Genomic DNA, 54,752 nt, shown 5'->3' with positions numbered 1-54,752 from the left:
ATCGGGCTGGAGGGCGCGCGGGACCACCTCCGCACCCTGCGCGGCCGCCGCCACGAACTGGTGACGGCAACCGTCGCCTGGCGCGGCGGCGAGCGCATCTGGCAGGATGTCTCGACACCCCGGATGACGATGCGCGACGTCTCCGACCAGTTCATCGAGGACTACCTGGCGCTGGAGGGCGAGATCCTCTGCTCCTCCGTCGGCGCCTATCGGGTGGAGGGGCCGGGCATCCAGCTCTTCAACCGGATCGAGGGCGAGCACAGCGCCATCCTCGGCTTGCCCCTGCTGCCGCTGCTGCGCTTCCTGCGGCAGCACGGGGTGCTCTCGGCCTAATCCCCAACGGGCAGGAAGATGAAGACCACCGCGGCGACCAAGCAGAGGCCGGCGGCGATGAAGTTCCAGCGGATGGTCTCGCCGAGGAAGGTCACGCTGAAGACGGCGAAGACCGCCAGCGTGATCACCTCCTGCATCACCTTCAGCTGCTGGCCGGTGAAGGTGCCGTAGCCCAGCCGGTTGGCGGGCACGGCCAGGCAGTATTCGAAGAAGGCGATCCCCCAGCTCACCAGGATGGCCAGCCACATCGGCCAGGACGGCGCCTTGAGGTGCCCGTACCAAGCGAAGGTCATGACGATGTTGGAGAACAGCAGCAGGATCGGCGTGGCGTAGAGGGCGGACATGCGGGCAGGCCTTCGGGTCTGGACGAGGCGCGAAGGTGACGCCGCGCCCGTGATCGCGGAAGGCCCGCGCCGCATCACAGCGCTGCGCCCGTCACGCCTCTGGCGACGCCCGCCGGTCCGGCGGCGGCAGCCGCCACAGCAGGAACAGCATCACCCCCATGGCGGGCAGCGCGGCCAGCGTCGTCAGGACGAAGAAGCTCGACCAGCCCAGTGACTGCGCCAGCGCGCCGGCCGTGGCGCCCAGGCTCCGCAGCGGCACGGCGGCCAGCGACGACAGCAGCGCATATTGCGTGGCGCTGAAGCTGCGGTTCACCAGGCCCGAGAGGTAGGTGAGGAAGGCGGCATCCGCGAGGCCGTCAGTGAAGTTCTCGATCCCCACCTGCGCGAAGAGCATCGGGATGTCCCGCCCGCCGCCGACCAGGGCCAGATACATCAGGTTGGACAGCATCTGGCCGAGCCCGGTCAGGATCAGCGCGCGGCCGATGCCGATGCGGCCGATCAGCCAGCTTCCCGCCAGCGCGCCGGCCAGCGTGGCGCCGAGGCCGAAGACGGTCCCGACCATGGCGAGGTCGTCACGCGTGAAACCCTCCGACCGGTAGAAGACGGTCAGCGGGATGCTGGCCAGCGCCTCCCCCAGCTTGAACAGCGCGATGAAGACCAGGATCGCCAGCCAGTAGCGCCGGCCCATGAAGTCGAGGAAGGGGGCGACGACGTTCTGGCGCAGCCGCTCCGCCCAGCCCATCGGCACGGCGGGCGCCACCACGCCCTCCCGCCCCGCCAGCGTGGCGGCGATGCCGACCAGCATCAGTGCCGCCGCGTAGAGATAGGCGCCGGACCAGCCGATATGGGCCACCAGCAGCAGGGTGCCGGCGCCGCTGGCCAGCAGCGCCAGGCGGTAGCCCCAGACATAGGCCGCCAGCCCATACGCCTGGCGTTCGTCATCCTCGCCCAGCATCTCGATGCGCCAGGCATCGATGACGATGTCCTGGCTGGCGGAGAGGAAGGCGACCAGCACGGCCAGCGCCACTGTCAGCTCCGCGCCGCCGGCCGGGTTGGTCAGGCCGATGCCGGCGATCGCGGCCATCAGCGCGAGTTGCAGGATGATCAGCCAGCCGCGCCGCCGCCCCAGCAGCGGCGGCCGCACCGCGTCGAAGAAGGGGGACCAGAGGAACTTGTTGGCGTAGGCGAGGCCGATGAAGGCCGTCAGCCCGATGGCGGAGAGCGACATGCCGCTCTCCGTGAACCACTGCCGCAGCACCTGCCCCGCCGCCAGCGGCAGCGGCAGACCCGCGGAGAAGCCAAGCGCCAGCATCAGCAGAAAGCGCCGATCCCGGAACAGGGGGGCACTGAAGAAGCGGCCGCGGCGCGGGAGGGCAGTGTCGTTCATGCGCGCACTCTCGCCACGACGCGGTGCGCGCCGCCAGCCCCCCAGACGCTTTGCCTGGCGCGGATCAGCCGCGCTCGAGGTGCCGGGTCAGCGATTCCCGCGCCTCCCGCAGCCGGCCGAGCAGCCGGGCCGGGGTCACCAGCCGCATCCCCGGCGGCGTCGGCTGCATCAGCACCGTGCCGCCCGGCACCAGGCCGAGCGTGCCGCGAAGCGGCCCGGGCAGGGTCAGGCGCCCCTTCCGGTCCAGCGTCGGCAGGCGGATGTTGCCCTCCGGCTTCTCTGCGCCGGCCGGGGAGACGCGCAACTCGTCATCCTCCAGCACCACCCGGAGCGGCTGGTTCGGCAGCAGGCCGGTGGCGGCGCGCAGCGGTGGCGGCAGCAGGACCCGCCCGCGCGCATCGATCCGCAGGCGATGCGGCTTCTCGGCCGCCACCGGCGGCGTTCGCGAAGCCTCGTCGAGCTCCGGCCGGTCCTGGTCTCGCGTGTCCATGCGGGTCCCGTATCATCGCCTGGGTTGAGTGTGGCGCAGATGCGGCCCGTTTCGCAAACGGCGTGGATGAAGGGCGGTTTGACGTCGATGCGCCCCCCACGCATGGGTGTCGCGCCCAGCCTGCACGTCGCGCAGGTGGAATATCCTTGGGTGCATCCGACCAGCCGTGTAGGATTTTGCCCAGGTCCAGCGGGTGCCCCCTACCCTGCGGACTGGCCGCCCGCGGCGCGCTGCACCCCCCCCGAACCGGACCTCCTCCGGCGGTGCGCCGCGGGCGCCCCCCCCCAGGTCGTTTGATCCAGGGTCCCTAATCCGGTGTCGCTGTGTCCAGGTCTGCCGCGGTGAAGGCGGCGGGCAGCAGCTGGCCGATGGTCGTGGCATGGGGCGCGCCGGCGGCATCGCGGGTCAGCACGCGCAGCGATCCATCCGGCGAGAATTCGGACAGCACCTGGCGGCACATCCCGCAGGGGCCAAGCGCGATGCCGGCGGGACCGGCGATGGCGATGGCCGTGAAGCGCCGATGCCCGGCCGCCACGGCGGCGACAACGGCCGTGCGCTCCGCGCAGATCGTCGCGCCGTAGCTGGCATTCTCCACATTGCAGCCCGGGATCACGACGCCGCCTTCCGCCAGCAGGGCGGCGCCGACGCGGAAGCGCGAATAGGGGGCATGGGCGCGTTCGCGCGCCGCCTCGGCCTGCCGCATCAGCGCGGCATCATCGATCGGATCCATGCGCGCGATGGGACGGGCGACGCGCGCTGGCGTCAACCGCAGCCGGCGCCCTGGCGCGTCACGCCGATGACGCGGCCCTGCTGCAGTTCGAAGGTGCTGGTGCAGCTGCGCGGGGCGCCGCCACCCCCGAAGCCGAGCCCGATCCCCGTCCCGAACGCCGTGCCGCTGCCCCAGCCACCGCCGAAGCGGCCGACACCGAAGCCGATGGAGGGTGTGACGGAGGGCCCGGAGCCGCCCTGCTGCTCGAAGGTCAGGAAGCGCCTGCCCTCGGCCTCGTAGCTGCCGGTCGGCACGCCGAGCCGCTGGACCAGCTCCGCCTCCGTCAGCCCGGTCGCATCCAGCGGCGGGGCCGGCTGCGCGCAGGCGGCCAGGGCGACCAGGGGAAGGAGAAGCGGCAGGATGGGACGCATCGCTCGGTTCCGGGGCAAGGCAGCATCAACGCGCCGCCGCCGCCGGGGATGCAGGGTTCAGCGTTCCGGCCCGAACTCGATGCGACGGATGCCGAAGAAGCGCAGCCGGCGGCCATCGATGGCGAGAGTGCCGCTCACCACCTGCGCCCGCCCCGCCTCGTCGGGGAAGGTGACCGCGCCATCGGCGCCGATGAGCAGGGCGAGGCCGCGCCGCGCGCCATCCTCGCCTGAGAGGCGCAGCGTGCCGATGAGGCTGGCGGCGGTCAGGGAGGGAAGGTTGAGGACATCGATGCCGCGGCCGCCATGCACCACGTCGTCGCCGTCATCGGGGCACCAGGAATGGCAGGCGGCCGTCGTTCCGTCCCGCTCCGCCGCCAGTTCAGGGGCGCTGGTCTGCCAGGTCATCATCGTCATTCCTGCAACGGGCCCACGCCGGGGAGGGGCGGGCTTCCTTGCGCCGGAAGCTAGGCCGCGAGGGGTGGCCCTGGCCAAGAGACAGGCCCGATCGCCGGCTTCGGCGAATCCTATGGGCCCCGCGGCCCCATCCCCCGTTCCGTGCGGGCAGAAAAAAAGGCGAGGGCCCTGCGGCACCTCGCCTTGTTCCCGTCAGGAGGGGGCGGCTTACGCCGCCTCGCTCTCCGCCCGGCGCGCATGCTTCTTGCGCTCATGCGGGTCGAGGTAGCGCTTGCGCAGCCGGATGGCGGAGGGCGTGACCTCCACCAGCTCGTCATCCTCGATGTAGGAGATGGCCTGCTCCAGGCTCATCCGCCGCGGCGGCGTCAGCAGCAGCGCCTCATCCTTGCCGGCGGCGCGGATGTTCGTGAGCTTCTTCTCCTTGATCGGGTTCACTTCCAGGTCGTTGTCCCGGGAGTGTTCGCCAAGGATCATGCCGACATAGACCTTCACGCCCGGATCGACGAAAAGCTGCCCGCGCTCCTGCAGGTAGAACAGCGCGTACTGGATCGCCTCGCCATCGGAGTTGGAGATCAGGGAGCCGTTGCGGCGGCCCTCGATCACGCCGGCCCAGGGCTGATAGCCCAGGAACAGCCGGTTCATCATGCCGGTGCCGCGCGTGTCCGTCATGAACTCGCCATGGTAGCCGATCAGGCCGCGCGACGGGATGTGGAAGGTCAGCCGGACCTTGCCACCGCCGGAGGGGCGCATGTCCTGCATCTGGCCCTTGCGGATGGAGAGCTTCTCCACCACCACGCCCGAATAGCCCTCATCGACATCGACCAGGACTTCCTCGTAGGGCTCCTCGCGCTCGCCGGTCTCGGCGTTCTCCCGCGTCAGCACGCGGGGGCGGCCGATCGTCAGCTCGAAGCCCTCGCGGCGCATCGTCTCGATCAGCACGCCGAGCTGGAGTTCGCCGCGGCCCGCCACCTCGAAGGCGTCCACTTCCTCGGACACCTTCACCTTGATGGCGACGTTGCCCTCGGTCTCCTTGAACAGTCGGTCGCGGATCTGGCGGCTGGTGACCTTCTTGCCCTCGCGGCCGCCGAGCGGGCCGTCATTGATGCGGAAGGTCATGGCGAGCGTCGGCGGATCGACCGGGATCGCCGGCAGCGGCTCCGTCACCTCGGGGGCGGCGATCGTGTCCGGGATCGTCGCGTCGGACAGGCCGGCGATGGCGATGATGTCGCCCGCCTGCACCTCATCCACCGGCACGCGGTCGAGGCCGGAGAAGGTCATCAGCTTGGTCAGGCGGCCGGACTCGACCACCGTGCCGTCCTGGCGCAGCACGCGGACGGGCATGTTCAGCCTGGCGGTGCCCTGCTCCACGCGGCCGGTCAGGATGCGGCCGAGGAAGTTGTCGGCCTCGAGGATCGAGGCGTTCATGGCGAAGGGCTTCTCGAGGTCCACCTTCGGCGCCGGCACATGGCTCAGGATCAGGTCGAACATCGGGCCCAGGTCCTTGCGCGGCCCGTCCATGGACAGGTCGGCCCAGCCCTGGCGGCCGGAGGCGAACATGGTGTGGAAGTCCAGCTGCTCATCCGTCGCGCCGAGGGCGGCGAAGAGGTCGAAGACCTCGTTGTGCACCTCGTCCGGGCGGGCGTCCTGGCGGTCCACCTTGTTGATGACGACGATCGGCTTCAGGCCGCGGGCCAGCGCCTTGGTCAGCACGAACTTGGTCTGCGGCAGCGGGCCTTCCGCCGCATCGCAGAGCACGATGGCGCCATCGACCATGGACAGGATGCGCTCCACCTCGCCGCCGAAATCGGCGTGGCCGGGCGTGTCCACGATGTTGATCTTCACGCCCTTCCATTCCACCGCGGTGGACTTGGCCAGGATGGTGATGCCGCGTTCGCGTTCCAGGTCGTTGCGGTCCATGGCGCGTTCGGCCACGACCTGGTTGGCGCGGAAGGCGCCGGCCTGCTTCAGCAGGTTGTCCACCAGCGTGGTCTTGCCGTGGTCGACGTGGGCGATGATCGCGACGTTGCGGATTTCCATGGGTACAGTCCGACTTCCGGTTCGGGCCGACCCCGGGCGCCCCGCGACGAGCCACCGGACGGCGGCCATCACAGGCGCAAAGCGGGCCCTTTGACTTGATGCGGCGCACACATAAGGGCGCCCGCTGGAAAAAGCGAGCAAGAACCGCGCCCCGGGACCGGGCGGCAGCCCTGCGTCCCGGTCACGGCCGCGCGGGTCGGGGTCAGCCGGGCGCCTTGGAGGAGCTGGGCGGGATATCGCCGGGCTGCGGGGCGGCGCGCGGGTATTCCGCATCGGGGCCCATCGGCACGGGCGGGCTGGCGGTGCCGCCGACCGGCATGTCCTGCGGCGCGATGCCGGGCAGCGGCACCGGCCGGAAGGGCGGAGGCGGGGAGGCGGCGGGCATCGGCTCCGGCGCGGGCTCGGCCGCCATGGCGGGGCGGCGATCCAGCCAGGACAGCGCCTGTTCGATCCGCGCCGCCGCGGCCGCGCGGTCCCGCTGGCCGAGCGCGGCGCGGGCCGCGGCGATCTGCCCGATGGCGCCGCCCTGTTCCGGCCGGTCGGCCTGGCTGGCGAGTTCGGAGCGCGTCAGCAGCCGCGCCTCGGCACGCTCCAGCAGGTCCTGCGCCTCCCCCAGCCGGCCGGCGGCGACGGTCTGGCCCGCCAGGCGCAGCAGCGTCGCGGGGTCGTCGATGCTCTCGGAGAGGGAGGGCGCGCGCGGCACCGCGCGGGGCGCGGGCCGGTCGGCGGCGATGCCGGCGCCCGTGCCCTCCTGCGCCAGGATCGGCGCGGGCAGCAGCAGGGCGAGGACGAGGAACGGGGCAAGGCGGGCAGGCATGGCGGTTCTCCGGGGCAGGGCTTTCGCCTGCCCGCAGAACCCCCGCCTGCCCGGGGGGTTCCTTACCCCGGTGCCGACTACCCTTGGGCGACCAGCGCCTTCAGGTCGGCCTGCGGGCGGGCGCCGAAATGGCTGATCGCCTCCGCCGCCGCCACGCTGCCCCAGCGGCCGCATTCCGGCAGCGCCTTGCCATGCGCCATGCCGGCCAGGAAGCCGGCGGCATAGGCGTCGCCGGCGCCGGTGGTGTCCACCACCTTGGTCGGCACCGCGGCGATGTCGAAGCGCTCCGTGCCCGCGATGATCACGCTGCCCTTCTCGCTCCGGGTCACCGCGGCCAGCGCCACCTCCTGCCGCAGCTGGTCGAGGGCGGCGTCGAAATCCTCGGTCTCGTAGAGCGACAGCAGCTCGGCCTCATTGGCGAAGAGGATGTCGGTCTCCTCCTTCACGAAGCCGCGGAAGGCGGCGCGGTGGCGGCCGACGCAGAAGGCATCGGAGAGCGTCAGCGACACCCTCCGACCGGCTGCGTGAGCAGCCTGGGAGGCTTTCCGAAAGGCGGCCTGCGCCGCCGGCGGGTCGAAGAGGTAGCCCTCGAGATAGGTGATGGCGGCGGAGGCGACCTCGGCCTCGTCCACGTCGTCAGGGCCGAAGGTGACGCAGGCGCCGAGGAAGGTGTTCATGGTGCGCTGGCCGTCGGGGGAGACGAGGATCAGGCAGCGCGCGGTCGGCGCGCCGCCGACCAGCGGCGCGGTCGGGAAGCGGACGCCGGCGGCGCGGATGTCATGCGCGAAGACCTTCCCCAGCCCGTCATCCGCCACCTTGCCGAGATAGCCGACGCGCGCGCCGAGCGCCGCCGCCACCGCGCAGGTATTGCCGGCGGAGCCGCCGGAGCTTTCGACACCGGGTCCCATGGCGGCGTAGATCGCCTCCGCCGTCGCGGCATCGATCAGCGCCATGCCACCCTTCGGCATGTTGTGCTCGGCGAGGAAGCTGTCCTCCGCGCGGGCCTGGACGTCGACGATGGCGTTGCCGATGCCGAGCAGGTCGAGCGTGGGGAGGGAGGGGTTGGTCATGGGGCGGGGAACCTCGCGCAGGCGTCAGGGGGGATCAGGCGGCCGGAAGTTGCCGGAAGGGGCGCGCCGCCGCTAGTGCCCGTGGATGGTCAGAGCCCTGTTGCTGGCGTTTCGCCAGCTGCCCGATCCCGCCTTCCGCAAACCGGTGCTGCTGGGGGCGGCGGGGGCGCTGGCGGGGCTGGTGGCGATCGCGGCCCTGGCGTCCTGGGGGCTGGGGGAGCTGGCATCCGGCACCGGCTGGTTCGCCGGCGTCGCCGCGGCCGCGGGGGGCGTGCTGGTCCTCTTCTCCGCCTGGTGGCTCTTCGTGCCGCTGCTGCTGGCGGTGTCCGGCCTGTTCCTGGATGGCGTCGCGGCGGCGGTGGAGCGGCGGCACTACCCGGCGCTGCCGCCGCCGAGCGGCGCGTCGCTCGCCGGGCAGGCGTGGTCCAGCACGGTGCTGGCGGCGAAGATGGCGGGGCTGACGCTGATCCTGCTGCCGCTCTCCCTGCTGCTGCCGATGGTGGGCGTGGTCGGCCTCTGGGCCGTGGCGGCGATCGGACTCAGCGAGGGGCTGTTCGAGGGGGTGGCGCTGCGGCGGATGGACCGCGCGGCGGCCGAGGCGCTGCGCCAGCGCCGGCGATCCGCCATCTGGGCGCTGGGTGGCGCGCTGGCGGCGATGGCGGCGGTGCCGCTGCTCAACCTGCTGGTGCCGGTGCTGGGCACGGCCGCGATGACACACCTGTTGCACGGCAGCGATGCGCCCGCGAAACCAAGGGAATCCGGGGGATGAGTCTGTGGACAAGTGCGGGAGAAGGGCTTCCCGCCGTTGTCTCCGCGCGCCCCCGCGTGTTAGCCCGGTGCCGAGTACGGGCATGGCGGGGGCAGCGCCCGGCAGGCGGATCGGGGCGACCCGGCCGTGCTGCGTGGCGCGGCCCGGATGCCGCAGCCATTGAAGCCGGGACTGAAGGGGGACGATCATGAATGTCTTTGGCCGCCGCCGCGACGAGAAGCCGGCCGCGGATCCATCCGACCCCCAGCCCGCCACCGTGCCGACCACCCGCGACCCCGACCTGGGCGCGCCTCCGTTCCGACCCTCCAGGGATGCCTCCACCATGAGCCTCGCGCCGAAGCCCCCCTCCCCCACGCCGTCCATGCCGGGTGGCCCGACGCCGCCGGCCGGCACGGCGATCCCGCCGCGCCCGCCCCAGATGGGCGGCGCCATGGGCGGCGGCATGCCCGCCGGCCAGCCCAGCGCGCCGACCATGCCGACGCCGCGCCCGAGCAGCCCGGACCGCCGCACGCTGGTCGTGGGCCGCGGCATCAGCCTGCAGGGCACCGTCGCCGATGCCGAGCGCCTGGTGGTCGAGGGCACGGTCGAAAGCCAGATGATCCAGGCGACCGAGCTCTCCATCAGCCAGACCGGCGTCTTCAAGGGTGAGGTCCAGGTCGAGGATGCCGAGATCGCCGGCACCTTCGACGGCACGCTGACCGCCCGCGGCCAGCTCGTCATCCGCGGCACCGGCCGCGTCATCGGCGTGGCGCGCTGCCGCCGCCTGATGGTCGAGGATGGCGGCCAGATCTCCGGCCGCATGGAGATGCTGGGCGACACGCAGGTTCCCCCCGGCCCGGCGCCCCGCGCCTACGCCGAGGGCTGAGGCCCCTGGCCCGGGGTGGGGTTCACGCCCTGCCCCGGCGGATGCCCGCCGTGATGCGACGCTTCCTTCCCCTGCTGCTGCTGCCGCTGGCCGGCTGCGTGGCCCAGCAACCCTCCGACACCGCCCAGGTGTTGCAGGAAGCGCTGGCGACGCACCAGGCCAGCCTGGCCGGCATCGCGCCGCGCCCGGCCGGGGCGGGTGGCGAGGGGACGGAACCCGCGACGGTCGCGCCCATCGTGGCCCGGCCGGCGCCGCCGGGCAGCCCGCCCACGCTGGCAGGCCAGCTCGTCGGCCAGCCGCCGGAGGCGGTGACCCAATGGCTGGGCGAGCCGCGGTTGCGGCGAACCGAGGGCGCCGCGGAGATCTGGCACTACCAGGCGCCGCAGTGCCATCTGGACGTGATCCTGTACCGGGAGGACGGGCCGCGCCCCGCCCTGCGCGTTGCCCATGCCGCGGCCCGCGCCGTCGGCACCGCCCGGCGCGGCGAGGCGGCCTGCCTGCGGGACATCGCCCGCGGCGCCGCGCTGCGCCCGACCGGCGCACCGCTGGCGGAAGAGGCCCGGGCGGGAGCTTGAACCGGGGGCTACAGGTACTTGCCCCGCTCCATGATCTCCAGCGTGTACTCCTTGTAGCTCATCCCCAGCTCCTCGGCCCGCGCGAGCCGGCGCAGCGCGATCTCCGGCGGGGGCGTCTTCCAGGCCTTGCGATGGGCGCGCTTCCACAGGAACAGGCGGCCGCCGCCGGGATCCGGCTCCTCCTCCAGCGGCGGGCCGCCGTTGTGGCCGATGCCGGGAGGGAGGCTCACGCCGCGAGGTCGCGGTAGAAGAAGATGCTCCCGCAGGGGCGGCCATCCGGATGCAAGGCGAAGCGCGGGATGGTGCCGACCGGGATCCAGCCGAGGCGGCGGTAGAGCCGCTCCCCGTCGCCGCCCTCCGCCGTGTCCAGCACCAGCAGGGTGCGCCCTTCCTGGCGCGCCAGGGCCTCCGCCGCGCGCATCAGCGCCGTGCCCAGGCCACGCCCCCGCGCGGCACGGCGGACCAGCATCTTGGCGATCTCGCCGCGATGCGGCTGGTTCTCCGGCATGCCCAGCAGCAGCTGCACCGTGCCGAGCACGGCGCCACCCTCCTCCGCCACGAACAGCGCGCGATCCCCGGCCGCGACGCCCTTCGCCACGCCTTGCCAGAAGGCGAGCGCCCGTCCGGGGTCCAGCGGATGCATGAAACTCACGGAAGCACCGCCCGCCACGCAATCCACCAGCACCTCGGCCAGCACCGGCGCCAGGGCGGCGGCCTCCGTCGCATCGAGGCGACGGATGGGGGGGAGGGCGTCTCGGTTCATGGCTGGTTCCGTGCTGCCGATGTGACTATGATGGACGCATGTCCACCATGCAAGACGATCCCGCTGCGGCGCAGCAACCGGACCCCGCTGCGGAGCAGCAACCCGATGACGCCGCGCGCCGCCTCGCGGAGCGGCTGCGGCTGGAGCGCGAGGCACGGGGCTGGTCGATCGCGGAGCTCGCCGCGCGGTCCGGCGTCTCCCGCGCCATGATCAGCAAGGTGGAGCGGGCGGAGGCGAGCCCGACGGCGGCGCTGCTCGGCCGCCTCTCCGGCCCCTTCGGCCTGACGCTCTCCGGCCTGCTGGCGCGGGCGGAGGCGGCGCCTTCCGGTGGCGTGGTGGCGCGGGTGGCCGACCAGGCGCGGTGGCGGGACCCGGGCACGGGGTATCTGCGCCGGCAGCTTTCGCCCCTCGGCGCGGATCCCGAACTGGTGCGGGTGGAACTGCCGCCGCTGGCGCGCGTGCCCTACCCCGCCGAATCCTATGCCCTGATCCGGGGTCAATGCGTCTGGCTGCTGGAGGGCACGCTGCTGTTCCATGAGGGGCGCGTGACGCACCGCTTGGAGCCCGGGGATTGCCTGGCGCTCGGCCCGCCGGCGGATTGCGCCTACGAAAACCCCTCCGCCACGCAGCCCTGCCTCTACGTCGTGGCGCTGGCGCGGCGCTGAGGCTTCGGGGAAACAGGGGCATGCCCGGTCCCCTCCCCCGATGACCCAGTGGTTGAACGCGTTCCTGCCCATCTTCGGGCTGCTGGCGCTGGGCGCCGTGCTGCGGCGCCACCTGCTGCCGAATGACGTGGTCTGGGCGGGGATGGAGCGGCTGATCTTCTGGGTGCTGCTGCCCTGCCTGGTGGCGACGGCGCTGTCCGGCGTCGATCTCGGCAACCTGCCCGTCGGCGGCATGGCGGTGGCGATCTGGGGGGCGCTGGGCTTCGGGACGGTGACGGCGGTGCTGCTGTCGCGGCTGCTGGGCGAGGGTCATGCCGCCATGACCTCCGTTCTCCAGGGCGGCATCCGCTTCAACAACCTGATGGGCTTCGCCATCGCCGGCGCGGTCTGGGGCCAGGCGGGGCTCGCGCTGGCGGCGGTGGCGACGGGGCTGATCGTGCCGGTGGTGCAGGCCATCTCCACCATCGCCTTCGCCTGGGGGGCGGAGGGGCGGGTGCGGCCCTGGCGCATGCTGCGGCAGGTCTTCGCCAACCCGCTGATCATCGCGGTGCTGGCGGGTTTTCTGCTGTCCGCCCTGGGCGGCATGCCGCCGGGTATCGGGCCGATGGTGCGGAATCTGGGCCAGGCCTCGGTGGCGCTCGGCCTGCTCTGCGTCGGCGCGGCGCTGACGCCGCAGGGGCTGACCTCCCGGCCGCTGACCCAGGCGGCGACGGCGGCGCTCAAGCTGGTGGTGATGCCGGCGGTCACCTGGCTGTTCTGCGCCGCCATGGGCATCGGCCCCATGCCGACGGTGATCGCCGTGCTGTTCATGGCGCTGCCGACCGCGGCCACGAGCTACGTCATGGCCCGCGCCATGGGCGGCGATGCGCCGCTGATGGCCGCCATCACCACCAGCGAGCACGCCCTGTCGCTGCTGACCCTGCCGGTCTGGCTGTTCCTGCTGGGCCGGATGCTGTAGCGGCCCGCTGCCGCGGGAAACTTTTCGTGCGCTTGGCGTATTGAGGGTCGCCGCCCCCGCCATGCCGCCGCATTCCGGCGCTACGGGACGAGCGCGGCAGGAACAGGCAGGGCTGATGACGGTGGGCTGGGCGGCATTGCCCGCGATCCTGGTGTGGACGGTGTCGCTGCTGCTGGTGGGGCTCACCCTGCTGCCGCTGTCGAAGCGGCCCTGGTGGTGGATCCGGCTGTGGGACTATCCGCGCCTGCAACTCGCGGCCGGGCTGATCGTGATGGCGTCCTTCCAGGCCGTGGTTCTGCCCTGGGGCGGTGCGGAAGGGGTGCTGCGCATCGCGACGCTGGCCTGCTTCGTCTGGCAGGTCTTCCGCATCTGGCCCTACACCATCCTGCACCGGAAGCAGGTGCCGGGCGTCCGGCACCCCGAGGCCAAGGACTGCCTCACCATCCTGGTGGCCAATGTGCTGCAGGAGAACCGGCGCGCCCCCGACCTTCTGGCGCTGATCCGCCGCGTCGATCCGGACCTGATCCTGACCCTGGAGACGAATGCCTGGTGGGAGACCCAGCTGCGCCCGCTGCTGGAGACCCATCCCTTCGCCGTACTGCACCCGCTGGAGAACACCTATGGCATCCACCTCTTCTCCCGCCTCCGGTTGCGGGACGCGGTGGTGCGGGAGAGGGTGACGAAGGACATCCCCTCCATCTTCGCGCGGGTCCGGCTGCGCTCCGGGCGCCTCGTGGACCTGCATTGCCTGCATCCGGAGCCGCCGCAGATCGGCAATGACGTGGCGGAACGGGATGCGGAGCTGCTGCTGGTGGCGAAGGAGGTCGCGGGCAATCCGCGGCCGACCATCGTCTGCGGCGACCTCAACGACGTCGCCTGGTCCCACACCACGCGGCTGTTCCAGCGCCTGAGCGGGCTGCTGGACCCGCGCGTCGGGCGCGGGCTCTACCCCACCTTCCATGCGGAGCACTGGTTCGCCCGCTGGCCGCTGGACCACGTCTTCCACGATGCCCGCTTCCGCGTCGCGGGGCTGCGGGTGCTGCCCTATTACGGGTCGGACCACTTCGCCATCTGCATCACCCTCTGCCACGACGCCACCGCGGTGGCGGAGGCCGAGATCCCCGAGGCGGATGAGGATGACGAGGAGGAGGCCGCGCAGAAGATCGCGGAGGGGCGGGAGGCTGCTGCGCTCGGCAAGCCTCCCGTAGGCAACTGATGACAGCGGACCGGTCTGTTGACCGGTCCGAGCGCCCGAATGGGCGCCGCCGCCTATGCGGCGAAGCCAAGGAAACCGGAGGTTTCCGCCGGCGTCTGAGGGGCCCTGGAGCGGTTACGCGAAAGGGCCGTTGGTCTAACGTCGAGGCAGGAAGCCCACGATTCCCTCCGCCCGCGCGCAGATCGGGGCGGCGATCGCCTCCGCCCGGTCGGCGCCGAGCCGCAGCTGCGCGTCGAGCGCGGCGGGATCGTCCAGCAGGCGCGTGATCTCCCGCTGGATCGGCGTCAGGTGCCCGACCAGCGCCTCCACCAGCACCTCCTTGAAGGCGCCGAAGCCCTTGCCGCCATGCTCCCGCAGCACGTTCTCCGGCATGGTGCCGGTGATGGCGGCGAGGATGCCGACCAGGTTGCGGGCCTCCGGCCGCGCCTCGAGCCCCGAGACATGGTCGGGCAGCGGTTCCGGGTCCGTCTTGGCGCGGCGGATCTTCAGCGCGATGGCGTCGTGGTCGTCGGTCAGGTTGATGCGCGACTGGTCGGAGGGATCCGACTTCGACATCTTCTTCGTGCCGTCGCGCAGCGACATGACGCGGGCGGCGACGCCCTGGATCAGCGGCTCGATCCGCGGGAAGAAATCCACGCCGTAATCGTGGTTGAATTTCTCGGCGATGTCGTTGGCCAGTTCCAGGTGCTGGCGCTGGTCGTCGCCCACCGGGACCATGGTCGCGTGGTAGGTCAGGATGTCGGCCGCCATGAGGTTCGGATAGACGTAGAGGCCGGAGGACGCGGCCTCCCGGTCCTTGCCGGCCTTGTCCTTGAACTGGGTCATGCGGTTCAGCCAGCCGAGGCGGGCCACGCAGTTGAAGATCCAGGCGAGGCGCGTGTGGGCGTGGACGTGCGACTGGATGAACAGCGTGCAGCGCTTCGGGTCGAGCCCACAGGCGATCAGCGCCGCCGCCATCTCCCGCGTCTGCCGCGCCAGTTCCTTCGGGTCCTGCCAGACGGTGATGGCATGCAGGTCGACGACGCAGAAGATGCTCTCATGCGTGTCCTGCATCGGCACCCAGTTGCGGATGGCGCCGAGGTAGTTGCCGAGGGTCGGGACGCCCGAGGGCTGGATGCCGGAGAAGACGCGGGTCATTGGCTGTATCGCTCGTGTGATGGGGCGTGGTTGTGCCGGGTGGGCGCGCGGCGTCAAGCCGGATAGGGCCATATGGCCTCACGCCGCGGGGCGGCGATGGCCGAAGATGGCGGTGCCGATCCGGACATGGGTGGCGCCTTCCGCGATGGCGGCCTGGTAGTCGCCGGACATGCCCATCGAGAGGGTCTTGAGGCCATGGCGCGCCGCCATCTCCCGCAGCGCGGCGAAATGGGGGCGGGGGTCGCCCTCCACCGGCGGGATGCACATCAGCCCCTCCACCGGCAGGCCGTGGTCATCGAGGCAGGCGCGGATGAAGGCATCGGCCTCCGCGGTCGGCACGCCGGCCTTCTGGGGTTCGTCGCCGATATTGACCTGCACCAGCAGGCCGGGGCGGCGGCCTTCCTTCGCCATGGCCTCGGCGATGGCGGTGGCAAGTTTCGGGCGGTCCAGGCTCTCGATCACATCGGCCACGCGCACCGCATCCCGTGCCTTGTTGGTCTGCAGCGCGCCGATGAGGTGAAGGCGAAGCTGCGGGTGGTCGGGGCGCAAGCCCGGGAATTTCTGCTGCGCCTCCTGCACCCGGTTCTCCCCGAACACGGTCTGGGCGGCGGCGAGGGCGGCCAGCACGGCTTCCTGCGGGTTGGTCTTGGAGACGGCGACCAGGGTGACGGAGGCCGGATCGCGGTTGGCGCGCAGGCAGGCTTCCGCGATGCTGTCGCGCACCCGCGCCAGGTTGGCGGCGATGGGGGCGAGGGTGTTCGAGGGGTCGTTCATGGCGCGGACGCTAGAGGTCTGGTCGCGGCGCCTCAAGCCGCCGATCGCGCGGGGAAGGCGGCTGCCGCGGCTGTGGCTGCTGTCCGACCCGGCAAGGTTGCCCGATCCCCGGCCGGCGGCGGCCCTTCTGCCACGCGGCCAGGGCGTGCTGGCGCGGGGGGCGAAGCGCCGCGTGCTGCGGGGCCTGGCGCGGCTGGCGCGGGCGCGGGGCCTGGTGCTGCTGGTGGGCGGGGACGGGCGGGCCGCGCTGGCGGCGCGGGCCGGGCTGCACCTGCCGGACCGGGTCCCGGCGCGTGGCCTGCTGCCCTTCCTGTTGGCGAGGCGCGCCGGGGCGCCTTGGGCACTGCTGTCGATGGCGGTGCATGGGCGGGCGGCACTGGCGCGGGCGCGGCGGCTGCGTCCGGACCTTGGCTTCGTCTCCCCGGCCTTTCCGACGGAAAGCCATCCCGGCGCGCCGGCGCTCGGGCCGCTGCGCTGGGCCGCGCTGGCGCGGCGGCTGCCGGCACCGGCGGTGGCGCTGGGGGGGGTTGGCGCCCGGACGGCTGGGCGGCTGCCATGGGCCCGCCTGGCGGGCCTTGCCGCGATCGGCGCGCTGCGCGGCGGATAGCTGCGCATTTGCGCGCTCCAGCGACGTCTCATGACGCCGTGGCCTGCTCACGCGCCGCGAAATGTCGCGCAACATGCTGTGGCTCTGCCGCCACAGTGTCTCGCGGAAGTCGCGAGGTTGGTTGCTGGACCGTTGCCGCCGGGGATGGGGCCAGACCATAGTCCGCCCGGGCCTGACTGCCATCGGGGGATTTCTTCTGGTGGCGGCGTCCTGCCGAGGGGGGCAGGCGGGTCGTCGCATGCCGGGGGCCACCCGGTGCAGGAGGAGGTTTAACTATGCGCAAGATTCTGCTGGGCACCACTGCGGTGGTCGGCGCTGCGCTGCTGAGCAACGTGGCTCAGGCGCAGACGGCCCCGACGGTTCGCGTCGGCGGCTACTTCGAGTTCACCGGCGGCCACGTGTCCGACACGCAGGACCGCAACGCCGTGACCGTTCCGGCCGTGGGCGCCGCGCCGGCCCGCACCGTGAACCGCGACAAGGTCGACTTCCGCGCTGACATGGAGATCTCGGTGATCGTGCGCGGCAAGACCGCGAACGGCCTGACCTACGGCGCCGAGATCGAGCTGCAGATGGACAACGTCACCAACACCGGCGGCGCCGGCAACGGTGGTGTGGTCGACACCGACGAGATGTGGGGCTTCGTCTCCAGCCCGACGCTCGGCACCCTGCAGTTCGGCGACCAGGACAGCGCGGCCGACCAGCTCAAGGTTTCCGCCCCGTCCGTGACCAACCTCGGCGAGTCCGCTGGCTGGGACGAGTTCATCGCGCCGGCGGCCGATGGCACGCGCTACATCCTGTCGACGATCAACGACGGCAGCGACGCCACCAAGATCATCTACATGTCGCCGCAGTTCTTCGGCTTCGACTTCGGCGTCAGCTACGCGCCGAACGGCTTCGAGGGCGAGCACTTCAGCGTCCCGAACGCGTCCGGCCTGCAGCGTGACCCGACGCAGGGCACGATCCGCAACGAGATCTCCGGTGCGCTGCGCTACCGCGGCTCCTTCGGCAATGTCGGCGTGGCCGCCGCCATCAGCGCGATGCGCGGCGACGCGCAGACGACGAACGGCGTCGTGTTCAACGGCGCGACCGTGGGCCTGCAGGACCCGACCGCGTACCAGGCCGGCCTGAACGTGACCTTCGCGGGCCTGACCCTCGGTGGTCACTACGTGTGGGGCAAGTATGCCGGTGCGTCCTTCGGCCGCGCGGCCATTCGTGACGGCCTGAGCGGGTCCAGCAACTACACGCTCGGCGCCACCTACACGATGGGTGCCTTCGCCGTCGGCGCCTTCTACAGCCACGGCACGCGCGACAACGGCCCGGGCCTCTCGGATCGCGAGCAGACCGCCTACGGCCTCGGCGCGGTGTACACGCTGGCCCCGGGCATGGACGTGTTCGCCAACTACACGTCGATCACGGACCGCAACATCGCGAACAATGCGACCAACCCGACGGCGCTGGCCGCTGCCGGCAACGGCTCGGGTGGCCGCAACCGCGACATCGACATCGTGATCATCGGTACGCGCCTGACCTTCTGATCCTTCCGGATCGGTTGTTCGGGGAGGGCGGCAGGGCAACCTGCCGCCCTCCTTCTTTTTGGGGGCGTCCTCGCGGCTGGTTTGCGCGGGCCTGCAAAGCGGCTAGGAAGGTGGCCGTGGGGTTTCGGTACCCCCGTGACCTTGGGGTTGGATCATGCGGCGCCTGCGGAACATCTTGTCGGTCGGCCTCGTCGCCAGCGTCCTGGCGGGGTGCTCCACCCTGTCCGAGAACATGCGCGTGCCCGAGATCGACGAATACAACAATGACAGCCGGCGCGCCCGCGTCCGTGGCCGGCTGACGGGCGAGGACGGCATCCTGATCTTCGGCAATGACCGCGGCAGCCAGCGGGGCGGCGGTGCCGGGGAGCAGAGTGGCATCGGCGTCAACGCCTTTCTCTGGCGCGCCTCGCTGGACACGCTGTCCTTCATGCCGCTGGCCTCCGCCGATCCCTTCGGCGGCGTGCTGATCACCGACTGGTATTCGCCGCCCGGCACCACCGGCGAACGCTTCCGTGCCACGGCCTATATCCTCGGCCGGCAGCTGCGCTCCGATGGCGTGCGCATCGCCATCTTCCGCCAGGAACTGCGCGGGAATGCCTGGGTGGATGTTCCCGTCTCCGCCGGCACGGCCTCGGAGCTTGAGGACCAGGTGCTGAGCCGGGCGCGCGAGCTGCGCTCCCAGGCCACCGCCGCCGCCCGCTGAACGCTACCTGCTGATCGGGCCGGGGCGGCCCCGCCCCGGTCCCCCTCGCTTCATCCGGCCCCGCGCCCTTTCCAGCGGCGCGCGGGGGTTCTATGCCTGCGGCTCCCAGCAGACCGACGCAGCGCAGCACGATGAACGAGATCGCACCGACCCCTCCCGCGCGCCATGACTTCGCCGCCGCCGAGCCCCGCTGGCAGGCGGAATGGGAGAAGCGCGGCGTCTTCGCGGTGCCCGATGTGCCGCCCGCGGATGCCCGCAAGTACTACGTGCTGGAGATGTTCCCCTACCCGTCGGGCAAGATCCATATGGGGCACGTCCGGAACTACACGCTGGGCGACGTGGTGGCGCGCTACAAGCGGGCCCGCGGGCATCTGGTGATGCACCCCATGGGCTGGGACGCCTTCGGCCTGCCGGCGGAGAATGCGGCGCGGGAACGCGGCATCCATCCGGGCCAATGGACCTACGCCAACATCGCCAACATGCGCGCCGAGCTGAAGCGCATGGGCCTGTCGCTGGACTGGTCCCGCGAATTCGCCACCTGCGACGTCGCCTATTACGGCCAGCAGCAGAAGCTGTTCCTGGATTTCTGGAAGGCCGGGCTGGTCGAGCGGAAGGAGAGCTGGGTCAACTGGGACCCGGTGGACGGCACCGTGCTGGCGAATGAGCAGGTCATCGACGGCCGTGGTTGGCGGTCGGGCGCGCTGGTCGAGAAGAAGAAGCTCAGCCAGTGGTTCCTGAGCATCACCAAGTATGCGCCCGACCTGCTGGAGGCGCTGGGCGGCCTGGATCGCTGGCCGGAACGCGTGAAGCTGATGCAGTCCAACTGGATCGGCCGCAGCGAGGGCGCGCGGGTGCGCTTCAAGCTGGCGCAGCCGGTGGACGGGACCGAGGAGGTGGAGGTCTTCACCACCCGGCCGGATACGCTGTTCGGCATGTCCTTCCTGGCCGTCGCCGCGGAACACCCGCTGGCGGCCGCGGCGGCCGCGTCCAATCCGGCGGCCGCCGAGTTCGTGGCGGAATGCCGCCGCATGGGCACGAGCGAGGCCGCGATCGAGCAGGCGGAGAAGCGCGGCTTCGACAGCGGCTTCCGGGTGAAGCACCCCTTCAACGGGCGCGAATACCCCGTCTGGATCGCCAATTTCGTGCTGATGGAATACGGCACCGGCGCCATCTTCGGCTGCCCGGCGCATGACCAGCGGGACCTCGACTTCGCCCGGAAATACGGGCTTTCCGTGACCCCTGTGGTGCTGCCGCCGGGCGCCGATCCGGCCAGCTTCGCGGTCGGCGACGTCGCCTATACCGACGACGGCACCATCTACAATTCCGATTTCCTGGACGGCCTCGCGGTGCCTGCGGCCAAGCGGGCGGTGATCGACCGGCTGGAGGGCCTCGGCACCGGCACCGGCGTCGTGAACTGGCGCCTGCGGGACTGGGGTGTCAGCCGCCAGCGCTACTGGGGCTGCCCGATCCCGGTCATCCATTGCGACGATTGCGGCGCGCTGCCCGTGCCGCAGGACCAGCTGCCGGTCGTGCTGCCCGATGACGTCGACTTCTCGAAGCCCGGTAATCCGCTCGACCACCACCCCAGCTGGAAGCATGTCGCCTGCCCGTCCTGCGGCAAGCCGGCGCGGCGTGAGACCGATACCTGCGACACCTTCGTCGACAGTTCCTGGTACTTCGCCCGCTTCTGCAGCCCGCAGGCGGAGCCGCCGGTGACGCGGGAGGCGGTGGATGCCTGGCTGCCGGTGGACCAGTATATCGGCGGCATCGAGCACGCGATCCTGCACCTGCTCTACAGCCGCTTCTTCACCCGCGCGATGCAGGCCACGGGTCACCTGGCGGTGGCGGAGCCCTTCGCGGGGCTCTTCACCCAGGGCATGGTGCAGCATGAGAGCTACAAGGGCGCCGATGGCCGCTGGCTCTATCCGGAGGAGGTGGAGTTCGGCACCGCCGCCGATGGCAGCCGCACGGCGACGGTGAAGGGCACGAACGAGGCGGTGACCATCGGCCGCATCGAGGCCATGTCCAAGTCCAAGCGCAACACCATCGACCCCGGCGCGATCATCGCGAAATACGGGGCCGATACTGCGCGCTGGTTCATCCTGGCGGACAACCCGCCGGAGCGGGACATGGAATGGACGGAATCCGGCGTGGCCGGCGCCTTCCGCTTCACCCAGCGCCTGTTCCGCCTGGCCAGCAACGCCCTGCCGGCCCTGCCCCCCGCCGGGACGCCGGCAGGCGAGGCGACCGGCGCCGCGCGGAAGCTGCGGCAGGCGACCCACCGCACCATCGCCGCGGTGACGGAGGCGCTGGAGAGCTTCGCCTTCAACGTCGCCGTCGCCCGCATCCATGAATTCGCCAATGCGATCGGCGAGGCCGAGGCGCAGGCCGCCGCCGAGGGCATGGGTGCGGCGCGGCGAGAGGCGCTGGAGATGCTGGCGCGCCTCTCCGCGCCCATGATGCCGCATCTGGCGGAGGAGCTGTTCAGCCTGCTGGATCCGGGCCGGGAGAGCCTGGTGGCGCAGATGCCCTGGCCGGAAGCCGATCCCGCGCTGCTGAAGGCGGAGACGGTGACGCTGGCCGTGCAGGTGCTGGGCAAGCTGCGGGCCACGATCGAGGTCGCGGCCGGGGCCTCCGAGGCGGAGATTTTCGCCCTGGCCGAGGCGGAGGAGAACGTGCAGCGTGCCTTCGCAGGCAAGCCGGTCAGGAAGCGCATCCATGTCCCCGGACGGGTCGTCAATTTCGTTGTCTGAGGACGTGACGCGCTTCGGGCGTCGCGCCGCCCTGCTGGCGGCGGCCGGCCTGCTGTCGGGGTGCGGGTTCAGGCCGCTCTACGGCAGCAATGGCGCGGCGGCCGTGGCGGCGGGGGAGCCCGCGCTGCGGGACCAGCTGCTCTCGATCCGGGTCGCCCCGATCAACGAGCGCTTCGGCCAGTTGATGCGCAGGGGCCTGGTGCAGCGCCTGGGGACCGGCATCGGCGGCCCGCGGCAGGCGGTCCATGAATTGCGCGTTGGGCCCGGTGTCTCGGCCGAGGGGGTCGGCGTGCAGATCGACGGCACGGCAACCCGCATCCGCTATATCGCCACGGCGAATTGGGTGCTGGTGCGGCTCGGGCCGCCGCCGGAGGGCATCATGTCGGGCCAGGAACGCGCGATCGAGGCCTTCAACATCCCGGTCAACCAGTTCTTCGCCGCCGACAGCAGCCGGGAAGCGACGGAACAGCGGCTGGCCGCGACGCTCGCGGAGCAGATCGTGACGCGGATCGCGGTGGAGTTCCGCCGGCGGGCCGAAGGCGGCGCCGTTGCGCCCATCGAGGGGCCGGCCACCCTGCCCCAGGCGCCCATTGACGCCATCCCGCAGGGGCTGACCGATCCGGCGTCGCCGGGCTTGCTGGGGCTGCCACCGGGTTCGCGTTGAGGCGGGGCGGCGGGCGTCATGGCCAAGATCGATGCGCGTCGCGCCCAGGCCGTGCTGGCGGAGCCCGGCGCCCTGCGAGCCGTGCTGCTGTTCGGCGAGGATTCAGGCCTGGTGCGGGAACGGGCGGAGGGGCTGGTCCGGTCGGTGCTCGGCGGGGCCATGGATGACCCCTTCCGCCTGGCTGACCTGACGCGGGAGGAGGCGGCACGGGCCGGGGTGCTGGCGGGCGAGGCCTCCGCACTGGCGATGACGGGAGGGCGCCGCGTGGTGCGCCTGCGGGATGCCACCGATGCGCACGCCAATGCGCTGAAGGACATGCTGGCGACGCGCGCCGAGGCGCTGGTGGTGATGGAGGCGGGCGAGTTGCAGTCCCGCTCCAAGCTCCGCGCGCTGGCCGAGGCGGCGCCGGATGTCGCGGCCATCCCCTGCTATCGGGAGCGGGATGAGGCACTGGCCGGCACCATCGCCCGGCTGTTGAAGGAACAGGGCGTGCAGGCCGATGGCTCGGCCGTGTCCTGGCTCGCGGCACGGCTGGGCGAGGATCGGATGATGCTGCGCCGGGCGGTGGAGGTCCTTGCGCTCTATGTCGGCGAGGGCGGCCGGGTGGACGAGGAAGCGGCCATGGCCTGCGTGGCCGAGGGCGCGGCGATGGATCTGGACGAGGCGCTGATGGCGGCCACCGCCGGCGACGCCCTGGCGGCGGACCGCGCCCTGGATGCCGCCTTCGCCGAAGGCGCGAACCCCGTGATGGTGGTGCGGGCGACGCTGCGGCACATGCAGCGACTGCACGAGGCGGCGGTGGCGGGGGGCGATTCCGGCGTGCTGCGCCCTCCCGTCTTCTTCCGCCACAAGCCCGCCTTCGACCGGGCGCTGCGCAACTGGCCGGTGGCGGCGCTGGAGGCCCAGGGCGCGGCGCTGCTGGAGGCGGAGAAGCGCACCAAGACGACGGCCTTCCGGGATTCCGACCTGGTCATCGCGCGCGCCGCCATCGCCGCGATCGCCCGGCAGGCGGCCGGCTTCAACCGGCGCTGAGGATCAGCCGCCCGACAGCAGGCGGACGATGCCGTCGAGCTGGTCGAGATCCTTGTAGCGGATCGTCACCTCGCCCGCCTTGCCCTGGTGCTTCACCACGACCTGCAGGCCGAGCTTCTCCGTCAGGTCCCGCTCCAGCGCCCGCGTCTCCCGATCCTCGGCCTTCTCGCGCGGCCCGATCGGACGCGGCCTGGCGGCGACGAGCGCCTCGGTCTGGCGGACGTTGAGGCCGCGCACCACGACCTGGGCCGCGAGCTTGACGGGATCCGCGGCGCCGATCAGGGCGCGGGCATGGCCGGCGGAGAGGCTGCCCTGCCGGACGAGGTCCCGCACCTGCTGCGGCAGGCCGAGCAGGCGCAGCGTATTGGCGACGTGGCTGCGGCTCTTGCCGACGGATTGGCCGAGGCTCTCCTGCGTCAGGCCGAACTCTTCCACGAGGCGCTTGTAGCCCTCCGCCTCCTCCACCGCGTTCAGGTCCTGACGCTGCAGGTTCTCGACCAGGCCGGCCGCCATCGCCTCCCGGTCGCCGAGATCGCGGACGACAACGGGAACTTCGTGGAGCTGGGCGACCTGGGCGGCGCGCCAGCGGCGTTCGCCGCCGACGATCTCGTAGGCACCGGGATGGTCCGGCTTCGGGCGAACCAGGATGGGCTGCAGGATGCCGTGTTCCCGGATGGAGGTCGCAAGCTCCTCCAGGCTGGTGCTGTCCATGATCCCCCTTGGCTGGAAGGGGCCGGGCTCCAGGGATTCGATCGGGACCTGGCGCAGCGCCTCGCCCGGAGCGGGCGCCGGCGCATCCGGGATCAGGGCGGAAAGACCGCGGCCCAGGCGGGAGGTCGGCTTGCGTGTCGTGCTGCTCATGGCCGGCTCCGCGCCCGTTCGCGCTTCAGGAATTCAGCGCCCAGCTTCACGTAGGCCTGTGCGCCGGGCGAGCGGAAGTCGTAGAGCAGGACCGGCAGGCCGTGGGAAGGGGCCTCGCTGACGCGGACATTGCGGGGGATCACCGTCTCGAACACCTTGTCCTTGAAGAAGCCGCGGACATCGCTGGCCACCAGCTCGGACAGGTTGTTCCGGCGGTCGGCCATGGTCAGCACGATGCCTTCCAGCGTCAGGCGGCTGTTCAGCGCGCGGCGCACCCGGTCGATGGTGCGGGTGATCTGGCTGATGCCTTCCAGCGCGAAGAACTCCGTCTGCAGCGGCACCAGCACGCCATCCGCGGCAACCAGGGCATTCAGCGTGATGAGGCCGAGGGAGGGCGGGCAGTCCAGGAAGACGTAGTCGTAGCCGGCGAGCGTCTCCGCCGCCTCGGCGAAACATTGGGCGAGGCGCCGCTCGCGCGCCTCCAGCCCCACCAGTTCGATCTCGGCACCGGCGAGGTCGGGGTCGGCGGGGAGGATGGTGAGGTTGGGCACCGGCGTCGGGCGCAGCAGGTCGCCAAGCGGGCGTCCTTCGGCCAGCAGGGCGTAGGTGCCGGCGGCGCGGTCCTGGCGGCCGATGCCGAGGCCTGTCGAGGCATTGCCCTGCGGGTCAAGGTCGAGCAGCGCGACCTTGTGGCTGGCGGCGAGCACGGCGGCGAGGTTGATCGCCGTCGTCGTCTTGCCGACGCCGCCCTTCTGGTTGGCGAAGGCCAGGATGCGCGGGCGGTGGTCAGGCTTCCGGGCTGGCATGTCGGATATCGCTCAGGCGGAAGATGGTCGCCTCCCTGTCGGTCTGGCTGGCGAAGCGTTCCACCTGGCAGGTCCAGGCGGGGCGGGTTGCGGCGAGCTCGGCCTCTGCCGTGCGACCCTTGGGGAAGATCGCGATGCCACCCGTCTCCAGCAGCCGGGCGGCATGCGGCAGCAGGCGATCCAGCGGCGCCAGGGCGCGGGCGGTGACGATGGCGATGGGCGGCAGGGTCGCGTCCTCGATACGGGTCGGGTGCACCTTTACGCCCTTCAGGTCGAGTCGGGCTGCCGCTTCGGTCAGGAAGGCCGCCTTGCGACGGTCGGATTCCACCAGATGGGTCGGGCGGCCGGTGGCGATGGCGAGGACGAGGCCCGGCAAGCCGGCGCCAGCCCCGAGATCGGCGATGGGCTCGCTGCCTGGTGGGACCAGGGCGGCCAGTTGCAGGCAATCCAGGATATGGCGCTGGCGCAGCACGTCGGGCGCCGCATCCGCCACCAGGTTGATGCGACTGTTCCAGCGGATCAGCAGGTCCAGATAGGCGTCGAGCATCGCCAGCTGCGCCGCATCGGGCGGCGCGCGTTCGGGGAGGCGCGACAGGGTCGGCGGGGGCGACTGTTTCACGTGAAACACCCCTATACCGCCTGGACGGCGATCCGTCGAAGATGGACGGCCAGTGCGGCGATGGCGGCCGGCGTCACGCCCGGCACACGGCCCGCGCTGCCCAGGCTGTCCGGCCGTGCGCGCAGCAGGCGCTGCTGCATTTCCGTCGAGAGCCCCGGGATGGCCTTGAAGTCGAGGTCGTCCGGGATCGCCAGCCGCTCCTCGCGTGCCAGCATGCGGCGCTCCGCTTCCTGCTTGCGGAGGTAGGGGGCGTAGAAGGCTTCGGCTTCCACCTGCACCGCAATGGCGGGGGGCAGGGTGGCGAGCCAGGGGAAGGCGCTGGCCGCCATGGCGGCCGTGGTGTCCGGCAGGGCCAGCACCTCCAGCACCGTCCGGCGGCGGCCATCCTGGCGGATCGGGATGCCCGCGGCAGCCAGGGCGTTGGGGGTTGCCAGGTCTTCCGCCGCGCGGCCCAGGGCGTCGGCGACATCGCCGGCGAACCGCGCGTGACGCGTCGCGCGTTCGGCGCCGACGCAGCCCCATTCGATGCCGCGATCGGTCAGTCGAAGCCCGGCATTGTCCGCGCGCAGGCTGAGGCGATGCTCCGACCGGGCGGTGAGCATCCGGTAGGGCTCCGTCACGCCCTGGGTCACCAGGTCATCCACCAGCACGCCGATATAGGCCTCCCCGCGGCCGAGGACGCGGTCCGGCGTCTCGCCGCCGGCGCGCTGGGCGGCGTTCAGCCCGGCCATCAGCCCCTGCGCGGCCGCTTCCTCGTAACCGGTCGTGCCGTTGATCTGGCCGGCGAGGAACAGGCCTCGCGTGGTCCGCACTTCCAGCGTCCGGTGCAGGGCGCGCGGGTCGACATGGTCGTATTCGATGGCGTAGCCCGGCCGGAGGATACGCGCGCGCTCCAGCCCCGGGATCGAGGTGATGATCGCGGCCTGGACGCCTTCCGGCAGGCTGGTCGAGATGCCGTTCGGGTAGACCGTATCGTCGTCGAGCCCCTCGGGCTCCAGGAAGATCTGATGCCGCTCCCGGTCGGCGAAGCGGACGATCTTGTCCTCGATGGAGGGGCAGTAGCGCGGGCCGACCCCCTGGATCTGGCCGGAATAGACGGCGGAGCGGTGCAGGTTCTCCCGGATCACGGCATGGGTCGCGGCGCCGGTCCAGGTGATGCGGCACATCACCTGCGGGTTGGTGATGCGCTCGGTCAGCCAGGACATGGGCTCCGGCGGGTCGTCGCCGGGCTGGGGTTCCAGCGCTTCCCAGTCGATGGTGCGCCCGTCGAGCCGGGGCGGCGTGCCGGTCTTCAGCCGGGCGAGCGGCAGGCCGAGGCGCTCCAGGGTCCGGGCCAGGCCGATGGCCGGCGCCTCTCCGACGCGCCCGGCGGGGAAGCGTTCCTCGCCCAGATGGATCTCGCCACGCAGGAAGGTGCCGGTGGTGATGACGACGGCGCCACAGGGGATGCGGAGGCCGCTGGCCGTGACGATGGCGGCGACCGCGCCGGTCGCGTCCAGTTCGAGATCCTCGGCGGCGTCGCCACACAGCGTCAGGTTGGGCGTCTCCGCCAGCAGCCGCTGCATGGACGCGCGGTAGAGCTTGCGATCGGCCTGGATGCGCGGGCCGCGGACGGCGGGGCCCTTGCTGCGGTTGAGCACCTTGGCGTGGATCGCCGCGGCATCCGCGGCGCGGGCGATCAGCCCGTCCAGCGCGTCGATCTCCCGCACCAAATGGCCCTTGCCGATGCCGCCGATGGCGGGGTTGCAGGACATCTCGCCGACCGTCTCGATGCGGTGGGTGAGGAGAAGGGTGCGCGCGCCGCAGCGGGCAGCGGCCGCTGCAGCCTCGCAGCCGGCATGCCCACCACCCACCACCACCACGTCATACGTCGTCGTCGCCATCATGCGCCGGGGTATAGGGCCTTCACTTGCCGATGCAGAAGTCGCGGAAGATGGAATCCAGGATGCGTTCGACATCGACACGGCCCGTGACCCGGCCGATCGCGAGCAGGGCGGCGCGATAGCCCTCCGCCGCCAGTTCCGGCAGCGGCGCCGATCTCGCCTGGTCCAATTGTTGTGCCGCTTCCTCCAGCGCCGCGCGGTGTCGGGCGCGGGTCAGGAAGGGGGCGTCGCCGAGGCCAGCCTGGCGCAGGGCGGCCGCTTCCAGCGCGGCGCGCAATGCCGGCAGCCCCTCCCCCGTGATGGCGCTGGTGGCGATCATCGTGGCTGACCTTTCCAGCACGGGCGGCGCACCCAGGTCGCATTTCGTCGCGACCAGGATCGTCTCCGGTGCCCCGCGCAGCAATGCCAGCGTCTCGGCATCGGGCCCGGCATCCGCCGCAAAGGCGCCGATGACCAGGTCCGCCTCTTCCGCCCGCTTGATGGCGCGGCGCACGCCCTCCTGCTCGATGGCGTCGATCGTGGCGCGCAGCCCGGCGGTATCCGCGATCACGGCCGGCACCCCGGCCAGGACCAGCCGGCATTCCACCACATCGCGCGTCGTGCCGGCGATGGGGGAGACGATGGCCGCCTCCCGCCCCGCCAGGGCATTCAGCAGGGATGACTTGCCGGCGTTCGGCGCGCCGATGATGGCGATGGAGAGACCGTCGCGCAGCCGTTCCCCCCTACGCCCATCCGCCAGATGCGCGGTGATCTCGGCGGCCAGCGCCGCCGCAGCCTCCCTGGCGCGATCGGCGACATCGGTCGGCAGGTCGTCCATCTCGAACTCGATAGCCGCTTCCTGCTGGGCCAGGATCCGGGTCAGTCGTTCGGTCCATCCGCCATAGAGCCGCGCCAGCGCCCCATCCGCCTGGCGCAGCGCCTGGCGCCGCTGGGCCGCCGTCTCGGCGGCGATGAGGTCCGCGATGGCCTCCGCCTGGGTCAGGTCCATGCGGCCATGGAGGAAAGCGCGTCGGGTGAACTCCCCGGGTTCCGCCGGACGGCACCCGAGCCGGACCAGCGCTTCCGCGACCGCCACCACCACCGCGCTGCCGCCATGCAGGTGGAGTTCGGCTGAATCCTCGCCCGTGTAACTGGCCGGGCCGGGGAACCAGAGCAGCAGCGCCTGGTCCAGCACCTCCCCATCCCCGGGGTCGCGCAGCCGTCTCAGGCTCGCGCGGCGCGGCTCCGGCAGCCGGCCCGCCAGCCGCCGGACCACGGAGGCCGTCGCGGCCCCGGACAGCCGCAGTACCGCCACCGCCGCCTGCCCGGCGCCGGACGCCTTGGCGAAGATGGTATCCGTCAGCACCGCCTGGCGCGCCGCGAGTGTTTCACGTGAAACAGAGGGGCCTCACCCCTTGGGGACCACGTCATGCTCGGTCAGCATCAGGTGCCGTGCCCGGCCACCCTGCTGGAGATGCGCCGTCAGGATCGCATCCACATCCTCCCGCGTCTTCGGCGCGTACCAGACGCCCTCGGGGTAGATCACCAGCGTGGGACCGAACTCGCAGCGATCCAGGCAGCCGGCCTGATTGATGCGTACGCCCTTCAGGCCGAGTTCCTTGGCGCGCACCTTCATGTAGTCGCGCAGCGCCTCGCTGCCTGCCGCGGCGCACGACCCGCGCTTGTGACCGTCCGGCCGGCGGTTGCAGCAGACGAAGACATGGGCGGTGAAATAGGGTGGCGGATCAGCCTGCTCCGGGTTCGGCGCAGTGGCGACAGGGGCATCGGTCACAGGAGAACTCCCGGCAAGGGCTGGCTTCGCATGCCATGTAGCGACGCCATGCGAGCCCGGCCAGGGCCGCGACCTGGCCCCCGGCTTGACGAGTGGGGCAGGATTGTGGCGCATGGCGCGCCCTGGACGGATGCGATGCCCCAACTCTCCTGCCTGACCCCTGTTGGCGAGGTGACCCTTTCGGAAGACGAGGGCGCGATCGTGGCCCTCGACTGGGGCCGCGGCCGCGACCAGGAGGCTACACCCCTGCTGAAGGAAGCAATCGCCCAGCTGCAGGACTACTTCGACGGCAAGCGGATGGCCTTCGACCTGCCGCTCGCGCCCTTCGGTTCCGCCTTCCAGCAGCGGGTCTGGACCGCGCTGCGCGCCATTCCCCCGGGCGAGACGCGGTCCTATGGTGACCTTGCCCAGTTGCTCGGTTCATCCGCCCGCGCCATCGGACAAGCCAACGGCGCCAACCCGATACCGATCGTCATCCCCTGTCATCGCGTGACCGCCGCGGCCGGACGGCTCGGTGGCTATTCCGGTGGCGACGGGGCGCCCACCAAGCGCGCGCTGCTCGACCTGGAGCGACGCGCGGCCGCCAAGCCCCAAGGCCCCCAGGCCGAGCTCTTCCCCCCATCCGCAGGGACGACCCCCCGATGAACCATGCCATCCGCGTCCACGAATATGGCGGCCCCGAGAAGATGGTCTGGGAGGAAGTGCCCCTCCCCTCGCCCAAGCCCGGCGAAGCCCTGGTCCGCCACAAGGCGGTCGGCCTGAACTACATCGACGTCTATTTCCGGACCGGCCTCTACAAGGCGCCCTCCCTGCCGGCGACCATCGGCATGGAAGCCTCCGGCATCGTGGAAGCCGTGGGCGAGGGCGTGACCAACGTCGCGCCCGGTGACCGCGTGGCCTACGCGACCGCCCCCATCGGCGCCTATGCGGAAGCCCGCACCATCAAGGCCGACCGCCTGGTGAAGGTGCCGGAGGCGATCGGCTTCGACCAGGCCGCCGCCATGATGCTGCAGGGCATGACCGCGGGCTTCCTGCTGACCCGCACCTTCAAGGTCCAGCCCGGCCAGACCATCCTCGTGCATGCCGCGGCCGGCGGCGTCGGCCTCATCATGACGCAATGGGCCAAGCACCTCGGCGCCACCGTCATCGGCTCCGTCAGCACGGAGGAGAAGGCCGAACTCGCCAAGGCCCATGGCGCGGACCATGTGGTGGTCGGCATCGAAAGCCTGCCCGCCCGGGTGAAGGAGATCACCGGCGGCGCCATGCTGCCCGTGGTCTATGACAGCGTCGGCCGCGACACCTTCACGACCTCGCTCGACTGCCTGGCGCCCTACGGAATGATGGTGTCCTACGGCAATGCGTCCGGCCCCGTCACCACCGATATCGGCATCCTCGCCGCCAAGGGCTCGCTCTACCTGACGCGCCCGACCCTCGCGACCTACACCTCGAAGCGGGAAGACCTCGAAGCCCATGCGGCGGCGCTGTTCGACGTCGTGGCCAAGGGGGCGGTGAAGATCCGGGTGAACCAGAGCTTTGCGCTGAAGGACGCGGCGGACGCGCATCGGGCGCTCGAGGCGCGGAAGACGACCGGGAGCACGGTGCTGCTTCCTTAAAAGGGGTAGACGGGGGCGCTGCCCCCGTACCCCCGCCGGGGGCCGTGGCGGCCCCCGGGCCCCGCCGTCAGTTCTTCAAGTAATAGACGTAGCGGTAGCGCTCCACCAAACCGAGGCCGGCGTTGAGCGTCAGCGACGCCTTGTTGGTGCAGGCGACCTGGGCATAGGCCCAGCGGGCACCCTGCCCCTGGGCCCAGGCGCCGGCTGCCGCCATGACGCGCTGGCCGAGGCCACGGCGGCGGAACTCAGGGCGGACCGAGAGGTCGAACAGACCCGCCAGCGGGCCATCGGCCGTGACGAAGGCCGTCGCCGCCGGCACGCCATCCTCATGCAGCAGCACCCAGGCGGCCGGCACGGCCAGCAACTCGGCCATGCCCGCCTTCTCCGCCCGTCGCGCGGGGGACTGGTGCTCCGCCGTCGCCACCACCGCCATCCAGCGCTCCTCCGGCCCGGACAGGATCTCCACCGCTGGATCAGGCTTTGCGAAGCCGGCGAGCGGCCCCGCGATCACCTGGCTCTCGTCATGGCGGCGATAGCCCCTTGCCTCCAGCATCGGCACCATCCCCTCGGGATCGAGCGGCGTGGAGCGGAAGCGGCAGACCTGTCCCATCCGCGCATAGAAGGCCTCGATCCGGTCGATCCGCCCCGCCAGCCCCGGATCGGGCCGAGGGTCCATCGGGCAGGCCGCATTGGCCCGCCCCGTGCCGCCGAGGTAGCGGCGCACCACGAAGGGCCCGTCGAAGATCAGCCGCGGCGCCGGCACTGCCGTCAGTGTCGCCTGCTCCACCGCAAAGACGCCGGGAAATCCACTCACGCTCATGCCTGCTCTCACGCTTCCTGGGCCAGCCTGGCCACGGCATCCCGATAGGTCGCGTCGAACAGCGCGTCGAGCGCCGGATTCACGCCCCGCAGCCCCGCGGCCACCCTTCCCGCCCAGCCCACATATTCCAGCCGCCGCGCATGGTCCCACCCGGCCGGCGGGCTCGCCGCGATGGCGCGGAGGTTGGAGATCTTGTCCGCCAGCTTCAGCATCTTCGCCGCATCGGTCTTCTTCGCGGCCTGCCTCACCTGCAGCGCCTTCCGCACCTCCTTCGGCAGGGACTTGTCATCCGTCGCCTCGGCGACGACGCCGGCCACGAGCGCGCCGAACTCCAGCACCAGCCGCTCATGCGTGATGGGCTCGGGGTCCCTGTCGCTGTCCTCCACCGTGTCGTGCAGCAGGCCTGCCAGGATCGCCTCCTCCGGCGCGCCATGCGCGGCCAGGATCTGCGCGACCTCCAGCACATGATTCACATAGGGCTCGGCGGAGGAGCCCTTTCGGCGATGCGTCGCATGGACGCGCGCGGCAAAGGTCGCGGCGCGCAACAGGCGCGCCATCGCGGCCTCGGCCTGGTCGGGCTCGGTCGTCTGGCGGGGCGGCAGGTCGTCCATGGGGGTCTCGATGTCCTTCAGGCGCTATCATGCGCCATGCCATCGCGGCTCGCATCAGCCAGGCGCTGCGGCCGCATCAGTGATGGAGGGCGGCGGATGCGGCACAGGTGGGGTGCGATCATGGGCCGGCGGCTTCTGGCGGGGGCCCTGCTGGCCGCTGGGCTGTGGCCTGTCGCCGCGAGACCGGCAGCATCTGCCCCAGTAGCGCGGGCGGAGGAACGCCTCCGCTTCGCCCTTGCGGTGCTCTGTCCGCGCTGTGCCGACGATATCGCGGCCGGGGGCGTCAACCGCCCGATGCGCCGCGCCATCGTCGCCGGAGCCGCTCTCGGCGCGGCTCATGACGCGCTGCGTGATGCGGTGGAGGCTGGCCATGCGCGCCACGCTGCCGTGCTGCGCCCGGTCGGGCGCGCCATCCAGGCGCTGCAGGACCTGGATGAGGAGACCGCCGCGCGCCAGGCGCGGCGGGCGCTGCGGATGATGGAGGCGCTGCCCTGAGGTGGCGCCCCTGCCTCCTCAGGTATTCATCGCGTCGAAGAAGTCCTGGTTGGTCTTGCTGTACTTCAGCTTGTCCAGGAGGAACTCCATCGCGTCCTGCGTCCCCATCGGGTTCAGGATGCGGCGCAGCACCCACATCTTGGACAGCGTCCCGCGATCGACCAGCAGCTCTTCCTTGCGGGTGCCGGACTTGGTGATGTCGATGGCCGGGAAGGTGCGCTTGTCCGACAGCTTGCGGTCCAGGATGAGCTCGCTGTTGCCGGTGCCCTTGAACTCTTCGAAGATCACCTCGTCCATGCGGCTGCCGGTATCGATCAGCGCGGTGGCGATGATGGTCAGCGAACCGCCTTCCTCGATGTTGCGCGCCGCGCCGAAGAAGCGCTTCGGCCGCTGCAGCGCGTTGGCATCGACACCGCCCGTCAGCACCTTGCCCGAGGACGGCACGACGGAGTTGTAGGCGCGGCCGAGGCGCGTGATGCTGTCGAGCAGGATCACCACGTCCCGCTTGTGCTCGACCAGGCGCTTCGCCTTCTCCAGCACCATCTCCGTCACCTGCACGTGGCGCGTCGCCGGCTCGTCGAAGGTGGAGGCCACGACTTCGCCCCGCACGGTGCGGGCCATGTCGGTCACTTCCTCTGGCCGCTCATCGATCAGCAGCACGATGAGGAAGACGTCGGGGTGGTTGGCGGTGATGGACTTGGCGATGTTCTGCAGCATCACCGTCTTGCCGGTGCGCGGCGGCGCGACGATCAGTGCGCGCTGGCCCATGCCGATGGGCGCCACCAAGTCGATCACCCGGTGCGTGTAGTCCTTGGTCGGCCCCTTCGCCGCGCTCTCGGCGTCCGGGTTTTCCATCTTGAGGCGCCGCGTCGGATAGAGCGGCGTGAGGTTGTCGAAGTTGATGCGGTGCCGCAGCGCCTCGGGCGGCTCGAAATTGATGGTGTCGACCTTGAGCAGGGCGAAGTAGCGCTCCCCATCCTTCGGCGCCCGGATCTGGCCTTCCACCGTGTCGCCGGTCCGCAGGCCGAAGCGCCGGACCTGGGCGGGGGAGACGTAGATGTCGTCCGGCCCGGGAAGGAAGTTGGCCTGCGGGCTGCGCAGGAAGCCGAAGCCGTCGGGCAGGATCTCCAGCGTGCCATCGCCGTAGATGGCCTGCTCGTTCTCCGCCAGCGTCTTCAGGATCGCGAACATCATGTCCTGCTTGCGCAGGCTGGATGCGTTCTCGATCTGGAGCGACTCGGCGAAGCCAAGCAGATCGGCCGGTGACTTGGCCTTCAGTTCGGAAAGATGCATGGGCGGACGCGTCCCGCGGAAAGGGAGATCGGGCGGACCCTGGCAGAGCGGAGCGGGTGGGCGGCGCGAGCGGGAAGGCCGTTGCCGCCAAGCCCTTTTTGCCCGCCGCGCGCCCCGTTCTCGGGCTTTGTCGCGGTGACCAGGGAGCTTGGGGAGGGAGGGACCGGCGGCGCCGCACCAGCTGCCTGGGACCCGAACCGGGGAACCGCCAGGAAGAGGGGGGCGACGCACGACCGATTGCCGGAAGGCGGTTCGACCCTAAGGAGGCGAACCGCCGCCGTCAACCGGCAGATGGAAGCAGGGCCACGACTTTCAAGGGGTTTCGTGCCGATGCTGAGACCCGCTCCTACGCCGCACCCCGCCGGAAGGCCTCGACAGGCCAGAGGCTCACGGCTGGCATCACGCGTTCCAGCCGCGCTCCGCCAGGCGCCGGCCGCAGCGCCAGCACGCGATCGTGATAGCGGTCGAGCCCCGGCCGGTGGCCGATGGACAGCAGCGCCGCGCCGGCCAGTTCCGCCTGGAACAGGGCGAACATGGCCGCCTGGTTCGCCTCGTCCAGCGCGGAGGTCGCCTCATCCATGAAGACCCAGCGCGGCCGGTGGAGCAGGAGCCTTGCGAAGGCCAGGCGCTGCTGCTCCCCCAGCGACAGCACGCGGTCCCAGCGCGCCACCACCTCCAGCTGCGGGACAAGGGCGGCAAGACGGCAGCGCCGCAGCGCCGCGGCGGCGGCCTCCGCCGGAAAGGTCTCGGCCGCGGCGGGATAGGCGAGGGCGGCGCGCAGGCTGCCGAGCGGCAGATAGGGTCGCTGCGGCATGAACAGCGTCGCTGTCCGGTCCGGCACCGCGATACCCCCCTGCCCCCAGGGCCAGATCCCGGCGATGGCGCGGAACAGCGTGGACTTGCCGCTGCCGCTCTCCCCGGTCACCAGCACGCGTTCGCCCGGCCGCAGCGTGATCGCGGCCTCCGCCACCAGCGCGCGGCCGCAGGCCGTGCCCAGGCTGAGGCCCGTCAGCGTCAGCGCCTCGCCCGGCCCGATGACGATCCCCGGCGCATCGGCCCGCCCGTCCGCGGCCTCGCAGGCCCGCTCCAGTTCCACCACCCGCACCACATGCCCGCGCCAATCCGCCAGCCGCGGCCAGTTCTCGACGAACCAGGACAGCGCCCGCGTCACCTCCACGAAGGCCTGCGTCATCTGCATCAGCACGCCGAGCGTGATGGCGCCGGCGAAGAAGCGGGGCGCGCCCAGCAGCAGGGGCAGCACGCCCGCCACCGCCATGTAGCCCGCCCCCAGCCACATCAGCTGCCTTTCGCTGCGCAGCAGCCGCAGCATGGCGGCTTCGACCTTGCGATAGGCCCGCGCCAGCCCCCTCTCCTCATCCGCCTCGCCCCGGATCAGTGCGATACCCTCGCTATGCTCCCGGATGCGCAGCAGCGCGAAGCGGTGGTCGGCCTCCGCCTGGTTGCGGTCGAGGTGGATGCGCGGCATTGCCCGCCCGACCCGCCACACCACCAGCGCCCCCACGCCGGAATAGAGCGCGGCCGCGATCAGCATGCTGCCCGGCAGAGCGATCACCGTCCCGCCGATGGCGAGTTCCAGCGTGCCGGAGAGGTGCCAGAGCAGCCCGGCAAAGCAGGCGAAGAGCGCCACGCTGTGCAGCAGCCCCAGCACCAGGTCCACGGTCATGATGGTGGCCCAGCGCGTGTTCTCGCCGATGCGCTGGTCGGGGTTGTCGGCGCCCCCCTCCCCCATCTCCATCCGGTAGTGCCGGTGGTTCAGCAGCATCGCGCCTTGCAGCTTCAGCACCAGCCAGCGCCGCCACAGGAAGGCGAGCACCTGCCGTGCCCAGAGCCGCCCGACGGCGACCGCCATGCTGAGCAGCGTCAGCGCCACGAACCACCAGAGCTGGCCCTGGAAGGCCATGGCGTCGCGCTTCTCCAACGCATCGAAGGCGTCGCGTTGCCAGTCGCTGAAGGCGTAGGACAGCGCGATCTGCAGCAGCGTCAGCACCACCGCCACCGCCGTCAGCCCCCAGGCGGTCCAGGGCGCGGCGACATACCAGCCGCGCGCCAGCCGCCAGGTCTCCCGCAGCGCCCCGCCCCCCGACGTCGCCTCGGTCTCCATAGCCATGGGCCCCTCCCCCAGCAGGAGCCCTAATGCGTATACAATAGATCGTGAGCGAGCAATCTTGAACTGCGCGCGGTGGCAACCCGTCCGCCTCGCGATCAGAACGGCTTCGCGATCACCATGAGCACGATGATGATCATCAGCACCGTCGGCACCTCGTTCATGATGCGCCAGCCGCGTTCCGTGCGCGGCCGCTCATCCCGTTCGAAGGCCTTCCGCGCCTGCGCCAGGTCGTGGTGGAACCAGGACATCGCCAGCACCGAGGCGAATTTCAGGTGCCACCATCCCGCCTTCCAATCCACCACCCCAGGGGTCAGGATCAGCAGCAGCCCGAAGATCCAGGTGGCGATCATGGCGGGGTTCATGATCGCCTTCAGCAACCGCCGCTCCATCACCTTGAAGGTCTGGGACCGCACATCCTCCGGGGCCACCTGCATGTGGTAGATGTAGAGTCGCGGCAGGTAGAACAGCCCCGCCATCCAGGCGATGACCGAGATCAGGTGCAGCGCCTTGATCCAGACATAGGCAGGCGCCAGGAAGTCGAAGGTCATCGGGTTCCCTCGCGCGCCAGGCCGAGGTCCCGCAGCACGGTGGCGTTCATCGCGCTCTCGGCCGCGAAGCGCTCCCGGAAGGCGGCGCCGTTGAGGTGCAACGGGATGGCGTTCAGCCGCTCCGCCGCCGTGCGGAAGCTCTCCGCCCCGACCGCCGTGGCGCAGGCGCGTTCCAGCACCGCGGCGGCGGCCTCCGGAATGCCGGCCGGCGCCAGGATGCCGCCATGGGAACTGCCTTCCAGCGGCTGGCCGAGCTCCGCCAGGGTCGGCACTGCCGGCAGGCCCGCCAGCCTGTCGCGCGCCAGCACGCCCAGCACCGGCAGGCCGGTGGCGGCGGGGATGGAGCCGCTTTCGATGAACATGTGGATCTGCCCGCCCAGCGCCGCCTGCGCCATCGGGCCGGCGCCGGTGAAGGGCACGTGCAGCCCCTCGATCCCATGCGCCTTCAGCAGCGCGGCGGTCAGGATGTGCTGCGTGCTGCCCTGCCCCGGGGACCCGAAGATCAGCGCCTCCCGCGCCGAACGTCCGAAGGCGACCATCCCGGCCAGGTCGGTGAAGGGCGCCTGGCGACCGAGAACGACGACCTGCGGGTTGTCATAGACCAGGCAGAGGAAGCGGAAGCTGTCGAGGGTGTAGGACAGCGACACCTGGTGCGGCTGGGCCGTGATCGGGTTGTTCGGGCTGAACAGCAGCGTCAGCCCATCCGGCCGCGCCCGCGCCGCCTCCGCCGCGCCGATCGTGCCCGCCGCGCCGCCGCGGTTCTGCACCACGACGGTCTGGCCGAGCGCGCGGGAGAGTTCGGGCTGCAGGGCGCGGGCCATCAGGTCCGTGTTGCCGCCCGGCGGATAGCCGACGATGAGCGTGATGGGCCGGGACGGAAACTCCTGCGCCGCCGCCGCGCCGATGCCGAGCGCCAGCAGCGCCGCGCCGATAATCGTTGCCAGTTTCATGGACCGGTCCTCCCCCAGGAGGGGGCAGGCTACCAGCCCCCTGCGCGGGGCGTCAGCCCGGCCCGCCCGGTCGCAGATCCGTCTCCAGCCCCAGCAGCCTCGGCAGCTCCGCCATGCTGGTGAAGGTCTCGGCCCCCACGGCCTGCAGCGCGGCGGCCGGTGTCGGATGTGCGAAGCCCAGCACGCGGCAGCCGGCGGCGCGGCCGGCGCGGGCGCCCGTCACGCTGTCCTCCACCACCACGCAATCATGCGGATCGACCCCGCAGGCGGCGGCGGCGGCGCGATACATGTCGGGCGCCGGCTTGGGGTTCGGCACGTCGTTGTAGGTGAAGGATCGGCCGCGGAAGGTCTCCGCGAGTCCGAGCCCCGCCAGCTTGGTGTTGAGCTCGGGGCGCGACGAGTTGCTGGCCACCGCCACCGGGATGCCGGCGGCCACGATTTCCTCGAGTGCCGCCAGCACGCCCGGAACCGGCACGACTTCCGAATGCAGTTCCCGCAGCACGCGCCGCACCACGCCCTGGATGAAGTCGCCCGGCACCGAATCCGGGCCGAGCCGCGCCTGCACCCTTGGGATGATCGCTTCCCAGGACAGGCCCATGAAGTGCCGCTCGCACTCCTCGGGCGTCATCTCCCAGCCCAGCGCGCTGATCTCCTCGGCGATGATGCGGTTATGCATCGCCTCGGTATCGGCCAGCACGCCGTCGCAATCGAACAGCACGGCCGCGGGGCGCTTCATCATGCACGCTCCTTCGCGCGCTGCATGGCGGCGGCCAGCGTGGCGTGCGGGCAGTCCCCGTGCTGCTTCGGGCATTGCCGCGCGCCGGCGAAGGAACAAAGGCTGCGCCCGCTCCCACGGGCATGCCGCACCAGGTCGGCCAGCGCGCCGATGAAGGCGGGGTCGGAATTCTGCGCGGGCGCCCGGTAGTAGCCGGGCACGCCGAGCTTCTCGGCCTCCTCCCGGTATTCCACGTCCAGCTCCACCAGCGTCTCCGAATGCTCGGAGGTGAAGGCGATGGGCACGACCAGGACCGCGACCTTGTCGTGGCCCGCGCGCTCCAGCTCATCCTCCGTGGAGGGGCCGATCCATTTCTGCGGCGTGACGCGGGACTGGAAGCAGACGACGTGGTCGAGATCCGGCAGGCCGAGGCGTTCCACCACGCCGGCGACGGTCTGCTCCACCTGCCATTGGTAGGGGTCGCCCGCCTTCACGATGCTTTCGGGCAGCCCATGGGCGCTGAACAGCACGCGGAGCGGGATGGCGGGGTCGAGTTCCGCCCGCGCCTTGTCCCAGGCGCCGCGGACCAGCGCGGCGGTCGCCTCGGCGAAGCCGGGGTGGGAGTGGAAGCAGCAGAGCGTCGTGGTCGGCGCCTCGAGCTTCGCCCGCGCCGCCGCCCGCGCCCAGTCGATGGCGCTGCTGCCCGTGGTGGTGGTGGAGAACTGCGGATAGAGCGGCAGCAGCAGCACCTCGTCCGGCGCCCATTCCTTCACGGCGCGCGCCGTCTCGTCGCTCATCGGGTGCCAGTAGCGCATGGCGACGAAGCACTTCGCCTCCAGCCCGGCGTCCTGGTTCAGCTGCGCCTCGAGCGCCGCCGCCTGCTCCTCCGTCAGCTCCCGCAGCGGCGACTTGCCGCCGAGGATGGCGTAGTTCTCCGTCGCCGGCTTGGTGCGCCGCCAGGCGATGATGCGGCCCAGCCAGGGACGGATGAAGCCCGGCACCCGCAGGATGGCGGGGTCGGTGAAAAGGTTCACCAGGAAGGGGCGGATGCTTTCCGGCGCGTCCGGCCCGCCGAGATTGAACAGCACCACCGCCACGCGGCGACGGCCGCCGGTGGCGGTCGGGACGGGCGGGGAAGGGGTGGGGAGATCCATGATGCGCGGGACATGCCATGTCGCGGCCCCGGGTCAAGGCTCGGCTTCGCCGGCAGGCCCAGGAAAACGCGAAAGGGGGCGATTCCGGCCTGGAATCGCCCTCCCGCATCGATGCCGTCTATCGGATCGATCGATCAGCCGACGGCGCTGAGTGGTCCTTCCGCCCCCTGCGTCCGGAAGGCGGCCTGCAGCCGCGCCAGCTCCTCCGCCAGCGGGCGGTGCACCTCCCGGCGCCCATGGCGGGGCGTCAGCTCGAAGAGGCCGTTCGGGCAATAGCGGTCCTCGTCCCAGCCCATATGGGAGATGACGGGGTAGAGGCAGACACCATGCACGGGCAGCCCGGCCTGGCGCGCCGCCATCGTCTCCTCCGCCACGTAGCGGAGCCAGGGGGCGCGCGGCGCGCCCTCGATGCTCGTCTCCGCCACGAAGATGTCGCGCGGCGCGTAGCGGCGGGCGGTATCGGCCAGCAGGTCGCGGAAGGGGCGGAAGCGGGCGCTGTCGAAGACGCTGAGCGGCTCCGCATGATGCAGCCACTGGTTGTTCCAGTAGTAGTTCACGCCGACGACGTCGAGGATGTCCTCCGACCCGCCGAGCTCTGGCTCCTCCCGCCCCGCCAGCATGTCCCAGGCCTGCCATTGGCTGGCATTGTGGCGCGCCACTTCCTCGGCCTCGGCGGGTTCGCGGGGGACGATGTTGATGACGGGATCCACGGCGGCGAAGCGCGCCCCCGGCGTGGCATCGCGCACCGCGCGCGTGCCGGCGATGGCGGCGCGGGCCAGGTTGCGCTTCAGATCCATCCCGCGGCCCGTCTCATGAGGCGAACAGCGCGCCATGTCGCCGCCGGCAAAGGCGAGGAAGCTGATCTCGTTCACCGGGCAGACGAAGGGGGCTCGCCCTGTCTCCTCCCGGTGCAGCCGGGCGAAGGCGCTCGCGTAGCGGGCGAAGCGGTCGACGAAGGCCGGCGAGAAGACGTCGAGGTCATCGGGCCAGCCGTAGTGGCAGAGATCCCAGATGACCTGGGTGCCGGACTGCTCCGCGGCGCGCAGCAGGGGCAGCACGGCGGACCAGTCATACTGGCCGGGGGAGGTCTCGATCAGGTGCCAGCGCACCCCGTCCCGCGCCGCGCGGATGCCGTGCTCGCCGAGTTGCGCGTAATCCTCCCGCGCCAGCAGGTCGTGTCGCGTCGCGGCGATCATGTCGAGGCGGCGGCGGGACATGTTGCGGTGGGTCGAGCATTCGAAGCCGCCGAGGAAGAAGGACTTGAACAGGGGCTTGAGCGGGGGCTGGTGAGGGATCACGCGAAACTCCGTGGACTGGGAGGCGGACCTGGAAAGGCCTGAGGCGCTAACGCCTGGGGCCGGCTGGGTTCGTGCGAGCCGATCACGCAAGCGTGAGGCAGGGCTATTTCGCCGATTGTATGCAATGTTGTCCAGCGAATTCGCGTTGGCCGAGCAAAGCCGAGCGAAAAGAGTGTCGTGCCAGGGTGGGATGGCGCGGCAGGGGGCGCTGTCCGGATTGGCCGCGCTTCCCCAAGCGGCGACGCGCCCGAAGATCATGAAATCTCCGCAATAAAAGAGTACCAGAAAGAAAGTATCTTTTCTTTCTCCGATGTCGCCTTACCGTTCGGATGAGTTTCAACCATCGGGACGGGACGTCATGGCATCGAATCTTCCCCGGCGCGTGGGCTCCACCGCCGCTGATACCCTTATCGGCGGCACCGCTGCGCAGCAGTTCTTCGGGCTGGCTGGCGACGATTCGATCCAGGCCAGCGCATTCAGCGACCTCCTGTTCGGCGGCATCGGCAACGACCTTCTGCGCGGCGGCGTTGGCAATGACACGATCCGTGGCGAGGACGGGGAGGACCGCCTGTTCGGCGATGATGGCGACGATCGGCTGTTCGGCGGAGCAGGCAACGACATCTTTTCCGGCGGCGCCGGTGCCGATGCGATGTTCGGCGGCAGCGGCGCCGACTCCTGGAAGGCGGCGCCGGCAACGACCGTCTGGATGGCGAGGACGGCAATGATTTCATGGAGGGCGACGAAGGAGACGATACGATTTTCGGCGGCCTGAGAGCGGACAGCCTCAGCGGCGCTCAGGGCAACGACTATCTCCTCGGCGATACCGGCGTTGGCGCCACCGTCGGTGGGGCGGACGTCATCAACGGCTTCGATGGCGATGACAGGATCCATGCCGGCGCCGCGGCCGACACGGTCCTGGGCGGGACCGGCGCCGACAAGATCTATGGTGACGACGGCGACGACATCCTGGCAGGCGACCGCAACGTCTCGGAAACCATCGAGGGCGGCGACGATACGATCTTCGGCGGGAGCGGCGCGGACATCCTGTTCGGCGGCAACGGGGCGGACCAGCTCTGGGGTGGCGAAGGGGCCGACGTCTTCATCTATGGCCACGAACGGGAATCCGTGCGCGGCGCCGCGGACAGGATCCGCGACTTCCAGCGGGGCGTGGACAAGATCGACCTGATCGAGATCGTCGACGGCGCCGCCTTCCTGGGATCGGCAAGCTTTACCGTGACGGGTTATTCGCAGCTTCGCGTCGAGGGCGTGGCGGGTGTGCAGTATGTCCAGCTCGACATCGACGGCAACGGACTGAGCGACATGGAAATCGAGGTGAGTGGAAGCGGGCGCCTGAGCGCCGGCGACTTCCTCCTGAACTGAGCGCCATGCCGGCGGCGGCGCATCAGCCCTCCGCCGGCAGCCATACCCGGAAGGTGGACCCCACCCCTTCCTCGCTCTCGATCAGCAGCACGCCACGGTGGCGGTTGACGATGTGCTTGACGATGGCGAGGCCGAGTCCCGTGCCGCCGATGCTGCGGCCGCGGCCGCGATCGACGCGGTAGAAACGCTCCGTCAGCCGCGGGATGTGCTGGCGGGGGATGCCGGGACCTTCGTCCTGCACGGTCAGCACCACGCCGGGCCGGGCCGGCCAACGCGTGCCGGGCTCCGCGGGCGCGACCGACAGGCGGATGGTCCCGCCCTCACGGCCATAGCGGGCCGCGTTCTCCAGCAGGTTGCGCAGCACCTGGCCGATCTGCCCGGCATCGGCGGGCGCCGCCACCGTGCCTGGTGTCAGCGCCAGCGCCACCGTGGCGCCGCGGGGTGCCAGGATGGGGGCCATCGCCTCCGCCTCCGCCGCCGCCAGCGTTGCCAGGTCCACTCGGCCGGTCGGGGGCTGGTGTTCCGTCACCTCGATCCGCGACAGGCCGAGCAGGTCGTCGATCAGGCGCCGCATCCGCTCCGCCTGGTCCGCCATGATGCCGAGGAAGCGCGCCTGCGCCTCCGGATCGTCCTTCGCGGGCCCGCGCAGCGTGTCGATGAAGCCGATCACGCTGGCGAGCGGCGTGCGCAGCTCATGGCTGGCATTGGCCACGAAATCGACGCGCATCCGCTCCACCGCGCGGTCCCGCGTGCGGTCGGACAGCAGGAGCAGCAGCCGCCCGCCATCCGAGAGCGGCGGATCGAGCGGCACCGCATGCACCGTCAGTTCCCGCATCACCGGCACGGGCAGCGCGATGTCGGCGCGCTGCGGCAGCCCTGCGGCACGGGCGGAGGCGACGGCCTCCGCCAGGGCAGGGTGGCGGAGCAGGGCGGCGAGGTCGCCGCCAGGGGCGCCGCCTTGGCCGCTGCCGAACAGGGTCCGCGCCGCGCCATTGGCACGCAGCGCTGCGCCCGTCTCGTCCAGCACCACCAGCGGGTCGGGCAGGCGTTCGATGATGGCGGCATCGGCCTGGCGCAGCCGGGCCACCTGCTCCGCCTGGGAGGCGAGCGCCCGGGCCAGGCGCCGCGCCGTCTCCCCGATCTCGGCGATCGAGGGCAGCAGCAGCGGGCCTTCCAGCGCCGGCACCGGGCCGTGGTCATCCGCCGCCTGGCGCAGCGCCTCCGTCAGCCGGCGGAGGTTGCCGAGCCAGAGCCGCGCCACACCGAAGGCCGCAAGCCCCGTGACGCCGAGCGCGGCCAGGCCCGGCGCAGGCTCCAATGCGCCGAAGGCCATCAGGGTCGCCAGGGACAGCGAAGGCGCGCCGCCGATCAGTGCGGCGGCGGCCAGGACGCGACCCGTGGAGACCGGCACGGCCCGGATTCAGCTGCCGGGCTGGCCGGGCAGGGGGGCGGGCTCGACCTGGACCGGATCGGCGCCGCTGGAGACGGCGTAGAGGGCGAGGCCGCGCAGCGTCTGGCCCTCCGGCAGCAGGCGCACCGGACCATCGGCGCCGGCGAAGCCCTCCACCGCCGTCACCTGGGCCGGCGAGGCACCCTGGCGCAGGGCGCGGGTGGCGATGGCCGCGGCGTCATAGGCGGTGGCGGCGACGCGGGGCGGGGTTTCCCGGAAGGCGTCGCGGTAGCGGGCCTCGAACCGCGCGCGGGCGCGGCCATCGGGGCCGGCGAACCAGGCGCCGGCCAAGGCGGGCTCGGTCCGCACCACGCCATCCTGCAGCCAGAGCGAGGTGCCGAGCAGGCGGGGCGGGCTCTCCCCGGCTTCCGCCACCCAGGCGGCGGCGAAGCGGCGGGCGCGCTCGCCGGCCTCGCCGATCAGCACGGCTTCGGCCCGAGCCGCGGAGACGCGGGCGCCGGAGGCGGCCATGGCGGGTTCCGCATTGGCGGGATGCAGCGCGATGCTCGGCGCGGGCAGGCCGAGCTCGGCGACGGCACCGCGCAGCGCGGTGGCGAGCGCCCGGCCGAATTCACTGTCCGGCGCGCCGAGCGCGAAGCGCTGCGCCCCCTGCTGCGCGGCGGCCGCCACCACGCGGCGGACCTGCTGCTGCGGCGTGACGCCGAGCACCCAGGTCCCGTTGCCCGCGCGCTGCGCGTCGTTCGTGAAGGCGAGCACCGGCACGCCCGCGGCCTGGGCGGGGCCGGCGACGGCGGCGGCCTCCGCGCTCGTCAGCGGCCCGATGATGATGCGGGCGCCATCGGCGATGGCGGCGCGGGCGGCGGCGGCGGCGCCCTGCGGCGTGCCACCGGTATCCCGCGGCGCGATCTCCACGCCCTGGGGGGCCTCGTCGAACAGGGCCATGGTGCCGGCATTCAGCATGGCCTGGCCGAGCGGCGCCTGCGGGCCGGTCAGCGGCAGCAGCATGGCGGCGCGCTGCGGCCCGATGGGCGCAGCCTGCATGGGCGCGGTGCCGCCGATCGGCGGGGCGATGCCGACGAAGGAGGGACGCGGGGGTTGCGGCGCGCAGGCGGCCATGCCCAGAAGGGCGGCGATGGCGATCCCGCCGAACAGGCGGCGCGGCGCCGGCGTGGCTGCCGCGGGGCGGTCTTGCGGCTGGGGGACGGAACGACTTGGCAAGCGGTGACCCTCCAGAGCGGGCGACGAACCGGGAAGTCCCTGACGGGCTTTCCCTGGTGGCGACGCCGATCGGCAATCTCGGCGACCTCTCGCCCCGGGCTCTCGCGGTGCTCGGCGGGGCGGATGCCGTGCTCTGCGAGGACACCAGGGTAACAGGCCATCTGTTGCAGCGTTATGGCGTCTCCGCGACCTTGGTGCCACTGCATGACCACAACGAAGCGGAGATGATTCCGCGGATCCTGGACAGGATCGCGCGGGGTGAGAGGCTGGCCTTGGCCTCCGATGCCGGCACGCCGCTCGTCTCCGATCCCGGCTACCGGCTGGTGCGGGCGGCGATCGAGGCGGGCGTGGCCGTCACGGCGGTCCCGGGGCCCAACGCGGCGGTGGTGGCGCTGACGCTGTCCGGCCTGCCGCCACACCCATTCGTGTTCCTGGGCTTCCTTCCCGTGAAGGACGGACCCCGCGCCGCCGCCATCGCCCGGCACCGGGCGGCGGAGCGGGCCGGGCTGTCAGCCACCATCGTGCTGCACGAGGCCCCGCACCGGCTGGCGGAGACGCTGGCCGCGCTGGCGGAGGGGCTCGGCCCCGAGCGGCCCGCCGCCGTGGCCCGGGAGCTGACGAAGCGGTTCGAGGAGGTGCGCCGCGGCACCTTGGCCGAGCTGGCGGCCCACTACGCCGCGGCTGAGGCGCGGGGCGAGATCTGCCTCGTCATCGGCCCGGCGCCGGAGGAGACGACGGCGGCCGAGGACCTCGATACCCAGCTCCGTGCCGCCATGGCGGGGCAGAGCCTGCGGGACGCGGCGGCGATGGTGGCGGCGGCGACCGGGCTGCCGCGAAAGCAGGTCTATGCCCGGGCGCTCGAACTGTCCCGCGATGTGACATGATACCAACGGCCCTTTCGCGTGACCGCTCCAGGGCCCCCTCAGACGCCGGGCGGAAACCTCCGGTTTCCTTGGCTTCGCCGCATAAGCGGCGGCGCCCTTCGGGCGCTCGGACCGATCAAGTGACCGGTCCGCTGGTATAAAGCCGTATTAGGCTACAGCGGTTTTAGCCGATTATGCGCGTTTAGCACCGTTTTCGCGGGGTGCGCCGGCGCGCGGATGGGTCAATGATCGTTGGAACATACCAGCAACAAATCGCTCGACGCCAGCGGATTCGGCGGCCTCAGCCGGAATGCGGCGGATAGATCAGCAGGCTGCCCGGCGCCATCTGGTTCGCCAGCGTGGTCATGCAGGCGACGATCCGACGGTCCCGCCCCAGCACCAGCCCCGCCACCGGCACCCCCGCCGTGCCGGCCAGCGCCGCGACCAGGTCCTGGTTGGTGATCACCGCGCCGCAGCGATCGACCAGCGCCCGCATCCGCCCGGCACTCAATTGCCGCCGCCGCTCCACCGGGTCGGCGAGTTGCGGCAGCAGGACCGGGGAGTTGGGCAGCAGGGCCTGGGCGAAGGCGATGCTGCCGGCATAGTCGTCGCCCTCTCCCTCCGCCGCATCGGCCGGCAGGGGCAGGATGGGCCAATCCCGCATCGGTGCCAGCCAGGCCGAGAGTTCTGCCAGTCGGGCCCGCCAGGTGGCGCGCATCTCCGGCGCGCCGAGCAGCGACAGGCCGAGCAGCGGGCCCTGGGGCAGGCCCTCCAGCAGCGCGGGATCGGGGCGGACCAGGCGCTCCGCATAGAAATTCACCCGCTGCGGCGCCGCGACGCGCCAGACGAGCAGGGTATTGGCGGTGTGGTGGTCGCGCACCTCAATCACCGTCGCCTGGTCCAGCACCTCCACCCCCCGTGGCGGGTCGCGCCGGGCGGCGGAGCGTTCCAGCGTCAGGCCGCGGGCCTCCAGCGTGGCGCCGGCGGCGACGGCGCGGGCGGCGAGGGCAAGCGCCCGGTTGAGCGTCGGCCGATCCTCGAAGACGCCGGCCAGCACCACGCGGGTGATGCCCAGCGCCTGGACGTCCGGCTTGGGAGGGACGGGGGCGAAGGCGGGGGGGGTGCGCAACGCCGGGGTCGGGACCAGGACCTGGCGATCCGCGCCCAGCGCCTTCGGCAGGGGGAGCAGGATGGCGCGGGAGCGGAGTTCCCGGAACGGGCGCTCGGCGATCAGGAGCGTCTGGGTCATGGCGCCCCCCTGCACCGGGCGTTCATGCAAGGGGGCTCCGCCCCCCTGCACCCCCGGCCAAGGGGCAGCGGCCCCTTGGAACCCTTCAATTGACGATGGTCCAGGGGGGTCTCCCCCCTGGCGGATGGGGTCCGGGGAAGGCAGCGCCTTCCCCGATGCGCCAGCGCCATCATGTCGCGACCGGCTCCGGCGGCGGCGCCTCGTCCAGCCCCACGCAGCGCGACCCCGGTGGCAGGTCGTTCGCCAGCGTCACGAAGGTGCGGCGCAGGCTGTTGTCGATCAGCGGATGCAGGCCGATCACGCGCACCCCCGCGCCGATGGCGTGGATCGCGTTGTGCTTGCGATGCGTCACCAGCACGTCGCAGCGCGCGATCAGGCCCTTGAGGCGCCGGGGCGTCATCTCCGCCTGCCAGTGCGAGCGGTCCAGCAGCAGGGGGGCGGCGATCGGCGCATCGGGCAGGAAGGTCCGGATGAAGTCGGCGGCGCCGGTCAGGTCATCCTCCTCCACGCTGTCGATGTGGACGGTGCTGACGATGGGCACCACGGCATGGCCCGCGAATTCCGCCAGCACCGCCCGGACCCGCGCCGCGTCGACGCGCAGGCAGTCCCGGATGGTGGGGGAGGGGATGATGGAGAGGCCGAGCAGCTTCGGCCCGCCATCCCGGCGCGGGCCGAGCAGCGCATCGGCCAGGCTGGGATCGGGCGCGATGCCGGTTTCCGGGAAGAAGGTCAGGCGCGGTAGGCGCGCGAGCCCCGCCTCCGTCAGCCGCTCCGCCGAGAGCGGGTCGCGCACCGAGAGGCTGGCCAGGTTGGCGAAGACGTGGTGCGCCGTGGCGTCCAGCCAGTCGCGATCCTTCAGCAGCCAGGCGACGCCGAGGTTGTGCAGGTGGATTTCCGCCCCGGCCGCCATGGCGCGGGCCAGGTAGGGCATCCAGTAGCGGAAGGCGTCCACCACCCCGAACATGCCGCCGCCGAAGACGATGCGGGCCGGGTTCAGGGCCAGCATCTCCTCGCCCCCCGGGAAGCAGCCGGCGAGGTCGGGGACGCAGCGCATGGTCCAGGACGGGTTGACGGAGAAGGCATGCGCCTCCGTCGTCGGGAAGGCCTGCAGGGCCTCCATCAGGCAGAGTTCGTCGCCGAGGTTGCCGTAGCCATAGGCGCCGAGGAAGGCGGTGCGCATGCGGGTCAGCGGGCCGCAGCGGGGGGCGACCCGCCTTGCCCATCACGGGTCAAGAACCTCCCGGTCCAGGGTCCGGCTGGACCCTGGCGGGGGGGGCGGGGGGGCAGCGCCCCCCCGCAGGCCGGATGTGCGCTGCATCGCATGCTGCTAACGCAACAACACCGGCAGCATCGCGTCCAGCCTCAACAGCCCATCCGCCGTCGCGGCCAGTCGCCCATCGGGCCGCCAGGCCAGCAATCCTTCCTCCGCCAGCGCGTCCAGCGCGCGGCGATCGATGCACTCCTCGAAGGGCAGGGTGCTCCGCGCCTCGATCCGGGCGGGGTCGATGCCTTCATGCAGCCGGAGGCCCATCAGCAGCGCCTCCCGCGCGCGGTCGCGCGGCGACAGGCTTTCCTCCTCCACCACCGCGTGCCCGTCGCGCTGCACCCGGGCCAGCCATTCCTCCGGCGCGCGGTGCCGGCGCGCGGCGCGGAGGCTGCCATCCGCGAAGGAAAGGCGCTGATGCGCGCCGGCGCCGATGCCGAGGTAGTCGCCGTAGCGCCAATAGGCGAGGTTGTGGCGGCTCTCGGCGCCCGGCTTCGCGTAGTTGGAGATCTCATAGGCGCGCAGCCCGAAGGCGGCGGCTTCCTCGGCGGTGGCGGTATAGAGGCGCTCGGCCTCCTCGCCCTCCGGCAGGGTGAAGGCACCGCGGCCGAAGAGGGTGGCGAATTGCGTGCCGGGTTCGATGGTGAGCTGGTAGAGCGAGAGGTGGTCGGCGGCCAGCGCCAGGGCCTGGCGGAGCTCCGCGCGCCAGGCGGCTTCCTGCTGGCCGGGGCGGGCATAGATCAGGTCGAAGCTGAGGCGCGGGAAGGTTTCCCGGGCTGCCTCCAGCGCGGCGATGGCTTCGCGGATGTCGTGCTTGCGGCCGAGGAAGGCGAGCGCGGCGGGGTCCAGCGCCTGGACGCCGAGGGAGGCGCGGTTGACGCCGGCGGCGCGGAAATCCCGCAGCTTCGCGAGTTCGGCGCTGGTGGGGTTCGCTTCCAGCGTGATCTCGATGTCGGGCAGGGGATCGAAGAGGCGGGTGGCGTCCTCGATCAGGGCCGCGGCGGTGGCGGGCGCCATGAGGCTTGGGGTGCCGCCGCCGAAGAAGATGCTGGCGAGTGGCCGACGGCCGGCGCGATCGGCCTCCCGCTGCAATTCCTGGCGGAGTGCGGCGGCGAAGGCGGCCTGGTCGATGCGGTCCCGCACATGGCTGTTGAAGTCGCAATACGGGCACTTGGCGGCGCAGAAGGGCCAGTGGATGTAGAGGGCGAGGGGTTCGCGCATCGGGTTCCGGGGATCGGGCAGGCGCGTATATGGCTGGCCTGGGCCGGCGTGACGAGGGAGCGTGGTGGCGATGTCGGGCGGTTCGGTCGAAAGGGTGAGGGCGGCGCTGGCGGCGGCGGGGCATGCGGACACGATCCAGGCCTTCCCGGAGGGCACGCGGAGTGCCGCGGATGCGGCCGCCGCGGTCGGCTGCGATGTCGCGCAGATCGCGAAATCCATCATCTTCCGCGCCGGCGGCCAGGCCGTGCTGGTCATCACCTCCGGCGCCAACCGCGTGGACATGGCAAAGGTCGCGGCCGCGACGACGTTTCACGTGAAACGTGCCGATGGGGGCTGGGTGCGGGACGTGACCGGCTTCGCCATCGGCGGCGTCGCGCCCATCGCGCATCTGACGCCGCCGGTGGTGCTGGTGGATGAGGACCTGTTCGCGCTGGGCCGCATCTGGGCGGCGGCGGGATCGCCCATGCATGTCTTCGAGACGACGGCGGAGGACTTGCTGCGCATGAGCGGCGGGCGCCGGGCCGATGTGAAGGAGGTGGTCTGATGCTTCCCGTGACGGCGTTCTATGCGGGGCTGCTGGGCTTCGGCTTCCTGTATCTCTCGCTGCGCGTGATCAAGCAGCGCCATGCCTATCGCCTGGCGCTGGGGACGCAGCATCGTCTGGTGGAACGCGCGGTGCGGGCGCATGGCAATTTCGCGGAATATGTGCCGCTGGCGCTGGTGATGATGGCGCTGGCGGAGGTGAACCGGCTGCCGGATTGGGGGCTGCATGTGCTGGGCGTGGTGCTGCTGGCGGGCCGCGCGGCGCATGCCTACGGCATCTCCCGCGAGCCGGAGGAGATGAAGTGGCGGTCCATCGGCATGGGGCTCACCTTCGCCATGCTGGGCGTGGCGAGCGCGGCGCTGATCGGGCTGGCGGCGGCGGGGCTGTGAGGGTGGTTCCGGTCAGCGCCGCACGATCAGCGCATCGACCGCGGTGATGGTCCTGCCCGTGCAGATCAGGGGATTCACGTCGATCTCCTCGACCTGATCCGTGTGGTCGGCGACGAAGCGGGAGAAATCGGCGAGGATTTTCGCGAGTGCCGGCACATCGACGGGCGGGGCGCCGCGGAAGCCGTGCAGCAGCGCGGCGCCCTTCAGGCGGCGCAGCGCCCCCTCCGCCGCGGCCGGCGTGAAGGGGGCGGGGAGGAGCGCGGTGTCGCGCAGCAACTCCGCCATCACGCCGCCGAAGCCGAAGGCGACCAGCGGGCCGAAGGCCGGGTCGATCCGCGCGCCCATCAGCAACTCCAGCCCGCGCGGCACCATGGGCTGCACCAGCACGCCGGCGATGCGGTCCGCCTTGGTGGCGGCCAGGGCGCGTTGCATGACGGCGTCGAAGGCGGCTTCGACCGAAGCGGCATCGGCGAGGTTGAGGCGGATGACGCCGGCTTCCGTCTTGTGCGGGATGTCGGCGCTCTCGGCCTTCAGCGCCACGGGGAAGCCGAGCGCCGTGGCGGCGGCAGCGGCCTCCGCGGCGGTCCGCGCCAGGCGTTCGGGCACCACGGGGATGCCGTAGGGGGCGAGGAGGGCCTTGGCCGCGCGCTCCGCCAGCACGCGGTCGGGCGTGGCGCGCAGCGCGGTGGCGGTGGCGTGGCGGATCGCGGGCGGGGTGGGCGCAATGCCGGTGCGCTCCGCCAGCGCCGCCTCGCGCTTCAGCCAGGCGGCGATGGCGGCGAAGAGGCGCGGCAGGGTGCGGAAGGTGGCGATGCCGGGCTCGGCCTCCAGCCGCAGCACGCCCTCGCCCTCCAGCCATTCGCTGGCCCAGTAGCAGGCGATGGGCTTGCCGTGGCGGGCGGCGAGGCGCTTCCACGACTCGAAGCGCGTGGCGCCGAAAGGATCGGCATAGGGATAGACGACCATCAGGGCGGCATAGGCGGGGTCGGCCAGGAAGGCGCCGGCCGAAGCCTCGAAGGCGGTGTCGTCGTTCAGCGCCATGGCGGTGACGTCGCAGGGATTCCGCGCCGCGCCGAATTCGGGGACATGGGCGCGGAGCGTTTCCGCCGTGGCGCCTTCGGGCTGGGGAAGGGGGACGCCCTCCGCCGCCGCCGCATCTGCCGCCGCGACGCCGAAGCCGCCGGAGGCGAGGACGACGCCGATGCCGTGCCCGCGCGGCCGGCCCGCCTTGGCCAGGAAGCGGGCCGTCTCCATGACGGCGTCGAGGCTGTCCACCATCACCGCGCCCTCGGCTTCCAGGATGGCGCGATAGGCGGCGTGGTTGCCGGCCAGCGCCCCGGTGTGGGAGAGCGCGGCCTCCGCCCCCGCCTCGCTCGCGGCCATCTTGTGGATCACCAGCGGCTTGCCCGCGCGGGCTGCGAGGGCGGCGGCCTCGGCCAGCTGGCGGGGATGCTCGACGCCTTCGAAGACGGCGGCGATGGCGCGGCAGGTCTCGTCTTCCGCGAGGTAGGCGATGAGGTCGGCGATGCCGACATCGCAGGCATTGCCGACGGGGATCGCGTGGCTGACGGCGACGCCGCGTTCCATCGCCTGGGCGAGCGCCATGCTGACGGAGCCGGATTGCGTGACGATGCCGATGGCGGCCGCGTCCATCGCGCGGGGCTCCGGCATGCGACCGAACATCATCCGCGCGCCGATGGCGTAGTTGGTGGCGCCGAGGCAGTTGGGGCCGAGCAGGCGCGTGCCGGTGCCCTCCACCATGGCGGCAAGGCGCGCCTGCAGCGCGATGAGCTCGGGCTTGCGCGTCTCCGCATAGCCGGAGGCGTAGAGGATCACGCCGCCGATGCCGGCCTCGATGCAATCGGCGAGGGTGGCCTCCGCCTGGTCACGGCCGAGCGCCACGATGACGCAATCCGGCACGGCGGGGAGCGCGGCGAGGGAGGGGGCGCAGGGGACGCCCTCGATCGTGTCGTAGCGGGGATTCACGGGGTGGATGGCGCCGGTGAATCCGCGGAGGTTGCGGAGCGTGCGCAGGCCGAAGGAGCCCTCCCGCGGCGAGGCGCCGATGATGGCGAGGGAGGCGGGGTGCAGCAGGCGGCGGAGGGCGGCGTGGGGGTAGGGGGCGCGCATGCGCCATTCTCGGGCCAGACCGTCGCGGCGGGAAGCCGCGCGGGGTTGTGTGTGGCGGGAAGCCTGGTGGGGTTGTGAAGGGGGGCGCGGGGGACGATGTGGCGGGGATGAGCACGACCCCCGCCTTTGCCTTCGACAACAGCTATGCCCGGCTGCCGGCGCGCTTCCATGCGCGGCTCGACCCGACGCCGGTGGCGGGCCCGCGCCTCATCAAGGTGAACCGCGCGCTGGCGCGGGAGATGGGGCTGGACCCGGCCGCGCTGGAATCGGCGGCGGGCGTCGCGGTGCTGGCGGGCAATGCGGTGCCGGAGGGGGCGGCGCCGCTGGCCGCGGCCTATGCAGGGCACCAGTTCGGGCATTTCGTGCCTGCCCTCGGCGACGGCCGCGCGATCCTGTTGGGGGAGGTGGTGGGGCCGGATGGCCGCCGCCGCGACATCCAGCTGAAGGGGTCGGGGCCCACGCCCTTCTCCCGCCGCGGCGACGGGCGGGCGGCGCTCGGGCCGGTGCTGCGCGAATACCTGGTGAGCGAGGCGATGCATGCGCTCGGCATTCCGACCACGCGCGCGCTGGCGGCGGTGACGACGGGCGAGGAGGTGTTCCGGGAGACGGCGCTGCCGGGCGCGATCGTGGCGCGCGTGGCGTCCAGCCATATCCGCGTCGGCACCTTCCAGTATTTCGCCGCGCGTGGCGACATCGAGGGCATTCGTATCCTCGCCGACCATGCGATCGCGCGGCATTATCCCGAGGCAGCAACTGCAGAAAATCCGTATCGCGCCTTCCTGGAAGGCGTGGTGGCGCGGCAGGCGGCGCTGGTCGCGCAATGGCTGCTGGTCGGCTTCATCCATGGCGTGATGAACACGGACAACATGAGCGTTGCCGGGGAGACGATCGACTACGGCCCCTGCGCCTTCATGGATGCCTATGACCCCGGCGCGGTGTTCAGCTCCATCGATCACGGCGCGCGCTATGCCTATGGCAACCAGCCGCGCATCGCGCAGTGGAACCTGACGCGGCTGGCGGAGACGCTGCTGCCGCTGCTGGCGCCGGAGGAGGAGCCGGCGCTGGAGGTGGCGAAGCAGGCGCTGACGGGGTTCGGGCCGGCCTTCCAGCAGGCCTATATCGGAGGCCTGGCGCGGAAGATCGGCCTGGCCGCCGTGCAGGATGGCGACGCCGATCTGGCGCAGGATTTCCTGACGCTGCTGGCGGAGGCGGGGGCGGACTTCACGCTGGCCTTTCGCGCGCTGGGGGATGACGACGCGCTGCGCGTGCTCTTCGCCGATCCCGCGCCGCTCGACGCCTGGCTGGCACGCTGGCGGGCGCGGCTGGAAGCGGATCCGCAATCGCCGGCGCAGCGCCAGGCGATGATGCGGGGCGCCAACCCTGCCTTCATCCCGCGCAACCACCAGGTGGAGGCGGTGATCGCCGCCGCCGTGTCGCGCCAGGATTTCGGGCCGTTCGAGGAACTGCTTGCCGTGCTGGCAACGCCCTATGAGGACCAGCCCGGGGCGGAGCGGTTCCAGCTGCCACCGAAGGCGGAGGAGCGCGTCCTCGCGACCTTCTGCGGCACCTAGGGGCCGATCCGTCCGGTTGGACGGATCGGCCCTGAGGGCCTGCGCTACACGAACAGCGCGTTGTACTGGCCGGTGGTCATCGCGCCGATCTGCGTGGTGGTGAAGCCGGCCACCTGGGCGCCGGTCAGCGCCGCGATGTCCGTCGTCTCAAGCCCCGCGATCTGCGTCGTGGTCAGCGCACCGAGCTGCGTTGTGGTGAAGCCCAGCATCTGCGTCGTCGTCAGCGCGGTGATGGCCGTGCTGGTCAGCGCCGTGACCTGCGTCGTCGTCAGGCCGCGTATCTGCGTGGTGCCGAAGCCCACCACCTGGGTGGTCGCCAGCGCGCCGAGACTGGTGGTCGTGAGCCCCGTGACCTGAGCGGAAGTGAGGGCCCCGAGCTGCGTCGTGGTCAGCGCGCCGACCTGCGTGGTGGTGAGGGCGGCGAGATCCGTGGTCTCCAGCCCTCGTACCTGCGTCGTCCCGAGCGCGCCGATCTGGGTTGTGTTGAGCGCACCGATCTGCGTGGTGGTGAGCGAGGCCACCTGGCCCGTGGTGAGACCGCGGAGCTGGGTGGAGCCGAGGCCAGCGACCTGCGTGGTGGTCAGCGCCGCGACCTGGGTGGTGGTGAGGCCGGCGACCTGGGTGGAGGTGAGGCCCGAGAGCTGAGTGGTGGTGACGGCGCCGAGCTGGGTGGTGGTCAGGGCGGCAAGCTGGGTGGAGCCGAGGCCGCGGAACTGCGTGGTGGTGAGGACGCCGAGATCCGTGGTCTCAAGCGCGGCGGCCTGGGTGGAGGTCAGCGCGCCGAGCTGGGCGGAGGTGAGGCCGCTGAACTGGGTGGTGGTGAGGGCGGCGAGGTCGGTGGTCTCCATGCCGCGGATCTGGGCGGTGGAGAGGGCGCCGACTTGGGTCGTGGTGAGTGC

Annotated in this window: 57 protein-coding genes (1 of these 57 running past the window's edge); 22 read left to right on the top strand and 35 right to left on the bottom strand. The window is 71.8% G+C overall.

Annotated features, from left to right (window positions below; all coding sequences use genetic code 11):
- A protein-coding gene (locus G3576_RS26905) for a Maf family protein (RefSeq protein ID WP_164697580.1) crosses the window boundary here: on the top strand, positions 1–333 show its 3' portion. 291 nt of this gene lie to the left of the window's left edge; only the last 333 of its 624 coding nucleotides appear in the window; its start codon lies beyond the left edge, outside the window; it ends in the stop codon at positions 331–333.
- Here the strand turns inward: G3576_RS26905 and G3576_RS26900 are convergent.
- From G3576_RS26900 to G3576_RS26860, 9 genes are all read right to left on the bottom strand, one after another.
- Complete coding sequence (locus G3576_RS26900) at positions 330–677, bottom strand: DMT family protein (protein ID WP_164697579.1); 348 nt, start codon at positions 675–677, stop codon at positions 330–332. The genes G3576_RS26905 and G3576_RS26900 overlap by 4 nt on opposite strands.
- 91 nt (positions 678–768) lie before the next feature.
- The gene (locus tag G3576_RS26895; protein WP_164697578.1) at positions 769–2,064 is read right to left on the bottom strand and encodes an AmpG family muropeptide MFS transporter; all 1,296 of its coding nucleotides are present in this window, start codon (positions 2,062–2,064) and stop codon (positions 769–771) included.
- 64 nt (positions 2,065–2,128) lie between these two features.
- The gene (locus G3576_RS26890; protein ID WP_164697577.1) at positions 2,129–2,554 is read right to left on the bottom strand and encodes an AbrB/MazE/SpoVT family DNA-binding domain-containing protein; all 426 of its coding nucleotides are present in this window, start codon (positions 2,552–2,554) and stop codon (positions 2,129–2,131) included.
- A gap of 307 nt (positions 2,555–2,861) precedes the next feature.
- Positions 2,862–3,284 (bottom strand): cytidine deaminase, encoded by a 423-nt coding sequence (locus tag G3576_RS26885; protein WP_164697576.1) that lies wholly within the window; start codon positions 3,282–3,284, stop codon positions 2,862–2,864.
- A 32-nt stretch (positions 3,285–3,316) separates the two neighbouring features.
- The gene (locus tag G3576_RS26880) at positions 3,317–3,694 is read right to left on the bottom strand and encodes a hypothetical protein (RefSeq protein ID WP_164697575.1); all 378 of its coding nucleotides are present in this window, start codon (positions 3,692–3,694) and stop codon (positions 3,317–3,319) included.
- Between the two features lie 57 nt (positions 3,695–3,751).
- Positions 3,752–4,102: a hypothetical protein gene (locus tag G3576_RS26875; RefSeq protein WP_164697574.1), complete on the bottom strand. Its 351-nt coding sequence runs from the start codon at positions 4,100–4,102 to the stop codon at positions 3,752–3,754.
- Between the two features lie 213 nt (positions 4,103–4,315).
- Positions 4,316–6,145, bottom strand: coding sequence for a translational GTPase TypA (gene typA / locus G3576_RS26870; protein ID WP_164697573.1), 1,830 nt, complete (start codon positions 6,143–6,145; stop codon positions 4,316–4,318).
- 202 nt (positions 6,146–6,347) lie between these two features.
- Positions 6,348–6,962 carry a hypothetical protein gene (locus tag G3576_RS26865; RefSeq protein WP_164697572.1) on the bottom strand — a complete coding sequence of 205 codons (615 nt, stop codon included), beginning with the start codon at positions 6,960–6,962 and terminating at the stop codon, positions 6,348–6,350.
- A 77-nt stretch (positions 6,963–7,039) separates the two neighbouring features.
- On the bottom strand, positions 7,040–8,032 hold the full coding sequence (locus G3576_RS26860; protein WP_164697571.1) for an adenosine kinase: 993 nt from the start codon (positions 8,030–8,032) through the stop codon (positions 7,040–7,042).
- 100 nt (positions 8,033–8,132) lie between these two features.
- On the opposite strand from G3576_RS26860, the gene G3576_RS26855 reads away from it, so the two are divergent.
- The 3 genes from G3576_RS26855 to G3576_RS26845 all read left to right on the top strand — a co-directional run bounded on the left by G3576_RS26855 (position 8,133) and on the right by G3576_RS26845 (position 10,241).
- Positions 8,133–8,801: an EI24 domain-containing protein gene (locus tag G3576_RS26855; RefSeq protein WP_235952477.1), complete on the top strand. Its 669-nt coding sequence runs from the start codon at positions 8,133–8,135 to the stop codon at positions 8,799–8,801.
- Between the two features lie 322 nt (positions 8,802–9,123).
- Positions 9,124–9,666 (top strand): bactofilin family protein, encoded by a 543-nt coding sequence (locus G3576_RS26850; protein WP_164697569.1) that lies wholly within the window; start codon positions 9,124–9,126, stop codon positions 9,664–9,666.
- A gap of 53 nt (positions 9,667–9,719) precedes the next feature.
- Entirely contained in the window at positions 9,720–10,241 is a 522-nt protein-coding gene (locus G3576_RS26845; RefSeq protein ID WP_207623056.1) for a hypothetical protein, read from the top strand.
- 8 nt (positions 10,242–10,249) lie between these two features.
- On the opposite strand, the gene G3576_RS26840 is transcribed toward G3576_RS26845, so the two are convergent.
- Positions 10,250–10,471 (bottom strand): hypothetical protein, encoded by a 222-nt coding sequence (locus tag G3576_RS26840; protein WP_164697568.1) that lies wholly within the window; start codon positions 10,469–10,471, stop codon positions 10,250–10,252.
- Positions 10,468–11,004 carry a GNAT family N-acetyltransferase gene (locus G3576_RS26835; protein ID WP_164697567.1) on the bottom strand — a complete coding sequence of 179 codons (537 nt, stop codon included), beginning with the start codon at positions 11,002–11,004 and terminating at the stop codon, positions 10,468–10,470. Before G3576_RS26835 ends, G3576_RS26840 begins: the two co-directional genes overlap by 4 nt.
- A 38-nt stretch (positions 11,005–11,042) precedes the next feature.
- Between G3576_RS26835 and G3576_RS26830 the strand changes: the two genes are divergently transcribed.
- The 3 genes from G3576_RS26830 to G3576_RS26820 all read left to right on the top strand — a co-directional run bounded on the left by G3576_RS26830 (position 11,043) and on the right by G3576_RS26820 (position 13,843).
- The gene (locus tag G3576_RS26830; protein ID WP_328729908.1) at positions 11,043–11,669 is read left to right on the top strand and encodes a helix-turn-helix domain-containing protein; all 627 of its coding nucleotides are present in this window, start codon (positions 11,043–11,045) and stop codon (positions 11,667–11,669) included.
- Between the two features lie 52 nt (positions 11,670–11,721).
- The gene (locus G3576_RS26825) at positions 11,722–12,627 is read left to right on the top strand and encodes an AEC family transporter (protein ID WP_235952476.1); all 906 of its coding nucleotides are present in this window, start codon (positions 11,722–11,724) and stop codon (positions 12,625–12,627) included.
- 115 nt (positions 12,628–12,742) lie between these two features.
- On the top strand, positions 12,743–13,843 hold the full coding sequence (locus tag G3576_RS26820; RefSeq protein ID WP_164697565.1) for an endonuclease/exonuclease/phosphatase family protein: 1,101 nt from the start codon (positions 12,743–12,745) through the stop codon (positions 13,841–13,843).
- Positions 13,844–13,978: 135 nt separating this feature from the next.
- Here the strand turns inward: G3576_RS26820 and trpS are convergent, their stop codons facing one another.
- Together trpS and G3576_RS26810 are read right to left on the bottom strand one after the other, a co-directional pair.
- Complete coding sequence (gene trpS / locus G3576_RS26815; RefSeq protein ID WP_164697564.1) at positions 13,979–14,980, bottom strand: tryptophan--tRNA ligase; 1,002 nt, start codon at positions 14,978–14,980, stop codon at positions 13,979–13,981.
- Between the two features lie 78 nt (positions 14,981–15,058).
- Positions 15,059–15,754: a YggS family pyridoxal phosphate-dependent enzyme gene (locus tag G3576_RS26810; protein ID WP_164697563.1), complete on the bottom strand. Its 696-nt coding sequence runs from the start codon at positions 15,752–15,754 to the stop codon at positions 15,059–15,061.
- Here G3576_RS26810 and G3576_RS26805 point away from each other — a divergent pair.
- The 6 genes from G3576_RS26805 to holA all read left to right on the top strand — a co-directional run bounded on the left by G3576_RS26805 (position 15,753) and on the right by holA (position 23,048).
- Positions 15,753–16,361 (top strand): thiamine phosphate synthase, encoded by a 609-nt coding sequence (locus G3576_RS26805; protein WP_164697562.1) that lies wholly within the window; start codon positions 15,753–15,755, stop codon positions 16,359–16,361. The genes G3576_RS26810 and G3576_RS26805 overlap by 2 nt on opposite strands.
- A gap of 275 nt (positions 16,362–16,636) precedes the next feature.
- Positions 16,637–17,896 carry a porin gene (locus tag G3576_RS26800; protein ID WP_164697561.1) on the top strand — a complete coding sequence of 420 codons (1,260 nt, stop codon included), beginning with the start codon at positions 16,637–16,639 and terminating at the stop codon, positions 17,894–17,896.
- Between the two features lie 154 nt (positions 17,897–18,050).
- Positions 18,051–18,599 carry a DUF3576 domain-containing protein gene (locus G3576_RS26795; protein WP_164697560.1) on the top strand — a complete coding sequence of 183 codons (549 nt, stop codon included), beginning with the start codon at positions 18,051–18,053 and terminating at the stop codon, positions 18,597–18,599.
- Between the two features lie 131 nt (positions 18,600–18,730).
- Positions 18,731–21,352, top strand: coding sequence for a leucine--tRNA ligase (leuS, locus tag G3576_RS26790; protein ID WP_164697559.1), 2,622 nt, complete (start codon positions 18,731–18,733; stop codon positions 21,350–21,352).
- Positions 21,345–22,016, top strand: a complete 672-nt coding sequence (lptE, locus tag G3576_RS26785) for an LPS assembly lipoprotein LptE (protein WP_164697558.1) — start codon at positions 21,345–21,347, stop codon at positions 22,014–22,016. The genes leuS and lptE overlap by 8 nt, the downstream gene beginning before the upstream one ends.
- An 18-nt stretch (positions 22,017–22,034) precedes the next feature.
- Positions 22,035–23,048: a DNA polymerase III subunit delta gene (holA, locus tag G3576_RS26780; protein WP_164697557.1), complete on the top strand. Its 1,014-nt coding sequence runs from the start codon at positions 22,035–22,037 to the stop codon at positions 23,046–23,048.
- A 3-nt stretch (positions 23,049–23,051) separates the two neighbouring features.
- Here holA and G3576_RS26775 read toward each other — a convergent pair whose 3' ends face one another.
- From G3576_RS26775 to G3576_RS26750, 6 genes are read right to left on the bottom strand one after another with little or no spacing between them, the layout of a single operon-like run.
- The gene (locus G3576_RS26775) at positions 23,052–23,909 is read right to left on the bottom strand and encodes a ParB/RepB/Spo0J family partition protein (protein ID WP_164697556.1); all 858 of its coding nucleotides are present in this window, start codon (positions 23,907–23,909) and stop codon (positions 23,052–23,054) included.
- Positions 23,906–24,715: a ParA family protein gene (locus G3576_RS26770; protein ID WP_164697555.1), complete on the bottom strand. Its 810-nt coding sequence runs from the start codon at positions 24,713–24,715 to the stop codon at positions 23,906–23,908. The genes G3576_RS26775 and G3576_RS26770 overlap by 4 nt, the downstream gene beginning before the upstream one ends.
- Positions 24,696–25,334 (bottom strand): 16S rRNA (guanine(527)-N(7))-methyltransferase RsmG, encoded by a 639-nt coding sequence (gene rsmG, locus G3576_RS26765; RefSeq protein WP_328729905.1) that lies wholly within the window; start codon positions 25,332–25,334, stop codon positions 24,696–24,698. Before rsmG ends, G3576_RS26770 begins: the two co-directional genes overlap by 20 nt.
- An 11-nt stretch (positions 25,335–25,345) precedes the next feature.
- On the bottom strand, positions 25,346–27,217 hold the full coding sequence (gene mnmG, locus G3576_RS26760; protein WP_164697554.1) for a tRNA uridine-5-carboxymethylaminomethyl(34) synthesis enzyme MnmG: 1,872 nt from the start codon (positions 27,215–27,217) through the stop codon (positions 25,346–25,348).
- A gap of 22 nt (positions 27,218–27,239) precedes the next feature.
- The gene (mnmE, locus tag G3576_RS26755) at positions 27,240–28,559 is read right to left on the bottom strand and encodes a tRNA uridine-5-carboxymethylaminomethyl(34) synthesis GTPase MnmE (protein ID WP_164697612.1); all 1,320 of its coding nucleotides are present in this window, start codon (positions 28,557–28,559) and stop codon (positions 27,240–27,242) included.
- Between the two features lie 45 nt (positions 28,560–28,604).
- On the bottom strand, positions 28,605–28,988 hold the full coding sequence (locus G3576_RS26750; RefSeq protein ID WP_164697553.1) for a (2Fe-2S) ferredoxin domain-containing protein: 384 nt from the start codon (positions 28,986–28,988) through the stop codon (positions 28,605–28,607).
- A 135-nt stretch (positions 28,989–29,123) separates the two neighbouring features.
- On the opposite strand from G3576_RS26750, the gene G3576_RS26745 reads away from it, so the two are divergent.
- Both G3576_RS26745 and G3576_RS26740 read left to right on the top strand, forming a co-directional pair.
- On the top strand, positions 29,124–29,633 hold the full coding sequence (locus G3576_RS26745) for a methylated-DNA--[protein]-cysteine S-methyltransferase (protein WP_164697552.1): 510 nt from the start codon (positions 29,124–29,126) through the stop codon (positions 29,631–29,633).
- Entirely contained in the window at positions 29,630–30,601 is a 972-nt protein-coding gene (locus G3576_RS26740) for a quinone oxidoreductase family protein (protein ID WP_164697551.1), read from the top strand. The genes G3576_RS26745 and G3576_RS26740 overlap by 4 nt, the downstream gene beginning before the upstream one ends.
- Positions 30,602–30,668: 67 nt before the next feature.
- Here G3576_RS26740 and G3576_RS26735 read toward each other — a convergent pair whose 3' ends face one another.
- Positions 30,669–31,415: a GNAT family N-acetyltransferase gene (locus G3576_RS26735; protein WP_328729899.1), complete on the bottom strand. Its 747-nt coding sequence runs from the start codon at positions 31,413–31,415 to the stop codon at positions 30,669–30,671.
- Positions 31,416–31,429: 14 nt separating this feature from the next.
- Complete coding sequence (locus tag G3576_RS26730) at positions 31,430–32,032, bottom strand: HD domain-containing protein (RefSeq protein ID WP_207623055.1); 603 nt, start codon at positions 32,030–32,032, stop codon at positions 31,430–31,432.
- 294 nt (positions 32,033–32,326) lie between these two features.
- On the opposite strand from G3576_RS26730, the gene G3576_RS26725 reads away from it, so the two are divergent.
- Entirely contained in the window at positions 32,327–32,527 is a 201-nt protein-coding gene (locus G3576_RS26725) for a hypothetical protein (RefSeq protein ID WP_164697549.1), read from the top strand.
- A gap of 18 nt (positions 32,528–32,545) precedes the next feature.
- Here G3576_RS26725 and rho read toward each other — a convergent pair whose 3' ends face one another.
- The 7 genes from rho to G3576_RS26690 form a co-directional block, all read right to left on the bottom strand.
- A complete protein-coding gene (rho, locus tag G3576_RS26720) occupies positions 32,546–33,820 on the bottom strand; it encodes a transcription termination factor Rho (protein ID WP_164697548.1) in 1,275 nt (424 codons plus the stop codon).
- A 346-nt stretch (positions 33,821–34,166) separates the two neighbouring features.
- Complete coding sequence (locus tag G3576_RS26715) at positions 34,167–35,948, bottom strand: ABC transporter ATP-binding protein/permease (protein WP_164697547.1); 1,782 nt, start codon at positions 35,946–35,948, stop codon at positions 34,167–34,169.
- Positions 35,949–36,043: 95 nt separating this feature from the next.
- Entirely contained in the window at positions 36,044–36,496 is a 453-nt protein-coding gene (hemJ, locus tag G3576_RS26710) for a protoporphyrinogen oxidase HemJ (RefSeq protein ID WP_164697546.1), read from the bottom strand.
- The gene (locus tag G3576_RS26705) at positions 36,493–37,446 is read right to left on the bottom strand and encodes a tripartite tricarboxylate transporter substrate binding protein (protein WP_164697545.1); all 954 of its coding nucleotides are present in this window, start codon (positions 37,444–37,446) and stop codon (positions 36,493–36,495) included. The genes hemJ and G3576_RS26705 overlap by 4 nt, the downstream gene beginning before the upstream one ends.
- Positions 37,447–37,498: 52 nt before the next feature.
- Complete coding sequence (locus G3576_RS26700; RefSeq protein ID WP_235952475.1) at positions 37,499–38,185, bottom strand: HAD family hydrolase; 687 nt, start codon at positions 38,183–38,185, stop codon at positions 37,499–37,501.
- Positions 38,182–39,315: a ferrochelatase gene (gene hemH, locus G3576_RS26695; RefSeq protein ID WP_164697544.1), complete on the bottom strand. Its 1,134-nt coding sequence runs from the start codon at positions 39,313–39,315 to the stop codon at positions 38,182–38,184. The genes G3576_RS26700 and hemH overlap by 4 nt, the downstream gene beginning before the upstream one ends.
- A gap of 134 nt (positions 39,316–39,449) precedes the next feature.
- Positions 39,450–40,613 (bottom strand): glycoside hydrolase family 1 protein, encoded by a 1,164-nt coding sequence (locus G3576_RS26690; RefSeq protein WP_207623054.1) that lies wholly within the window; start codon positions 40,611–40,613, stop codon positions 39,450–39,452.
- 358 nt (positions 40,614–40,971) lie between these two features.
- Between G3576_RS26690 and G3576_RS26685 the strand changes: the two genes are divergently transcribed.
- Together G3576_RS26685 and G3576_RS26680 are read left to right on the top strand one after the other, a co-directional pair.
- On the top strand, positions 40,972–41,385 hold the full coding sequence (locus G3576_RS26685) for a calcium-binding protein (protein ID WP_235952474.1): 414 nt from the start codon (positions 40,972–40,974) through the stop codon (positions 41,383–41,385).
- Positions 41,289–41,993, top strand: coding sequence for a M10 family metallopeptidase C-terminal domain-containing protein (locus tag G3576_RS26680; RefSeq protein ID WP_407926138.1), 705 nt, complete (start codon positions 41,289–41,291; stop codon positions 41,991–41,993). Before G3576_RS26685 ends, G3576_RS26680 begins: the two co-directional genes overlap by 97 nt.
- Positions 41,994–42,015: 22 nt before the next feature.
- On the opposite strand, the gene G3576_RS26675 is transcribed toward G3576_RS26680, so the two are convergent.
- On the bottom strand, positions 42,016–43,404 hold the full coding sequence (locus tag G3576_RS26675) for an ATP-binding protein (RefSeq protein ID WP_328729895.1): 1,389 nt from the start codon (positions 43,402–43,404) through the stop codon (positions 42,016–42,018).
- Between the two features lie 9 nt (positions 43,405–43,413).
- On the bottom strand, positions 43,414–44,622 hold the full coding sequence (locus tag G3576_RS26670; RefSeq protein WP_164697541.1) for a penicillin-binding protein activator: 1,209 nt from the start codon (positions 44,620–44,622) through the stop codon (positions 43,414–43,416).
- Here G3576_RS26670 and rsmI point away from each other — a divergent pair.
- Positions 44,616–45,506, top strand: coding sequence for a 16S rRNA (cytidine(1402)-2'-O)-methyltransferase (rsmI, locus tag G3576_RS26665; protein WP_164697540.1), 891 nt, complete (start codon positions 44,616–44,618; stop codon positions 45,504–45,506). The two genes, G3576_RS26670 and rsmI, sit on opposite strands and share 7 nt — an antisense overlap.
- Positions 45,507–45,786: 280 nt before the next feature.
- Here rsmI and G3576_RS26660 read toward each other — a convergent pair whose 3' ends face one another.
- The 3 genes from G3576_RS26660 to hemW form a co-directional block, all read right to left on the bottom strand.
- Positions 45,787–46,734: a hypothetical protein gene (locus G3576_RS26660; protein ID WP_164697539.1), complete on the bottom strand. Its 948-nt coding sequence runs from the start codon at positions 46,732–46,734 to the stop codon at positions 45,787–45,789.
- Between the two features lie 169 nt (positions 46,735–46,903).
- Positions 46,904–47,914: a polysaccharide pyruvyl transferase family protein gene (locus G3576_RS26655; RefSeq protein WP_164697538.1), complete on the bottom strand. Its 1,011-nt coding sequence runs from the start codon at positions 47,912–47,914 to the stop codon at positions 46,904–46,906.
- 147 nt (positions 47,915–48,061) lie between these two features.
- A complete protein-coding gene (hemW, locus tag G3576_RS26650; RefSeq protein WP_164697537.1) occupies positions 48,062–49,219 on the bottom strand; it encodes a radical SAM family heme chaperone HemW in 1,158 nt (385 codons plus the stop codon).
- A gap of 70 nt (positions 49,220–49,289) precedes the next feature.
- Between hemW and G3576_RS26645 the strand changes: the two genes are divergently transcribed.
- A complete protein-coding gene (locus G3576_RS26645) occupies positions 49,290–49,763 on the top strand; it encodes a YbaK/EbsC family protein (RefSeq protein ID WP_164697536.1) in 474 nt (157 codons plus the stop codon).
- Positions 49,763–50,152, top strand: coding sequence for an MAPEG family protein (locus G3576_RS26640; RefSeq protein ID WP_164697535.1), 390 nt, complete (start codon positions 49,763–49,765; stop codon positions 50,150–50,152). The genes G3576_RS26645 and G3576_RS26640 overlap by 1 nt, the downstream gene beginning before the upstream one ends.
- A gap of 12 nt (positions 50,153–50,164) precedes the next feature.
- Here the strand turns inward: G3576_RS26640 and G3576_RS26635 are convergent, their stop codons facing one another.
- A complete protein-coding gene (locus G3576_RS26635; protein ID WP_164697534.1) occupies positions 50,165–52,282 on the bottom strand; it encodes an acetate--CoA ligase family protein in 2,118 nt (705 codons plus the stop codon).
- A 107-nt stretch (positions 52,283–52,389) separates the two neighbouring features.
- On the opposite strand from G3576_RS26635, the gene G3576_RS26630 reads away from it, so the two are divergent.
- Positions 52,390–53,853 (top strand): protein adenylyltransferase SelO, encoded by a 1,464-nt coding sequence (locus G3576_RS26630; RefSeq protein ID WP_164697533.1) that lies wholly within the window; start codon positions 52,390–52,392, stop codon positions 53,851–53,853.
- A 44-nt stretch (positions 53,854–53,897) separates the two neighbouring features.
- Here G3576_RS26630 and G3576_RS26625 read toward each other — a convergent pair.
- On the bottom strand, positions 53,898–54,752 hold an 855-nt coding region (locus G3576_RS26625), incomplete at its 5' end, for a hypothetical protein (RefSeq protein WP_456237356.1).

Source organism: Falsiroseomonas algicola (genome assembly GCF_011040385.1).
Taxonomy (GTDB): Bacteria; Pseudomonadota; Alphaproteobacteria; order Acetobacterales; family Acetobacteraceae; genus Falsiroseomonas; species Falsiroseomonas algicola.
The sequence above is the reverse complement of the archived record's forward strand: the minus strand, read 5'-3'. Positions and strand labels throughout refer to the sequence as shown.

Bases quoted from the DNA above. Each gene is read 5' to 3' on its own strand.
- G3576_RS26900 (WP_164697579.1), bottom strand. From the start codon at position 677: ATGTCCGCCCTCTACGCCACGCCGATCCTGCTGCTGTTCTCCAACATC.
- G3576_RS26895 (WP_164697578.1), bottom strand. From the start codon at position 2,064: ATGAACGACACTGCCCTCCCGCGCCGCGGCCGCTTCTTCAGTGCCCCC.
- G3576_RS26890 (WP_164697577.1), bottom strand. From the start codon at position 2,554: ATGGACACGCGAGACCAGGACCGGCCGGAGCTCGACGAGGCTTCGCGA.
- G3576_RS26885 (WP_164697576.1), bottom strand. From the start codon at position 3,284: ATGGATCCGATCGATGATGCCGCGCTGATGCGGCAGGCCGAGGCGGCG.
- G3576_RS26880 (WP_164697575.1), bottom strand. From the start codon at position 3,694: ATGCGTCCCATCCTGCCGCTTCTCCTTCCCCTGGTCGCCCTGGCCGCC.
- G3576_RS26875 (WP_164697574.1), bottom strand. From the start codon at position 4,102: ATGATGACCTGGCAGACCAGCGCCCCTGAACTGGCGGCGGAGCGGGAC.
- typA (WP_164697573.1), bottom strand. From the start codon at position 6,145: ATGGAAATCCGCAACGTCGCGATCATCGCCCACGTCGACCACGGCAAG.
- G3576_RS26865 (WP_164697572.1), bottom strand. From the start codon at position 6,962: ATGCCTGCCCGCCTTGCCCCGTTCCTCGTCCTCGCCCTGCTGCTGCCC.
- G3576_RS26860 (WP_164697571.1), bottom strand. From the start codon at position 8,032: ATGACCAACCCCTCCCTCCCCACGCTCGACCTGCTCGGCATCGGCAAC.
- G3576_RS26850 (WP_164697569.1), top strand. From the start codon at position 9,124: ATGAGCCTCGCGCCGAAGCCCCCCTCCCCCACGCCGTCCATGCCGGGT.
- G3576_RS26845 (WP_207623056.1), top strand. From the start codon at position 9,720: ATGCGACGCTTCCTTCCCCTGCTGCTGCTGCCGCTGGCCGGCTGCGTG.
- G3576_RS26835 (WP_164697567.1), bottom strand. From the start codon at position 11,004: ATGAACCGAGACGCCCTCCCCCCCATCCGTCGCCTCGATGCGACGGAG.
- G3576_RS26830 (WP_328729908.1), top strand. From the start codon at position 11,043: ATGTCCACCATGCAAGACGATCCCGCTGCGGCGCAGCAACCGGACCCC.
- G3576_RS26820 (WP_164697565.1), top strand. From the start codon at position 12,743: ATGACGGTGGGCTGGGCGGCATTGCCCGCGATCCTGGTGTGGACGGTG.
- trpS (WP_164697564.1), bottom strand. From the start codon at position 14,980: ATGACCCGCGTCTTCTCCGGCATCCAGCCCTCGGGCGTCCCGACCCTC.
- G3576_RS26805 (WP_164697562.1), top strand. From the start codon at position 15,753: ATGGCGCGGACGCTAGAGGTCTGGTCGCGGCGCCTCAAGCCGCCGATC.
- G3576_RS26810 (WP_164697563.1), bottom strand. From the start codon at position 15,754: ATGAACGACCCCTCGAACACCCTCGCCCCCATCGCCGCCAACCTGGCG.
- G3576_RS26800 (WP_164697561.1), top strand. From the start codon at position 16,637: ATGCGCAAGATTCTGCTGGGCACCACTGCGGTGGTCGGCGCTGCGCTG.
- G3576_RS26795 (WP_164697560.1), top strand. From the start codon at position 18,051: ATGCGGCGCCTGCGGAACATCTTGTCGGTCGGCCTCGTCGCCAGCGTC.
- leuS (WP_164697559.1), top strand. From the start codon at position 18,731: ATGAACGAGATCGCACCGACCCCTCCCGCGCGCCATGACTTCGCCGCC.
- holA (WP_164697557.1), top strand. From the start codon at position 22,035: ATGGCCAAGATCGATGCGCGTCGCGCCCAGGCCGTGCTGGCGGAGCCC.
- G3576_RS26775 (WP_164697556.1), bottom strand. From the start codon at position 23,909: ATGAGCAGCACGACACGCAAGCCGACCTCCCGCCTGGGCCGCGGTCTT.
- G3576_RS26770 (WP_164697555.1), bottom strand. From the start codon at position 24,715: ATGCCAGCCCGGAAGCCTGACCACCGCCCGCGCATCCTGGCCTTCGCC.
- mnmG (WP_164697554.1), bottom strand. From the start codon at position 27,217: ATGGCGACGACGACGTATGACGTGGTGGTGGTGGGTGGTGGGCATGCC.
- G3576_RS26745 (WP_164697552.1), top strand. From the start codon at position 29,124: ATGCCCCAACTCTCCTGCCTGACCCCTGTTGGCGAGGTGACCCTTTCG.
- G3576_RS26740 (WP_164697551.1), top strand. From the start codon at position 29,630: ATGAACCATGCCATCCGCGTCCACGAATATGGCGGCCCCGAGAAGATG.
- G3576_RS26730 (WP_207623055.1), bottom strand. From the start codon at position 32,032: ATGGACGACCTGCCGCCCCGCCAGACGACCGAGCCCGACCAGGCCGAG.
- G3576_RS26725 (WP_164697549.1), top strand. From the start codon at position 32,327: ATGCGCCGCGCCATCGTCGCCGGAGCCGCTCTCGGCGCGGCTCATGAC.
- rho (WP_164697548.1), bottom strand. From the start codon at position 33,820: ATGCATCTTTCCGAACTGAAGGCCAAGTCACCGGCCGATCTGCTTGGC.
- G3576_RS26715 (WP_164697547.1), bottom strand. From the start codon at position 35,948: ATGGCTATGGAGACCGAGGCGACGTCGGGGGGCGGGGCGCTGCGGGAG.
- hemJ (WP_164697546.1), bottom strand. From the start codon at position 36,496: ATGACCTTCGACTTCCTGGCGCCTGCCTATGTCTGGATCAAGGCGCTG.
- G3576_RS26705 (WP_164697545.1), bottom strand. From the start codon at position 37,446: ATGAAACTGGCAACGATTATCGGCGCGGCGCTGCTGGCGCTCGGCATC.
- G3576_RS26700 (WP_235952475.1), bottom strand. From the start codon at position 38,185: ATGATGAAGCGCCCCGCGGCCGTGCTGTTCGATTGCGACGGCGTGCTG.
- hemH (WP_164697544.1), bottom strand. From the start codon at position 39,315: ATGGATCTCCCCACCCCTTCCCCGCCCGTCCCGACCGCCACCGGCGGC.
- G3576_RS26685 (WP_235952474.1), top strand. From the start codon at position 40,972: ATGGCATCGAATCTTCCCCGGCGCGTGGGCTCCACCGCCGCTGATACC.
- G3576_RS26660 (WP_164697539.1), bottom strand. From the start codon at position 46,734: ATGACCCAGACGCTCCTGATCGCCGAGCGCCCGTTCCGGGAACTCCGC.
- G3576_RS26655 (WP_164697538.1), bottom strand. From the start codon at position 47,914: ATGCGCACCGCCTTCCTCGGCGCCTATGGCTACGGCAACCTCGGCGAC.
- hemW (WP_164697537.1), bottom strand. From the start codon at position 49,219: ATGCGCGAACCCCTCGCCCTCTACATCCACTGGCCCTTCTGCGCCGCC.
- G3576_RS26645 (WP_164697536.1), top strand. From the start codon at position 49,290: ATGTCGGGCGGTTCGGTCGAAAGGGTGAGGGCGGCGCTGGCGGCGGCG.
- G3576_RS26640 (WP_164697535.1), top strand. From the start codon at position 49,763: ATGCTTCCCGTGACGGCGTTCTATGCGGGGCTGCTGGGCTTCGGCTTC.
- G3576_RS26635 (WP_164697534.1), bottom strand. From the start codon at position 52,282: ATGCGCGCCCCCTACCCCCACGCCGCCCTCCGCCGCCTGCTGCACCCC.
- G3576_RS26630 (WP_164697533.1), top strand. From the start codon at position 52,390: ATGAGCACGACCCCCGCCTTTGCCTTCGACAACAGCTATGCCCGGCTG.